Source organism: Synechocystis salina LEGE 00031, assembly GCF_015207985.1.
GTDB lineage: Bacteria > Cyanobacteriota > Cyanobacteriia > Cyanobacteriales > Microcystaceae > Synechocystis > Synechocystis salina.
The window spans coordinates 57,672-115,342 of the sequence record NZ_JADEVV010000003.1; the positions used below are offsets into that span (position 1 = coordinate 57,672).

At 49.2% G+C, this 57,671-nt stretch carries 50 protein-coding genes, 1 other RNA gene and 1 pseudogene (1 of these 52 only partly in view); 28 read left to right on the forward strand and 24 right to left on the reverse strand.

Features of this window, described 5'->3' with window-relative positions; all coding sequences use genetic code 11:
* Positions 1 to 68: 68 nt before the first annotated feature.
* Together IQ217_RS01660 and IQ217_RS18770 are read right to left on the reverse strand one after the other, a co-directional pair.
* Positions 69 to 803: an FkbM family methyltransferase gene (locus tag IQ217_RS01660; RefSeq protein WP_194018677.1), complete on the reverse strand. Its 735-nt coding sequence runs from the start codon at positions 801 to 803 to the stop codon at positions 69 to 71.
* A gap of 138 nt (positions 804 to 941) precedes the next feature.
* Positions 942 to 2,162 (reverse strand): hypothetical protein, encoded by a 1,221-nt coding sequence (locus IQ217_RS18770; RefSeq protein ID WP_228023931.1) that lies wholly within the window; start codon positions 2,160 to 2,162, stop codon positions 942 to 944.
* 346 nt (positions 2,163 to 2,508) lie between these two features.
* Between IQ217_RS18770 and IQ217_RS01670 the strand changes: the two genes are divergently transcribed.
* From IQ217_RS01670 to IQ217_RS01680, 3 genes are all read left to right on the forward strand, one after another.
* Positions 2,509 to 2,994 carry a globin family protein gene (locus tag IQ217_RS01670; RefSeq protein WP_190598395.1) on the forward strand — a complete coding sequence of 162 codons (486 nt, stop codon included), beginning with the start codon at positions 2,509 to 2,511 and terminating at the stop codon, positions 2,992 to 2,994.
* 95 nt (positions 2,995 to 3,089) lie between these two features.
* Positions 3,090 to 3,575, forward strand: a complete 486-nt coding sequence (gene apcB / locus IQ217_RS01675) for an allophycocyanin subunit beta (protein WP_010872504.1) — start codon at positions 3,090 to 3,092, stop codon at positions 3,573 to 3,575.
* A gap of 212 nt (positions 3,576 to 3,787) precedes the next feature.
* Positions 3,788 to 3,991, forward strand: coding sequence for a phycobilisome linker polypeptide (locus IQ217_RS01680; protein ID WP_010872505.1), 204 nt, complete (start codon positions 3,788 to 3,790; stop codon positions 3,989 to 3,991).
* Positions 3,992 to 4,110: 119 nt separating this feature from the next.
* Here IQ217_RS01680 and IQ217_RS01685 read toward each other — a convergent pair whose 3' ends face one another.
* From IQ217_RS01685 to serA, 4 genes are all read right to left on the reverse strand, one after another.
* Complete coding sequence (locus IQ217_RS01685; protein ID WP_190598396.1) at positions 4,111 to 4,329, reverse strand: type II toxin-antitoxin system HicB family antitoxin; 219 nt, start codon at positions 4,327 to 4,329, stop codon at positions 4,111 to 4,113.
* A 2-nt stretch (positions 4,330 to 4,331) separates the two neighbouring features.
* Complete coding sequence (locus tag IQ217_RS19445) at positions 4,332 to 4,583, reverse strand: type II toxin-antitoxin system HicA family toxin (RefSeq protein ID WP_194018678.1); 252 nt, start codon at positions 4,581 to 4,583, stop codon at positions 4,332 to 4,334.
* Positions 4,584 to 4,611: 28 nt separating this feature from the next.
* The gene (gene prmA, locus IQ217_RS01695) at positions 4,612 to 5,514 is read right to left on the reverse strand and encodes a 50S ribosomal protein L11 methyltransferase (protein WP_194018679.1); all 903 of its coding nucleotides are present in this window, start codon (positions 5,512 to 5,514) and stop codon (positions 4,612 to 4,614) included.
* 79 nt (positions 5,515 to 5,593) lie between these two features.
* Complete coding sequence (serA, locus tag IQ217_RS01700) at positions 5,594 to 7,258, reverse strand: phosphoglycerate dehydrogenase (RefSeq protein ID WP_190598398.1); 1,665 nt, start codon at positions 7,256 to 7,258, stop codon at positions 5,594 to 5,596.
* Positions 7,259 to 7,515: 257 nt separating this feature from the next.
* Between serA and IQ217_RS01705 the strand changes: the two genes are divergently transcribed.
* The 5 genes from IQ217_RS01705 (at position 7,516) to phaB (ending at position 11,962) form a co-directional block, all read left to right on the forward strand.
* Entirely contained in the window at positions 7,516 to 8,238 is a 723-nt protein-coding gene (locus tag IQ217_RS01705; protein WP_194018680.1) for a DUF3120 domain-containing protein, read from the forward strand.
* Between the two features lie 21 nt (positions 8,239 to 8,259).
* Positions 8,260 to 9,276 carry an FHA domain-containing protein gene (locus tag IQ217_RS19345; RefSeq protein WP_194018681.1) on the forward strand — a complete coding sequence of 339 codons (1,017 nt, stop codon included), beginning with the start codon at positions 8,260 to 8,262 and terminating at the stop codon, positions 9,274 to 9,276.
* Positions 9,277 to 9,316: 40 nt separating this feature from the next.
* Positions 9,317 to 9,781 (forward strand): glutathione peroxidase, encoded by a 465-nt coding sequence (locus IQ217_RS01715; protein WP_194018682.1) that lies wholly within the window; start codon positions 9,317 to 9,319, stop codon positions 9,779 to 9,781.
* 185 nt (positions 9,782 to 9,966) lie between these two features.
* Positions 9,967 to 11,157: an acetyl-CoA acetyltransferase PhaA gene (phaA, locus tag IQ217_RS01720; protein WP_190598402.1), complete on the forward strand. Its 1,191-nt coding sequence runs from the start codon at positions 9,967 to 9,969 to the stop codon at positions 11,155 to 11,157.
* An 82-nt stretch (positions 11,158 to 11,239) separates the two neighbouring features.
* The gene (gene phaB / locus IQ217_RS01725; protein ID WP_190598403.1) at positions 11,240 to 11,962 is read left to right on the forward strand and encodes an acetoacetyl-CoA reductase PhaB; all 723 of its coding nucleotides are present in this window, start codon (positions 11,240 to 11,242) and stop codon (positions 11,960 to 11,962) included.
* Between the two features lie 61 nt (positions 11,963 to 12,023).
* Here phaB and IQ217_RS01730 read toward each other — a convergent pair whose 3' ends face one another.
* Both IQ217_RS01730 and IQ217_RS01735 read right to left on the reverse strand, forming a co-directional pair.
* Complete coding sequence (locus IQ217_RS01730) at positions 12,024 to 13,478, reverse strand: PucC family protein (RefSeq protein ID WP_194018683.1); 1,455 nt, start codon at positions 13,476 to 13,478, stop codon at positions 12,024 to 12,026.
* Positions 13,479 to 13,539: 61 nt separating this feature from the next.
* On the reverse strand, positions 13,540 to 16,584 hold the full coding sequence (locus IQ217_RS01735) for a response regulator (protein ID WP_194018684.1): 3,045 nt from the start codon (positions 16,582 to 16,584) through the stop codon (positions 13,540 to 13,542).
* Between the two features lie 69 nt (positions 16,585 to 16,653).
* On the opposite strand from IQ217_RS01735, the gene IQ217_RS01740 reads away from it, so the two are divergent.
* The 5 genes from IQ217_RS01740 to IQ217_RS01760 all read left to right on the forward strand — a co-directional run bounded on the left by IQ217_RS01740 (position 16,654) and on the right by IQ217_RS01760 (position 23,326).
* Positions 16,654 to 17,928, forward strand: a complete 1,275-nt coding sequence (locus IQ217_RS01740) for an NAD(P)/FAD-dependent oxidoreductase (protein WP_194018685.1) — start codon at positions 16,654 to 16,656, stop codon at positions 17,926 to 17,928.
* The gene (locus IQ217_RS01745; RefSeq protein ID WP_194018686.1) at positions 17,892 to 18,839 is read left to right on the forward strand and encodes an S-layer homology domain-containing protein; all 948 of its coding nucleotides are present in this window, start codon (positions 17,892 to 17,894) and stop codon (positions 18,837 to 18,839) included. The genes IQ217_RS01740 and IQ217_RS01745 overlap by 37 nt, the downstream gene beginning before the upstream one ends.
* 245 nt (positions 18,840 to 19,084) lie before the next feature.
* The gene (locus IQ217_RS01750; protein ID WP_190598408.1) at positions 19,085 to 19,900 is read left to right on the forward strand and encodes a cyanophycinase; all 816 of its coding nucleotides are present in this window, start codon (positions 19,085 to 19,087) and stop codon (positions 19,898 to 19,900) included.
* A 147-nt stretch (positions 19,901 to 20,047) separates the two neighbouring features.
* The gene (gene cphA / locus IQ217_RS01755; protein WP_194018687.1) at positions 20,048 to 22,669 is read left to right on the forward strand and encodes a cyanophycin synthetase; all 2,622 of its coding nucleotides are present in this window, start codon (positions 20,048 to 20,050) and stop codon (positions 22,667 to 22,669) included.
* Between the two features lie 30 nt (positions 22,670 to 22,699).
* Positions 22,700 to 23,326, forward strand: coding sequence for a DUF4129 domain-containing protein (locus IQ217_RS01760; RefSeq protein ID WP_194018688.1), 627 nt, complete (start codon positions 22,700 to 22,702; stop codon positions 23,324 to 23,326).
* On the opposite strand, the gene IQ217_RS01765 is transcribed toward IQ217_RS01760, so the two are convergent.
* Complete coding sequence (locus tag IQ217_RS01765) at positions 23,302 to 24,501, reverse strand: glutathione S-transferase family protein (RefSeq protein ID WP_194018689.1); 1,200 nt, start codon at positions 24,499 to 24,501, stop codon at positions 23,302 to 23,304. The genes IQ217_RS01760 and IQ217_RS01765 overlap by 25 nt on opposite strands.
* 225 nt (positions 24,502 to 24,726) lie before the next feature.
* On the opposite strand from IQ217_RS01765, the gene IQ217_RS01770 reads away from it, so the two are divergent.
* The gene (locus tag IQ217_RS01770) at positions 24,727 to 25,038 is read left to right on the forward strand and encodes a ssr3402 family protein (RefSeq protein ID WP_194018690.1); all 312 of its coding nucleotides are present in this window, start codon (positions 24,727 to 24,729) and stop codon (positions 25,036 to 25,038) included.
* An 87-nt stretch (positions 25,039 to 25,125) separates the two neighbouring features.
* On the opposite strand, the gene IQ217_RS01775 is transcribed toward IQ217_RS01770, so the two are convergent.
* Positions 25,126 to 25,581, reverse strand: a complete 456-nt coding sequence (locus tag IQ217_RS01775; RefSeq protein WP_338116541.1) for a GFA family protein — start codon at positions 25,579 to 25,581, stop codon at positions 25,126 to 25,128.
* 182 nt (positions 25,582 to 25,763) lie between these two features.
* Positions 25,764 to 27,152, reverse strand: a complete 1,389-nt coding sequence (locus IQ217_RS01780; RefSeq protein ID WP_420826659.1) for a B12-binding domain-containing radical SAM protein — start codon at positions 27,150 to 27,152, stop codon at positions 25,764 to 25,766.
* A gap of 168 nt (positions 27,153 to 27,320) precedes the next feature.
* On the opposite strand from IQ217_RS01780, the pseudogene IQ217_RS01785 reads away from it, so the two are divergent.
* Positions 27,321 to 27,592 (forward strand): annotated as a pseudogene (locus IQ217_RS01785) (Rpn family recombination-promoting nuclease/putative transposase); the annotation flags it as partial.
* A gap of 43 nt (positions 27,593 to 27,635) precedes the next feature.
* Here IQ217_RS01785 and mnmE read toward each other — a convergent pair.
* From mnmE to ffh, 6 genes are all read right to left on the reverse strand, one after another.
* Positions 27,636 to 29,006: a tRNA uridine-5-carboxymethylaminomethyl(34) synthesis GTPase MnmE gene (gene mnmE / locus IQ217_RS01790; RefSeq protein ID WP_194018692.1), complete on the reverse strand. Its 1,371-nt coding sequence runs from the start codon at positions 29,004 to 29,006 to the stop codon at positions 27,636 to 27,638.
* An 83-nt stretch (positions 29,007 to 29,089) separates the two neighbouring features.
* Positions 29,090 to 31,807, reverse strand: coding sequence for a cation-transporting P-type ATPase (locus tag IQ217_RS01795; RefSeq protein ID WP_194018693.1), 2,718 nt, complete (start codon positions 31,805 to 31,807; stop codon positions 29,090 to 29,092).
* 404 nt (positions 31,808 to 32,211) lie between these two features.
* Positions 32,212 to 32,649, reverse strand: a complete 438-nt coding sequence (locus IQ217_RS01800) for a hypothetical protein (RefSeq protein WP_194018710.1) — start codon at positions 32,647 to 32,649, stop codon at positions 32,212 to 32,214.
* 582 nt (positions 32,650 to 33,231) lie between these two features.
* The gene (locus tag IQ217_RS01805) at positions 33,232 to 34,518 is read right to left on the reverse strand and encodes a bifunctional folylpolyglutamate synthase/dihydrofolate synthase (protein WP_194018694.1); all 1,287 of its coding nucleotides are present in this window, start codon (positions 34,516 to 34,518) and stop codon (positions 33,232 to 33,234) included.
* Between the two features lie 34 nt (positions 34,519 to 34,552).
* A complete protein-coding gene (locus tag IQ217_RS01810; RefSeq protein WP_194018695.1) occupies positions 34,553 to 35,662 on the reverse strand; it encodes a fatty acid desaturase in 1,110 nt (369 codons plus the stop codon).
* Between the two features lie 371 nt (positions 35,663 to 36,033).
* A complete protein-coding gene (gene ffh, locus IQ217_RS01815; RefSeq protein ID WP_194018696.1) occupies positions 36,034 to 37,482 on the reverse strand; it encodes a signal recognition particle protein in 1,449 nt (482 codons plus the stop codon).
* 180 nt (positions 37,483 to 37,662) lie between these two features.
* Here ffh and IQ217_RS01820 point away from each other — a divergent pair, with 180 nt between their 5' ends.
* Both IQ217_RS01820 and IQ217_RS01825 read left to right on the forward strand, forming a co-directional pair.
* The gene (locus tag IQ217_RS01820) at positions 37,663 to 38,007 is read left to right on the forward strand and encodes a DUF4258 domain-containing protein (protein WP_228024031.1); all 345 of its coding nucleotides are present in this window, start codon (positions 37,663 to 37,665) and stop codon (positions 38,005 to 38,007) included.
* Complete coding sequence (locus tag IQ217_RS01825) at positions 37,985 to 38,218, forward strand: YgiT-type zinc finger protein (RefSeq protein WP_194018697.1); 234 nt, start codon at positions 37,985 to 37,987, stop codon at positions 38,216 to 38,218. Before IQ217_RS01820 ends, IQ217_RS01825 begins: the two co-directional genes overlap by 23 nt.
* Before the next feature lie 109 nt (positions 38,219 to 38,327).
* Here IQ217_RS01825 and IQ217_RS01830 read toward each other — a convergent pair whose 3' ends face one another.
* The gene (locus IQ217_RS01830) at positions 38,328 to 39,152 is read right to left on the reverse strand and encodes a segregation/condensation protein A (RefSeq protein ID WP_194018698.1); all 825 of its coding nucleotides are present in this window, start codon (positions 39,150 to 39,152) and stop codon (positions 38,328 to 38,330) included.
* 56 nt (positions 39,153 to 39,208) lie between these two features.
* Between IQ217_RS01830 and pdxH the strand changes: the two genes are divergently transcribed.
* Entirely contained in the window at positions 39,209 to 39,853 is a 645-nt protein-coding gene (gene pdxH / locus IQ217_RS01835; RefSeq protein ID WP_194018712.1) for a pyridoxamine 5'-phosphate oxidase, read from the forward strand.
* Between the two features lie 280 nt (positions 39,854 to 40,133).
* Positions 40,134 to 41,213 carry a fatty acid desaturase gene (locus IQ217_RS01840; RefSeq protein WP_194018699.1) on the forward strand — a complete coding sequence of 360 codons (1,080 nt, stop codon included), beginning with the start codon at positions 40,134 to 40,136 and terminating at the stop codon, positions 41,211 to 41,213.
* 103 nt (positions 41,214 to 41,316) lie between these two features.
* Here IQ217_RS01840 and IQ217_RS01845 read toward each other — a convergent pair whose 3' ends face one another.
* Positions 41,317 to 43,824 (reverse strand): AAA-type ATPase lid domain-containing protein, encoded by a 2,508-nt coding sequence (locus IQ217_RS01845; protein ID WP_194018700.1) that lies wholly within the window; start codon positions 43,822 to 43,824, stop codon positions 41,317 to 41,319.
* A gap of 308 nt (positions 43,825 to 44,132) precedes the next feature.
* Between IQ217_RS01845 and IQ217_RS01850 the strand changes: the two genes are divergently transcribed.
* From IQ217_RS01850 to IQ217_RS01875, 6 genes are all read left to right on the forward strand, one after another.
* Positions 44,133 to 44,669, forward strand: coding sequence for a Uma2 family endonuclease (locus IQ217_RS01850; RefSeq protein WP_228016650.1), 537 nt, complete (start codon positions 44,133 to 44,135; stop codon positions 44,667 to 44,669).
* 118 nt (positions 44,670 to 44,787) lie between these two features.
* A complete protein-coding gene (gene pyrG / locus IQ217_RS01855; RefSeq protein ID WP_190598425.1) occupies positions 44,788 to 46,446 on the forward strand; it encodes a glutamine hydrolyzing CTP synthase in 1,659 nt (552 codons plus the stop codon).
* Positions 46,433 to 47,035 (forward strand): 3-isopropylmalate dehydratase small subunit, encoded by a 603-nt coding sequence (gene leuD / locus IQ217_RS01860; RefSeq protein WP_194018701.1) that lies wholly within the window; start codon positions 46,433 to 46,435, stop codon positions 47,033 to 47,035. The genes pyrG and leuD overlap by 14 nt, the downstream gene beginning before the upstream one ends.
* A gap of 247 nt (positions 47,036 to 47,282) precedes the next feature.
* Complete coding sequence (locus IQ217_RS01865; RefSeq protein ID WP_194018702.1) at positions 47,283 to 48,245, forward strand: pentapeptide repeat-containing protein; 963 nt, start codon at positions 47,283 to 47,285, stop codon at positions 48,243 to 48,245.
* Positions 48,245 to 48,625: a DUF4359 domain-containing protein gene (locus tag IQ217_RS01870; RefSeq protein WP_194018703.1), complete on the forward strand. Its 381-nt coding sequence runs from the start codon at positions 48,245 to 48,247 to the stop codon at positions 48,623 to 48,625. The genes IQ217_RS01865 and IQ217_RS01870 overlap by 1 nt, the downstream gene beginning before the upstream one ends.
* A gap of 145 nt (positions 48,626 to 48,770) precedes the next feature.
* Positions 48,771 to 49,874, forward strand: coding sequence for an AI-2E family transporter (locus tag IQ217_RS01875; RefSeq protein ID WP_194018704.1), 1,104 nt, complete (start codon positions 48,771 to 48,773; stop codon positions 49,872 to 49,874).
* A gap of 88 nt (positions 49,875 to 49,962) precedes the next feature.
* Here the strand turns inward: IQ217_RS01875 and ssrS are convergent.
* The 4 genes from ssrS to IQ217_RS01895 form a co-directional block, all read right to left on the reverse strand.
* Positions 49,963 to 50,148, reverse strand: a non-coding RNA gene (ssrS, locus tag IQ217_RS01880) — 6S RNA.
* A gap of 127 nt (positions 50,149 to 50,275) precedes the next feature.
* Positions 50,276 to 50,860, reverse strand: a complete 585-nt coding sequence (locus tag IQ217_RS01885) for a CPBP family glutamic-type intramembrane protease (protein ID WP_190598430.1) — start codon at positions 50,858 to 50,860, stop codon at positions 50,276 to 50,278.
* A gap of 6 nt (positions 50,861 to 50,866) precedes the next feature.
* On the reverse strand, positions 50,867 to 51,913 hold the full coding sequence (locus tag IQ217_RS01890) for a DUF3326 domain-containing protein (protein WP_190598431.1): 1,047 nt from the start codon (positions 51,911 to 51,913) through the stop codon (positions 50,867 to 50,869).
* A 39-nt stretch (positions 51,914 to 51,952) separates the two neighbouring features.
* On the reverse strand, positions 51,953 to 52,141 hold the full coding sequence (locus tag IQ217_RS01895; protein WP_194015796.1) for a hypothetical protein: 189 nt from the start codon (positions 52,139 to 52,141) through the stop codon (positions 51,953 to 51,955).
* A 123-nt stretch (positions 52,142 to 52,264) separates the two neighbouring features.
* Between IQ217_RS01895 and IQ217_RS01900 the strand changes: the two genes are divergently transcribed.
* A complete protein-coding gene (locus tag IQ217_RS01900) occupies positions 52,265 to 53,560 on the forward strand; it encodes a serine hydrolase domain-containing protein (RefSeq protein WP_228024030.1) in 1,296 nt (431 codons plus the stop codon).
* Between the two features lie 17 nt (positions 53,561 to 53,577).
* Here the strand turns inward: IQ217_RS01900 and hik34 are convergent, their stop codons facing one another.
* Entirely contained in the window at positions 53,578 to 54,978 is a 1,401-nt protein-coding gene (hik34, locus tag IQ217_RS01905; protein WP_194018705.1) for a two-component system sensor histidine kinase Hik34, read from the reverse strand.
* A gap of 1,217 nt (positions 54,979 to 56,195) precedes the next feature.
* Here hik34 and IQ217_RS01910 point away from each other — a divergent pair.
* Both IQ217_RS01910 and IQ217_RS01915 read left to right on the forward strand, forming a co-directional pair.
* Positions 56,196 to 56,912, forward strand: coding sequence for a Crp/Fnr family transcriptional regulator (locus IQ217_RS01910; protein WP_194018706.1), 717 nt, complete (start codon positions 56,196 to 56,198; stop codon positions 56,910 to 56,912).
* A 294-nt stretch (positions 56,913 to 57,206) separates the two neighbouring features.
* Positions 57,207 to 57,671 carry the 5' portion of a diguanylate cyclase domain-containing protein gene (locus IQ217_RS01915; RefSeq protein ID WP_194018707.1) on the forward strand. It continues 1,131 nt past the right edge of the window, so 465 of the gene's 1,596 nt are visible here — the first part of the coding sequence; its start codon is at positions 57,207 to 57,209; its stop codon lies beyond the right edge, outside the window.

Here is a 57,671-nt window from a genome sequence, read left to right on the forward strand (position 1 = left end):
ATTACAGTTCCCTTGGTGCGTAATTAACCCTCCCTGTCCTCCCCTTTTAGGGGCAAAAGGAAAGAAAGCTAATAGTACCAATCTGGGGTTAGGCCGGCTGCTGTGTTGATGAAAATACAATCCAAGGTAGTCAACTCTCCCTGGGGGCCACGGTAGGGCTCGGAAACATCCCAGAGGCGAAAATTGAGTGGCAGTAACCAATTGGCGATTTCCGTTAGGAGGGGAGTTCCAGGGCCATAACCCCGGTAGAGCCAGCACTCCAGAAATAAAACGTCAACTTTAGTTAATGTTTGGGGCGCTCCCCGGAGAATGGCCAACTCGTTGCCCTGGGTGTCGATTTTAATCACCTGGGGTTGGGGCAAATGAAGCTTGGCCAGGGCCGAATCCAAAGTGAGCAGGGGAACTTGGACGGCCTTGGTGGGGGGACTGCCCTGCGGCATGGCCAGGGTGGTGCTACTGGCGGGGTCATTGAAGACATTAACTGTTATGGTCCCGTCCCGATCGCCGAGGGCATATTTATATAGATGGAAAGAAGGATAAACCCGCAATGTTTCCGCCATCAGACCTTGATAATCCGGCACATGGTCCACCAAGGGCTCGAATAAATAGAAGTCAGCCTCCGTTGCCACCTGTTTCATATAGTAGGACCAGCCACTATTGGAAGCGCCCACATCGAAAATCACCTGGGGATGGTAGCCCAAGTTGGCCAGGCGGCGGAATACTTGACGGTCTAGCTGGAGCACCTGCCCATCCAGATCATCGAGCATTGTTTGGTATTGGGGAGAAAGGCTGGGGGAAGACATTACCTAACTGTAGGCCAAGGGAGCAAGCTGGCCCAGGGCCCCAGGGAAATCGGCCCTATCTGTCGACTATGGATAATCCCAAACGCTATAAAGCTATAAGGTCAGGCTAAATCCGGGGCTACCCAGAGTACCCAGAGATCAATTACTAGCGGTTTGGGTTTGTTGGGAACCCCAATCCACCAGCTTGACAATGACGTCCTGGGGGGAACGGCCCCGGAAGCGGGGAGCATTGCCATCAAATTCGAGTTTTTGCCCCTTTTGCAGGAGATAAGGACGAGCTAAACCAATCTGGATACTATCTAAAATAGTATTGTCGGTGGCGTCCTCCACTTGGAAGGTCAAACGGCGCACCTCAAGGGTTTCTTGGCCAGCATTACAGAGCACACCAACGGAATTGATCAAATCACCGCCCCTTTCATTAACTGCCAACTTGAGCACCGCTAGGTTACGGATTTCACCGTAGCCAATGCCATCTTCTTCAGGGCCCCTGAGGGGGACAGTGCGGGTGGTGTTGGTGTTCCGGGTGGTGGTGGTGGTAACAGTGCCGCCCATTTCCTGGGCCATTGCCCCTAAAATTTGGACGAATCCTTGGCCGAAAGCCTCCATGGCGGCTTCCGCATCCAATGAAGATCCTGCCGCAGTGGGAGAAGTGGGGGGAGTGAGGGGCGGTAAAGCGGGGGAACCCACATCCCTCGTGACAGAATCTCCGTACTGTTCTAGCACCACATTGGGCGGGGCTCCAAAGGGATTGATGGCTTTGACCCTAACCCGGCCACCGGAAAGGCGATCGCCGACGGTCACATTACGCGCGACGGGCTCCCCAGGGGCTTGGACAATGGCATAGGGACGACTACCGATCTCAATAACGCCGGAAACCACCACTGCCCTGGCATCGTTGGGGAACAGGGGCGGAGGAGCGGTTGGTGAGGGGGATAGATTAACAGTGCCCGGAGTGCTGGGAGTGGCAGAAGTAGCGGTGGTTGTAGTTGTGGTGACAGAGCCGCCGTTAGTTTTAGCCTGCTTTGCCCCATTGGCCTCCCCTGGCTTGGGCGGATCAAGTTGACAGACCGATTCCCGAATCTTCGCTTCCACAGGAATTAGCTCGAACGGATTTGCCCGGCCGGCGCGGATCTCCCTCAGCCGTTGATCCGGTAAGACGGGGGGAATTAACCCCAGGGCTGCCATATCTACCGGAGGCAGAGGCCGGACTGCGGCCAGAGGCACCCGCGGGGGAGGCATTTCTTGGGTATCTGAGGAAACATCAGTTTCACCATCACCACCGCCGGGGAGAAATCCACATCCGCCGCTGAAAATCAGCAGAGAGCCAGTTAAAAGGGAGAATAGGGGTCGCTTCTTCATTATTGGAATCGCTGCAACACAGCCGAAAATACGAAGGGAGGCGGAGGAGTGGAAGTCAAAATTCGGGAAAATTTGGATTTAACCATTACTTTCCCCTCTAATCTTACAGCCTCCCCCTAAAATGCCAAGGGATTAGGGCAAATTCAGGGGGCGATCGTCAAGAAATATTACAAACTGTTACGGGGACAGTGTAATCAGGAACGCAATGCCTGAGAATAGTTTGGGCAGGTTGCTCGCTGGAGTCCGCTGGTTAACGGCTTTGTCCAGTTCGTGACTATGTCTCGGTTGATAAAATCAGCTTAAAGCCTTTTTTTAACGTTTTAAATCTTTACGGAGGAATCCATCCATGAGTATCGTCACGAAATCAATCGTGAATGCTGATGCAGAAGCCCGCTACCTAAGCCCGGGTGAACTGGATCGTATTAAATCTTTCGTTACCGGCGGTGCCGCCCGTCTTCGCATTGCTGAAACCTTGACCGGTTCCCGCGAAACCATCGTTAAACAAGCTGGCGATCGCCTTTTCCAAAAACGTCCTGACATCGTTTCCCCCGGTGGCAATGCCTACGGTGAAGAAATGACCGCCACCTGCTTGCGCGACATGGACTACTACCTCCGCCTCGTCACCTACGGTGTGGTTTCCGGTGACGTTACCCCCATCGAAGAAATCGGTTTAGTGGGCGTAAGGGAAATGTATCGTTCCCTCGGCACCCCCATTGAAGCCGTTGCTCAAAGTGTCCGGGAAATGAAAGAAGTTGCTTCTGGTTTGATGTCCTCCGATGATGCCGCCGAAGCCTCTGCCTACTTTGATTTCGTTATCGGTGCCATGAGCTAGGTTGTTAAACCTGAGCTTATTGAAGTGTTGAGCCCTAATTATTCAACCCTTTTAGCAATTTTTCCCATTGAGTAAGATTTAAGGAAACCAAAACTATGCAAGACGCAATTACGGCTGTAATCAACTCTGCTGACGTTCAAGGTAAGTACCTCGACGGTGCTGCCATGGACAAACTGAAAAGCTACTTCGCCAGCGGTGAACTGCGGGTGCGGGCTGCCAGTGTAATCAGCGCCAACGCCGCCACCATCGTTAAAGAAGCTGTGGCCAAATCCCTGTTGTACTCCGATGTCACCCGTCCCGGTGGCAACATGTACACCACCCGTCGCTATGCGGCTTGTATCCGTGACTTGGACTACTACCTCCGCTATGCCACCTATGCCATGTTGGCCGGTGACGCTTCCATTCTCGATGAGCGTGTACTCAACGGTTTGAAAGAAACCTACAACTCCTTGGGTGTACCCATCTCTTCCACCGTGCAAGCTATCCAAGCCATCAAAGAAGTTACCGCTAGCTTGGTTGGTGCTGATGCTGGCAAAGAAATGGGCGTTTACCTCGACTACATCTGCTCTGGCTTGAGCTAGTCCTGGATTCCCGTGGGTGATTCTGCCTTGGTTGATTTACAACTTAGCCAGTAGCCCCTCTGTTGGAACGGGAAGTCTAAAGTGAGTGCTGGGGCCGTTAAAGCCACCACCGGGATAGCCGGGGTTTTAGCTGACCGGTATTGACTTCTGACTCCCGTTCTGTCGCATATGCCAACTTTTTAAGAGAAAACGTTTTAGGAGAGCCACACCCCATGCGGATGTTTAGAATTACGGCTTGTGTTCCTAGCCAAACCCGGATTCGGACACAACGGGAATTACAAAATACTTATTTTACGAAGTTGGTGCCCTACGACAATTGGTTTCGTGAGCAACAGCGCATCATGAAAATGGGCGGCAAAATTGTGAAAGTCGAATTAGCCACTGGCCGTCCCGGCACCAATGCGGGTCTGGCCTAGGCTCGAGACTAGTTGTTGCTAATTTAGCAATGTTGAATGGCAATTTTATGAATCAATTTCTTTGAGGTCAGCAATGGCCTCTTTTTTGTGATTTTTTGCATCTTCTGCCCTTAGGTTGTTCAGGAAGCCTGATAAATGGCGGGTCGATAGGTTGGCAGAGGAATGGATTTTCCCTCCGCTTTGGCACTTTCTAACCACAATTTTTTGGCAATTTCCAACTCCCGGAGAGCTTCAAATGGTGATTCACCAAAGGCGGAACAACAATTAAGATCGGGAATATCGGCAATATAACCTTCATCTTCTTCACTGTAAAAGATATTGATGTGATAGTCCTTCATAATTAATCCTCCAATCTGAGATTATATTTTTCAACTAAAGTTAAAAACTGTTTGATTTGGTAAGGTTTGGCCTGTCCTTTAACATTTTGAACGTTAACCAATTCTGTGACGTCGGAGTGGATAAAAATATGGTGACTCCCACTAATTCTGGAAAGATGAAAACCAAATGACTCTATCAGGCTTACAAAATCGTTAAAAGGTATATTCTTTGAGCAAGACAAAATTTGTTTTAAAAGTTTATGTTTCCTCCCCATATAATCTCAATTCTCCCCACTACTATTATCAATCACTCTCTTCTCTTCTAGCTTGAAAGCAACACCATTCCTGGCGCTTCCAAATGGCGACCACCGTCCAACCGTTTTGCTCCAGCGCATCGGCGATCGCCTGACTTTGTTCTACCATAATGCCACTGAGAATGGCCCAACCTTGGGGTTTGACCAGGGGGGTGAATTGGGGCAGTAAATCGACAATGACATCCGCCAAAATATTGCAAATAATGCCATCCACCGGCTCCGCAATTAACTGCTCCAACTCCGGCACACTGCCCTCATTAATGACCAAATTATCGGGGTGAATTTGATTCAGATGGCGATTATGGCGGGCCGAATCCACCGTTAGGGGGTCATTGTCCACCCCGTACACTTTGGCCGCCCCTAATAAAATTGCTCCAATGCCCAAAATACCGGAACCACAACCAAGATCCGCCAACACTTGATTTTTGTCTGGATCCACTCGCATTTCCAAGGACTCCAAACAAAGCTGGGTGGTGGCATGGGTGCCGGTGCCAAAGGCCACCCCGGGGTCGAGGCGCAGAATCAGGCGATCGCCAGGGTCTAGGGGATCAATCCAGGCTGGGTAGATAATAAACCGATCGCCAACAGGGGTGGGTTGCCAATGCTCCTTCCAACTAATGGACCAATCTTCTTCGTCAATCAATTGCCAATGGAAACGGGGCTTGGGCACCTGGAGTAATAGGGCGTCCTGCTCACACCAGAGGGCGAGGGCGGCGAGGTCAAGAATTTCTGCCTTTTCCTGGGGTAAATAACCACGGATGAGCAGGGAATGGGCCTTTTTTTCAGTGGAAGTGCCCACACAGCCAAACTTTTCCAGCCGCCAAAAAGCAGTTTCTTCCAGGGAAGGATGGCAAAGTATTCTAATTTCCCACCAACTATTAGCCACAGCCATTCATTCCTCCCTGATATGGGCCAACGGCAGGGGAGGGATTTAAACCTCCCGAAATTGACTTCAACCTTTGGCAAGCTGATTAGAGCTTAACGGTGTAGGCATCTCGAATACCAGCCACTTTGGTAATTTCTGATAGCAAACCATCGGGGAGGGGATCGTCCAAACTCAGGGCCATGACCGCATCCCCCCGGACAATTTTACGTCCCACTTGCATGCTGGCAATGTTGACGTTAAAGCTACCCAGCAGGGAACCAATTTTACCAATGATGCCCGGCATATCCCGGTGCAGGGTGAACAACATATAGTTGTTGGGGGGAACGTTGATGGGGAATTCGTCCACGTCGGTGATGCGGATTTCGCCGTTGCTCAACAGGGCCCCCGTGGCGGAGTGTTCCCCCATGGTGCCAGTGGCTTTGAGGTGCAAGGAGCCGGAATAGTCCCGCACTGAAGCATCTTTGGTTTCAATTACCCGGATGCCCCGTTCCTTAGCCTCGATCGCCGCATTGACATAGTTGACCCGTTCCCGGAGAGCTTGGGAGAGCAGACCTTTAATAGCCGCCACCACCAGGGGTTGACTATTGGTATATTCCGCCAAATCTCCTTGCAAGCACACCGTCAGGCGATCGATCCGGCCACCGGCCAACTGGCCCACTAGGGTGCCAAGGGTTTCCGCTAGCTTGAGGTAAGGACGTAACTTTTCCATCACATCGGGGGTTAAGCCAGGGATATTCACCGCTGAGCGGGCCGGTAAGCCCAATAACACATCCCGAATTTGTTCGGCCACATCCACCGCCACGTTCACCTGGGCTTCTTCGGTGGAGGCCCCCAAATGGGGGGTCAGAATTACGTTGCTAAATTCCCGTAGGCGGGATTCCCCTAGGGGTTCCTGGGCAAACACGTCCAGGGCGGCCCCACCAATCTCGGCCGTTTCAATGGCAGTGACCAAAGCCTCTTCGTCAATGATGCCCCCCCGGGAACAGTTGATAATGCGGGCACTGGGCTTCATTTTAGCCAGTGTTTCAGCATTGATCAGGTTGGCGGTTTCCGGCGTTTTGGGAATGTGTAGGGTAATGAAATCCGCTTCGCTGAATAGCAGATCCAGGTCCACCAACGTACAACCAATTTGGTCGGCCCGTTCCTGGGAAATAAACGGGTCGTAGGCCAGCAATTTCATGCCCATGGCCTTGGCCACCCCGGCCACGTGGGAACCAATTTTTCCTAGACCCACTACCCCTAGGGTTTTTTTGTAAACTTCGGTGCCGATGAATTGTTTCCGTTCCCACTTATTTTCCTTGACGGATTTGTTGGCATCGGGGATATGGCGGGCCAGGGCCATCATCATGGCCAAAGCGTGTTCCGCCGCCGCAATGGTATTACCTTCGGGGGAGTTAACCACCACAATGCCCTGGCGAGTGGCCGCAGGCACATCGATATTATCCACACCAACCCCAGCCCGGCCAATGATTTTTAACTGGCTACCCGCTTGGATAATTTTCTCCGTCACCTTAGTGGCAGAGCGCAACATGATGGCATCGTACTCGGGGATGATGTCTATAATTTCTGCTTCCGATAGCCCAGTCTTTACGTCAACTTGGGCAACTTGTTTGAGAATATCAATGCCGACTTGGTCAATGGAGTCAGAAACTAAAACTTTAGCCATGGTGAATGATCGAAAAATTAATAGCGCTGGGGCCGGCGGGGACGGAAGGGGTAGAAAAAATCCCTGGAGCCAGGCTAGATTCACTAGATGCAGTTGGTATCCTGGGCCGATCTCCGTAGCCCATTCTAGCGGCTTGGGGGATAACCGTTAGCAATATTTCTGATTCCCCGGGGCTGAGGTGGCCAAACCACAGGCAGTATTCCCTAGAAAGCCTAGAAGTTTTTGGATATAATAAGCAAGATTAATTTAAAGTAACAAAACTTAAAATTACCCCTGCCTCTGTTCCCCCAGAGGGAAGCTTTTTTAAAACCCCTTTTAGCCAACTTTATTCAACCCCTATAGTGATTCCCCTTTTAACCACCGCCTTAGCCCAGCCAGGGCTTAATTTTCTGCGCCGCTTCCACCGTTGGCGCTCCAGCCTTGCCATTGATGCCACCACCACCGGCATGCAACTGATGGCGGGCTTTCTGGTTTCTGTGCCGGTGTTTATCCAAGCGCCCCTGGTGCGGCAATTTCCCTGGCTTTCCCTGGCGTTGACTTTGCCCTGGGTGGCGATCGCCGTTTGGTTAATGAAACAACCTGATCAGGCCCTGTGGGGGGATTTACTGCTGGGCTTTAGCTGGAGTTGGTTGGCGGGGGCCATTTATTGGGGTTGGTTTCGTTGGGAACCCCTCTGGCATTTACCCATCGAGGCGATCGGTTTACCCTTTGCCCTCTGGGGACTGAAACGGGGCTGGGGCGTAATCGGCCATTTATTCTACCTAGGCTCCCTGACGGGAACGGCCGTCACCGATATTTACTTTTATCTCACCGGCTTGATGGATCATTGGCGTCAGGTGATGGTGGTGGACCCGGAATTCGCCCGGTTTGTTTTCCAGGCGGCCCTGGCTAAAATTCATACCCCCTGGGGGGCGGCCTGGGCTTGGCTATTGTTGGCCCTATTGCTGGGGCTGGGTGGTTGGGCGTTGCAACGGCGGTCCCCCGGCTGGCAGGCCTTTGCGGGAGCCGTGTTGAGTACTATTGTTGTAGATGCCCTTTTCTGGCTTGGGGCTATGATGGCCTAAGTCAACTTTTGCCATTACCCCGTGGATAAGCCTGCTCCATCCGTTCACCTAATAGTACATTTCTCCCATGGGGATGTGACTTTTCCTCTCCAGGGGCGGAACTATTGGACTGTGGGCCGGAGCCAGGAGAATGATTTGGTCATCCGGGACAGTTGCATTTCCCGCAACCATGCGATTTTGCAGGCGACGGAGGAAGATACTTTTTTGTTAATTGACCTAGGTAGCCGCAATGGCACCTTTGTCAATGGTCGGCGGGTGAGTATACCGATCGCCATTCAGGACAAGGACAAAATTACCTTTGGTAAAACGGAAGCAAAATTTTACTCTGACCAAAACGGTACGCCGTCGGGGCTGTTGCGGAATCCGGCGGAATGGGATACCCAGACCAATGTGCTCCATGAGCGGCGACTAATTACGGTGTTGGTGGCGGATATGCGCAACTTCACTGGCATGGCCCAGCAGGTGCAGGAGGAATTGCTATCCCTACTAATTGGCAATTGGTTCCGCCAGGCCGGACATATTTTGCGGGAAGCCGGTAGCTGGGTGGATAAGTACATCGGCGATGCGGTGATGGCGATCTGGTTCCACGGCTACAACGAAGCTACCCCGGCGGAAATTCTCCAAATTCTCCATGCTGTCAACCGCCTCCAGGCCATGACGGCTCGGTTAAATCAAAAATACGATCTGCCTTTCCCCCTCCGCATTGGCACAGGAATAAACACTGGCTACGCCATGGTGGGTAACACCGGTAGTGGGGACCATCCCGACTACACGGCGATCGGTGATACGGTCAACGCTGCTTTTCGGTTAGAATCTGCCACCAAGCAGGCCCATTTCGACTTGGCCATGAGCGAAAAAACCTTTAGCTATCTACAGGAATTACCCCAATGGGCCGCAACTATTCAGCAAGACACCATTGAGTTGAAGGGTTACACCAATCCGATCGCCATTTACGGCCTGCCCTTTGCCACCCTGGGATTGCTATTGGATAACACCACCCTGGAGGATAGTCCCCCTCCGGTACCGGAAGTACCTTAATCGTCCATAATGGAAACCGTCGTAATATTTCTTAACACCTATGTCTTTACCCAATTCCTTGACCACCCTAGATGGCACGCCCCTGGCTCCGGAGGTAATTGATAATAAAGTTGTCCTCTTTGTCAATGTTGCCAGTAAGTGTGGCTTAACTCCCCAGTACAGCGGCCTAGTGGCCTTGGATCAGGCCTATGGCGACCAAGGTTTGGTAATTATCGGTGTGCCCTGCAATCAGTTCGGTGCCCAGGAACCAGGCTCCCCAGAGGAGATTAAAGAATTCACCAAAACCAAGTACGACGTGGACTTTACCTTGCTAGAAAAGCAAGACGTCAATGGTCCCAACCGCAGCCCCCTCTACCAATTCCTCGTCGGCGATGGCGAAGACATTGGCTGGAATTTTGGCAAGTTTTTAATTGGTCGGGATGGGCAGGTGGTGGCCCGCTTTGACCCCCAAACTAAACCCGATGACTCTTCTTTAAAAGCTGCCATTGAAAATGCTTTGGGCTAAGTTTTTGAGCGCCAACACTGTCTGCCATTGAGCTTGTTGTAATTTTTACCCTGTGCTTCTGCACGGGGTATTTGTTGTCATAGCTTGAAATTTGGGGTGCACTGCTTTCGGAATTCACCTCCATAATTGAGCTGGAGGCGGAGTTAATGCCCGCCCATCCCAACCCATGGCATTGGAAAGCAATTATGCGTGATGTTTTTATTGTTGCTGCTAAACGAACTCCCCTGGGGCGTTTTGGTGGATCCCTGACCAATTTTTCGGCGGTGGACTTGGGGGCCCATGTGATGAAAAGCGTCCTAGCCCAGGCCGGCGTGGAGGGAAAGCACCTAGACCTATACATTATGGGCAACGTGTTGAGGGCTGGCCATGGGCAACTAATTCCCCGTCAAGCGGCCTTGAAGGCGGAGATCCCCGATACGGTGGACGGCTATGCGGTGGATATGGTCTGCTCTTCCGCCATGATGAGTGTGATTAATGCCGCTTTGACCATCCGGGCCGGTGAAGGGGATCTAATTTTGGCTGGCGGGACGGAATCCATGTCCCAAACCGGTTTTTACCTCTCCCACCGGGCCCGCTGGGGCTATAAGTTTCTCATGGGAGCACCGGAAAATTTAACTGATCTTCTTCTCCATGATGGTTTGACGGACAGCACCAATGGCGAGGGCATGGGGGACCAGACGGAAAAATTGGCCGCAGAGCATGGTTTCAGCCGGGCCGCATTGGACGAAGTGGCCTGTTTGTCGCAACAAAGGGCGGCCCAGGCCACGGAATCTGGTTATTTTGATGCAGAAATTGCCCCCATTGAAATCACCAGTCGCAAAGGGACCCAGGTGCTGAAGAGTGATGAAGGTATTCGCGCTGACACCACCGTGGAAAGTCTAGGCAAATTGCGGTCAGCCTTTGCCAAAGACGGTGTATTAACGGCGGGCAACTGTAGCCAGATTACCGATGGGGCGGCAGCTTTACTCCTAGCCAGTGCGGAAGCGGTGGAAAAATATCAACTCAAACCCCTGGCCAAAATTCTTGGGGGAAGTTGGGCCGCCGGCACCCCTAGCCGTTTTCCCGAGTTGCCCATCACCGCTAGCCAAAAACTGTTGGCCAAGCTAGATAAAACCCTTGCTGATTTTGACTTGTTTGAAAATAATGAGGCCTTCTCCGTCAGCAATCTTTTATTTGAGCAGCAATTGGGAGTGGACCGGGACAAGTTGAATGTTAACGGTGGGGCGATCGCCTTGGGACATCCCATTGGGGCATCGGGGGCCCGGATTATGGTTACTCTGCTCTACGCTCTGCAACAACGGGATAAAGCCATGGGTCTGGCGGCCCTTTGCCATGGTACCGGCGGCGGTACGGCCGTAGCCATTGAAAGGGTTTAAGGATTAGTGGCTGATCGAGTCGAATGTGGAGGCTTTGGCTGATCAAGTTGAATTTGTTTCTATTAACTTTTAAGGAGTCACCATGTTAAGTCTGGGTTTGGAAGATAAGGTAATTGTGGTCACCGGCGGCAATCGGGGCATCGGCGCGGCGATCGTCAAATTGCTCCAGGAAATGGGGGCTAAGGTGGCTTTCACTGATTTAGCTACGGATGGCGGTAATGCTGAGGCCCTGGGGGTGGTGGCCAACGTCACCGATTTAGAATCCATGACGGCGGCGGCGGCGGAAATCACCGATAAGCTGGGGCCCGTTTACGGCATAGTGGCCAATGCTGGCATTACCAAAGACAACTTTTTTCCCAAATTAACCCCCGCCGATTGGGATGCGGTGCTCAATGTCAACCTCAAGGGGGTGGCCTACAGCATCAAACCGTTCATTGAAGGTATGTACGAACGCAAAGCCGGTTCCATTGTCGCCATTAGTTCCATCTCCGGGGAGCGGGGCAACGTTGGCCAAACTAACTATTCCGCCACTAAGGCCGGGGTGATTGGCATGATGAAATCCCTAGCCCGGGAGGGAGCCCGTTACGGGGTGCGGGCCAATGCAGTAGCTCCTGGTTTCATTGACACGGAAATGACCTTAGCCATTCGAGAAGATATTCGGGAGAAAATTACTAAGGAAATCCCCTTCCGCCGTTTTGGTAAACCGGAGGAAATTGCCTGGGCGGTGGCCTTTTTGCTCTCTCCCGTGGCCAGTAGCTATGTCACCGGCGAAGTGTTACGGGTGAATGGGGCCCACCACACTTAATTTTTGCGGTATTGTGCAGACATCCTAATTTTCTCCTCCCTAAATATCTGGGGAGTTTTTTTTAGCTGTCCAAATCCCCCGCCATCACTGTGGCGATCGCCGTTTTGGCGTTGTCCTGAAATTCCCGCACGTTAACCTTGTTGAGCAGGAAAATGGAGAGAATTAAACCCAGGGCTTGGAGAGCAAATACCAAACCGTAGGCCAACACTGCATTCGCAAACAAAGCCTTGCCGATGTTCAAAATTGTGCCCCCGGCCACGGTGGCTAAACCCCTGGAAATGGATTGGGCTAAACCCCAGGCCCCGATGAAAGTGCCAGCGGTTTCCACTGCGGTGAGGTCCAACATCAAACTGGTGGCTCCGGCGGTGATCATGCCCGATGCTAAACCAAAGAAAAGTAGACCGGATTTTAACAGGGTCACATTTTGCTGAAATCCCGCCAGAATTAGCAAGGAAAAACAAAGGGCGGCCAGGGCACAGCCGAGGGAAGTGGTACGTTGCTTGCCCAAACGGGGTACGACAAAAAAGCCGGTGGAACCAATGCCCAACAGGGTACCCATGCCAAAAAAGGCGTTTAACTGGGTGGTTTCAGAAATGCAAAGGTTAAAGACTTCCCCGCCGTAGGGTTCTAGCACCGCATCCTGCATAAATAGGCTCAGGGTCAGCAGTAGTAAAAAACCGAAGAAGATGGCCGTTTGTCGGCTGGCGGTCAGAACCTTCACCGCTTGCCCCAGGGTGATTTCGTCCTCCCGGCCTTCGGAACGATCGCCAAAGCGAGAATATTTTTTTTCCACCCCCACCGTGGCCAGCCAGGCCAGGAAAACGACGATCCCCGGCATGATGATAAAGACGGGATTAATGCCCCGTTGTAGTTGGGCAATGTCAACGGTTTTTTTCACCAGCAGAGCATCGGCATCCAACAGGGCTCGGCCACAAATTTCCGGGGTATTTAGCAGGCGGGAGCTGACAATGGCCCCCAGTACAATGCCCACCATCAACATGGACCAGACAATACCCACTAGTTTGGAGCGATTGTCTTCGTCGGACACATCCACCAACAGGGCGGCAAAGGGAGTGGAGCTTAAACTCAGGGTTACTCCGTAGGCAGCGAAAACTGTGCTCAGCGCTATGCTCCAAAAAATTGTTAGGGCTCCCCAACCGTTATTTTGCAAACTGAGGCCCAATTGCCACACCACCTGGAGGGCGATAAAGGACAACACCGTAAAGCCCAGGGCTCCCAACCAAACATAACCAGTGCGATGGTAGCCCCACAGCCGCTGACTGTCGGATAGTTGCCCACACCACACTTTAAAAGGGCTGACAAACTGATACATGGCGATCGCCGTGGCGGCCACCCAGGGTAACACTGCCAACTCATCAATTAAAATGCGGTTGAGTACCCCCAGGGTTAACAGGGACATAATGCCCAGCCCCATCTGGAATAAGCCTAGGCGGAACATGGTCACCAAGGGCAATTTTGGCAACGGGGCCCCGGCCATCGATTCGCTAACGGTCATGAATACATTGCCAGAGAAAACACTCCGTATTCTAACCAACCACGGCCCGGCAAAACTTTTCCTAGAGGCGATCGAGCATGGTTTGCAGTTCCCCCTGTACCCTTGCATAGCTAGCCGTTAGGGCGGGGAAATGGCCTGGGTCCATGGCCAGGGAATCCCGTTGGCGGGCAAGATTTTCTAAGCTTTTAGCCTGTTGGGCCAAAAGCACCGCCCCCAAGTTAGCACTGCTAGAACCAAGCGTATGGGCGGCTAAACTCAAATCTACCCAATCTTGATTGGCGATCGCCAGTTTGATCCTTTGCAATAGTTCCGGCACCGTTTGACAATAGATATCGCTAATTTCCCTGAGAATTAAGTCACCATTTTCTTCATCCAATTCCCGCAGAGAATGGATAATGTCTTGGTCAATGGAGGGCAAGGCCATGCTGGCCAAGTCCTCTGGATCGGGGCTAGAAGGGGATGATTTTGACTCAAAAGCATTGGCGCTGGGAACGACGGTAACCGTATTTTGGCTAGTGGACTGGAGCGCTGTGGCAGCTACCTGTAAGGCCTGTTGCAGAGCTTCTAGGCGGATGGGTTTACTGACATAATCATTCATGCCGCTAGCCAAACACCGTTCCCGATCGCCTTCCATGGAATAGGCTGTCACTGCAATGATCCAAGGTCGTTGACTCCGGCCCCGGGACTGTCGGATCTGCTTCGTCGCCGTCAAGCCATCCATTTCCGGCATTTCCACATCCATCAACACCACATCGTAATCCCCCTTAGCCAAAGCCGTGAGGGCTTCTTGGCCGTTGTTGACCACCTCCACTGGGTAACCCAACTTTTTCAGTAAGAGCTTGGCCACCTGTTGGTTGATTAGGTTATCTTCCGCCAGCAAAATGGTTAAATTGGAAGGAGCATAGGGAAACAAAGGCCCGCTGATTGCCCCCGTAGACACTAGGGTGGGAGGCTCCGTTTGTCCCAACACCTGCACCAAGGTATTTTCCAGCTCGTCAGGATTGATTGGACTCCTAAGCCAAGTCTGTACCGGAGATTTATCCCCGCTGTAGCGCTCCCCAGGGGATAGGTAAATGTCCGTGGCCACCAGCACCGGAATGCCTTGGTCCGTGGGGGCCCACGTTGCAATTTCCGCCAAATCAAAATCGGCCAAATGCTCTCCCCTCCCGTCTGGATGGGGGCAATGGATGATTAGGGCGCTATAGGTTTTTTGCGCTAATTTTTCCCCTAGCTCCTCCCCCAGTTTTGCGGGAGAAGAAAAAGTAATTTGCTCCGCTTGGAGACGCCAACTGGCCAGAAGATTTTGCATTCTGGTGGCCCGGCTTTCGTCGTAATCCGCCACTAACACTGATCGCCCAAGGAACAGGGAGTGGCGCAAATTATGGGCAGAATAGGCACAACTGGGCACCACCGTTAAATTGACAGTGAAATAAAAAGTCGAACCCAGGGTTGTCGGTTGCCCGATCTGCCAAGGATCGGGGGGGTCTCCCACCACACAACCATTACTTTCTGCCCAGATGGTGCCCCCCATCAAAGCAGTTAAACGGACACAAATGGCCAAGCCCAACCCCGTGCCCCCAAAGCGCCGGGTAATGGAAGAATTGCCCTGGCTAAAGGCCTGAAACAAAGCTTGCTGTTGGTTGGGGGCGATGCCAATGCCCGTGTCCTGCACCGCAAAACAGAGTTGATATTCTCCCTTGGCCGCGTCATGGTCCACCACTTCCACCGTCACTTTAACCTGCCCTGCTTCGGTGAACTTGACCGCATTGCTGAGGAGATTAACCAAAATTTGCCTGAGGCGAGTCACGTCCCCCTGGAGGTTGGGGGGAATGGGGGTGAGAAAACGTCGGATCAGGGTGAGGGATTTTTCCCTGGCGCTGGGCACCACCACATCCAAGGCTTCCTCCAGGCATTGCCCCAAATCAAATGGGTACACTTCCAGGTCCAATTTGCCGGCTTCAATCTTGGAAAAATCCAAAATATCGTTAATTAGGGTGAGCAGGGTTTCCCCACTATTGCGGATGGTTTGGGTGAAATATTTTTGTTGGGTGGTTAATGCCGTATCTAGCAATAATCCAGTCATGCCGATGATGGCATTCATGGGGGTGCGAATTTCGTGGCTCATGGTGGCCAAAAATTCACTTTTGGAGCGGTTAGCTGCCTCCGCCGCACTGGTGGCTACCACCAATTCTTGATTTTGTTCGGCCAATTGTTGCCGCATGCGCCGTTCCATTTCCAGGGATTGCCCCTGAATCACTTCCACTTGTTTACGCTGGCTGATGTCCCTGTAAAGCCAAAAATGGCCCTGGGAGCTATCCCCCAACAAGATGGGCACATAATCTCGCTCAAAAAAACGTCCGTCCTGTAGGGACAGTTCCACTTTCAGTAATGGTTCCGGGTGCTCGATCGCCAAAAAGTCTTCGGTTATGCCCTGGCCCTGGGAAACAAGGCCATTAATGCGGGGGGCGATCGCCGTTAAATTTTTCCCCAGCAGGAGTTCGGCGGGAAAACCGAGGTTAAACAGTCGAGCAAATTCGGGATTGACCACCACAATATTGCCCAGGGCGTCGGTCATTAGCACCCCCGCTTGCATATTTTGCACCAGGGTACTGAGGCGGGTGGAGGTGCAAGCCAAGGCTTCAGCGGTTTTGGCCCGTTCTAGTAGGGTATGGCGCAGATTGTCCCTGGTTTGTTTTAGTTCCAGGTGGGTCTTCACCCGGGCCAACAGTTCCGGCGGGCTAAAGGGTTTGGTGACATAGTCCACTGCCCCCTTGGCAAAGGCTTGGAGCAGATGTTGTTTTTCGTTGCTGGCGGTAAGAAAAATTACCGGAATATCTCTGGCCTGGGGATCCTGTTTAAGGCGATCGCAAACTTCCAGCCCATCCATGCCGGGCATCATCAAATCCAACAGAATCAGGTCCGGTTGAGCCTGGGTGACCCGTTGCAGAGCTTCTGGCCCGGAGGTAACAAAGGTGGTGCTGTAACCTTCCCCTTCCAACAGCTCGGAAATGACATAGATATTATCTTTCACGTCATCTACCACCAGAATGAGAAAACTCTCTGGCTCAAAAGTGGCAATGGCTGAAGGGGGCTGGGATGGGGACATTACAAATTTGCCCGTTGATGTTTTGATTGTTGATGTTTCGATTATCTAGGGCAATAAGCCCACAGGCCGATGGAAGAGTTTGCAGTGGTGATAATTGGGGCAGGGCCCGCCGGGGGGCAATGTGCTCGACAGTTTGCCCGACAAGGTGTCCGAGTCCTGTTAGTGGAGCAACATTCAAATTTTAGCCAAAATAATTACTCTAGCGCCGCTAGTCCTTTGGAAACCATGGCATTGTTCGATCTGCCTCCAGGGGTAGTGGCCCGTTATTGGCACAATTTGGCGATCGCCGCCACCGAAAAAGAACAAGTCTGGTACAGCGATCAACCCCAGGGTGTGGTGTTCGATTTTGCGAAATTGCGACAATTTTTAGCGGATACGGTCACGGAGGGGGGGGGTCAGGTGTGGTTGGGGCACCGTTTTTTGAGTTACCAACCGGGGGCATCGGGGTTAGAGGTCACCCTATCTTACCGAGCTCCCCTAGATGCGGGATCCCTGGAAAAGGTCACTGTCAAAACCCAGGTGTTAATTGATGCCACCGGCTCAAAGCGGGCGGTGATTAATTATGGGCAACCCAAAGTCACGGATAATGGCCAATATTACCGAGGCATTGGTACAGAATATTTAATCACAGTGGATGAAGCTACCCATGAACGTTTTGCCGACACCTTAGTTTTCTTCCTTGGTTACCGTTGGAGTCCCCAGGGTTATTCCTGGATTTTTCCCATGGACAATCACCAGTTGAAAGTGGGAACAGCGATTTTTGCTGGTCAACACCGTTATTTAGGTAAGTTAAAGCCGATCCGTGCCTACACTGAAGCCATTATCCGGGACTATTTAAAACTGGAAAAATCCCAATACCATCTGGAGGAAATCCACGGCTCCGTGTTGGACTATGCCATTAACCAGGGAGATACCTACCATCAAGGCCCCGTGGTGGCGATCGGGGATGCGGTATCGACGGTAAATTTTTTGGGAGGAGAAGGCATCCGCCATGGTATGCAGGGAGCTAATATTGCCGTTCCCTTTGTGCGGGATTATCTCCGGGGGGATCCAAAGGCTTTCGGAAAGTATGAGCAGGCCATGAAAGCCCATTTTGCTGAACCCTGGCAACGGACAGAAAAATTAAGTCAACGGGTTTACCTAGAGTTTGGCGATCGCCAGATTGATTTGGGGGTGACGTACTTGAGCTATCTCCGCTATGAGGATGTGTTGGATCTTCTTTTCCATTACCGATTTGATAGGATCTATGGGGGCATCACTCCCCTTTTACTCAAAAAAGTTGCCCAATTCAGCCAGCAGTGCCGCCGATGGTTCAAAAATCTTCATCATTTTTTCCCCATTTAATTATTGGACTTTGCGCCCTGTTGGGGGCCTGCAGTGGCAACCAAGCGTTACAGGATCGTTTTGCTGCCAATCCTTCCCTGGGCAGTTCTCCCAATACCACTACCCCGGTTTCCCCTACTCCAACTCCCCAACCCACAGAGCCAGATTCCACCACCACACCCACTCCAACCCCCACTGCCACCTTTTCCACGGGCACTTTTAGCGATCTAGAAAAAGTAGGCGATCGCCAAAGGGCAGAAATTGAAGACCTGAGTCAACTAGGCATTGTCCAAGCTAAAACGGGGCAGGAATTTGCGCCCCAAAGTAACATCAGTCGGGGAGAATTCGCCCGCTGGTTATTTCAAGCCAATAACGTCTTTTTTGCCAACCAACCCAGTAAACAAATTAGACCCGCTTCCAGTAACACCACCCCTCTTTTCACCGACGTTCCCCCCAGCCACCCCGACTTTGCCCAAATTCAGGGTTTAGCTGATGCCGGTTTAATTCCCTCTAGCCTCACCAACGACCCCAGTGCCACCCAGTTTCGCCCCGGTGCTCCCCTAACTAGGGAAGATGTAGTCCGTTGGAAAGTGCCCCTAGACTATCGCCGGGCCCTGCCCAATGCCAGCTTGGAAAATATCAAAGAAACCTGGGGTTTTCAGGACGCCGCCAAAATTAGCCCCAACATTTGGCCCGCCCTGGCCGCCGACTTCCAAAACGGCGATCAATCCAACCTCAAAAGAATGTTTGGTTACATCACCATCTTTCAACCCCAGCGCCCCGTCACCAGGGAAGAAGCAGCCTCTGCCCTCTGGTTTTTAGGAGCCCAGGCCGATGGCCTAAGCGCCAAAGATGTCATTAATGCTCCCGCAGCCCCATCCCCCGCAGTTGAGCCTGAGCCCACCGTTACTCCGGAGAATTCCCCCAATTAATTAATGACTAAAATCGCTTACAGTGGCTAATTAAACTTAAATTTGACTGAATTTAACTAGCTTTGACCATAGGCTGGCCCTGTCTGAGTAGTAATAATAATTTGCTCGAGGGATTTAAAGCTGATCAAGGTGCCCCAATGGTTGTCAAGGTGCCCGCAAAAACTCTTGGCATGGACTTTTTTTCTTCGTCCGGTCAAGATAATATTAGTCTGCTAATCAGAGAACTGAACCCCTAAGAGTTGACAATGCCCCTATCCTCCCAACCGGCCATCTTAATTATTGGTGGTGCAGAAGATAAAGTTCACGGCCGTGAAATTTTACAAACATTTTGGTCGCGTTCCGGTGGCACCGACGCCATTATTGGCATCATTCCCTCTGCATCTCGGGAGCCTTTACTAATTGGGGAGAGATATCAAACTATCTTTGGCGACATGGGGGTCAAAGAGTTAAAGGTATTGGATATCCGGGACCGCTCCCAGGGGGACGACAGTGGTTACCGGGAATTTGTCGAACAGTGTACAGGCATTTTTATGACCGGGGGAGATCAACTGCGCCTTTGTGGGCTGTTGGCGGATACCCCCTTGATGGACCGCATTCGTCAACGGGTGCATAACGGGGAAATTAGTTTAGCGGGCACCAGTGCGGGGGCAGCGGTGATGGGGCATCACATGATTGCCGGGGGCAGTAGCGGCGAATGGCCCAATCGAGCTTTGGTGGATATGGCAGTGGGGCTGGGCATTGTGCCGGAAATTGTGGTGGATCAGCATTTCCACAATCGTAACCGCATGGCCCGGCTGTTGAGTGCCATTTCTACCCATCCTGAGTTGCTTGGTTTAGGCATTGATGAAGATACCTGCGCCATGTTCGAGCGGGACGGCTCCGTTAAAGTTATTGGCCAGGGTACGGTGTCCTTTGTGGATGCTAGGGACATGAGCTACACCAATGCCGCTATGGTGGTGGCCAATGCCCCGTTGAGCCTCCATAATCTCCGCCTCAACATCCTTGTCCATGGGGAAGTTTATCATCAAGTAAAACAGCGGGCTTTTCCTCGGGTAATCTAGGGGTGACCCAAGGCAGGTAAGGTTCCCTGACCCCAGGGACTGACTCGGATCAATTGTTCACAGCGAACAGTTTCAGTCAGAGGCCTAGCTTGAGAATGATAGTCGGCGTGTTGTGCTTCTTGCATTGGTTCTTGACTGACACAGATCATGAAAATTCTTAAAACCCTTACTCTCCGCGGCCCTAACTATTGGAGCATTCGACGCAAGAAGTTAATTGTAATGCGCCTAGATTTGGAGGATTTGGCGGAGCGACCCTCCAGTAGTATTCCCGGTTTTTATGAAGGGTTAATCAGGGTGTTGCCCTCCCTCATAGAACACTTTTGCTCCCCAGGCCACCGGGGCGGCTTTTTGGAAAGGGTGCAGGAAGGAACCTATATGGGTCATATCGTTGAGCATGTGGCCCTGGAACTCCAGGAATTGGTCGGTATGACAGCGGGATTTGGCCGCACCAGGGAAACTTCGACCCCGGGCATTTATAACGTTGTCTATGAATATGTGGATGAACAGGCGGGACGTTACGCCGGCAGGGCGGCGGTGCGTTTATGTCGTGCCTTGGTGGATACGGGGGATTATCCCCAGGCAGAATTGGAGAAGGATTTAGAAGATTTACGGGATTTGGGGGCTAACTCTGCCCTGGGCCCCAGCACCGAAACCATCGTTACTGAAGCTGATGCCCGTAAAATTCCCTGGATGCTCCTCAGTGCCCGGGCCATGGTGCAGTTGGGGTATGGCATACATCAGCAGAGAATTCAGGCGACCCTTAGTTCCCAATCTGGCATTCTGGGGGTGGAACTGGCCTGTGATAAGGAAGGTACCAAAACCATTCTCCAAGATGCGGGCATTCCGGTGCCCAGGGGCACCACCATCCAATATTTTGATGATTTGGAGGAAGCCATCAACGATGTGGGGGGCTATCCGATAGTAATTAAACCCCTAGACGGTAACCATGGTCGGGGCATCACCATTAATGTGCGCCATTGGCAGGAGGCGATCGCCGCCTATGATTTAGCAGTGGAAGAATCGAAGAGTCGTTCCATTATTGTGGAGCGCTATTACGAAGGCAGTGACCATCGGGTGCTGGTGGTAAATGGCAAACTGGTGGCGGTGGCGGAGAGAATTCCGGCCCATGTGACCGGGGACGGCAACTCCACCATTAGCGAGTTAATTGATAAAACCAACCAAGACCCCAATCGCGGTGATGGGCACGATAATATTCTCACCAAAATTGTTGTTAATAAAACGGCGATCGATGTAATGGAACGCCAGGGCCATAACCTGGACAGCATTTTACCCAAGGATGAAGTGGTTTATCTGCGGGCCACGGCCAACCTCAGCACTGGCGGCATTGCCATTGACCGCACCGACGATATTCACCTGGAAAATATCTGGTTAATGGAACGGGTAGCCAAAGTGATTGGCCTCGACATTGCCGGCATCGACGTGGTGACCTCCGATATTAGTAAGCCCCTGCGGGAAACCAACGGGGTAATTGTGGAAGTGAACGCAGCCCCGGGTTTTCGTATGCATGTGGCCCCCAGCCAGGGCCTGCCCCGTAACGTAGCGGCGCCGGTATTGGATATGCTCTTTCCCCCCGGTACCCCTAGCCGCATTCCCATTTTGGCAGTGACGGGCACCAACGGTAAAACCACCACGACCCGCCTTTTGGCCCATATTTATCGACAGACGGGCAAAACGGTGGGCTACACCAGCACCGATGCCATCTATATCAACGAATACTGTGTGGAAAAAGGGGACAATACGGGACCCCAGAGTGCCGGAGTAATTCTACGGGATCCCACGGTGGAAGTGGCGGTGTTGGAAACGGCCCGGGGCGGAATTTTGCGGGCAGGACTAGCCTTTGATACCTGTGACGTGGGGGTAGTGCTCAACGTGGCGGCGGACCACCTCGGTTTGGGAGATATTGACACCATTGAACAAATGGCCAAAGTTAAGTCTGTCATTGCGGAAGTGGTGGATCCCAGTGGTTATGCGGTGCTCAATGCCGACGATCCTTTGGTGGCGGCCATGGCGGATAAGGTGAAAGCCAAGGTGGCCTATTTCTCCATGAATCCCGATAACCCCATTATCCAAACCCACATACGGCGCAATGGCATTGCGGCAGTCTATGAATCTGGTTATTTGTCCATTTTGGAAGGTTCCTGGACTCTGCGGGTGGAGCAGGCCACATTGATTCCCATGACCATGGGGGGGATGGCACCGTTTATGATTGCCAATGCCCTGGCCGCCTGTCTGGCCGCCTTTGTTAATGGCTTAGATGTGGAAATAATTCGTCAGGGGGTACGCACCTTCACCACCTCGGCGGAACAGACCCCCGGCAGGATGAATTTATTTAATCTGGGTCGTTACCATGCGTTGGTGGACTATGCCCACAATCCGGCCGGCTATCGGGCCGTAGGAGATTTTGTCAAAAACTGGCGGGGTCAACGTTTTGGGGTGGTGGGGGGCCCTGGCGATCGCCGGGATAGTGATTTGATTGAGTTGGGACAAATTGCCGCCCAGGTATTTGACCGTATCATTGTCAAAGAAGATGACGATAAGCGGGGCAGGTCAGAGGGAGAAGCGGCCGATTTAATCATTAAGGGCATTTTGCAAGAAAATCCTGGCGCCGACTATGAGTTAATTTTGGATGAAACCACCGCCCTCAACCAGGCTCTAGACAACGTTGAAACCGATGGCTTGGTGGTGATGTTCCCCGAAAGTGTCACCAGGGCCATCGACATGATCAAAGACCGCAATCCCATCGGCTAAAGGCTTTGTCTCTTTTTTCTCACCAATACCATGGCCACCTATCAAAAAAGCAACCTTGCCTGGGAATTGCAACAGTTAACGCAGAATGGGCGGGAATGGGTGGCCTGGCAGACTGATCGCCTCTGGCAGGGGGTGCCTCCCATACCGGGGTTAGATATTCCCCATTGGGAACGGTGGGAAGAATTAATTTTCCACAGCTTACTCTGGTTAATTATTGCAGTGGCGATCGCCGCCATTTGGTTGAACCGCCGCACTTGGCAGAGGTATTGGCATAATTTAACCGCAGTGGATTTGCGCCCTAATTTTGCAACTCCTCCCCCCGGAGCTAGCTATTGGATGAGAACGGCCCACCAGGCGGCCCGCCAGGGAGATTATTACCAAGCTTGCCGTCATTTATATTTGGCCATGTTGCAAATGTTGCAGGAGAAAAGAGGTTTAGAGCCAGCACCAGGGAGAACTGACCGGGAATATCAACGGCTAACGGCGCAATTTCCCCAGGCCAGCGCCTACAATACCCTTTTCACTATCCATCAGGAACTCTGTTTTGGCCAGCAACAGGCTTCCCTGGAGTTATTTGAAGATTGCCAAGGGGCGATCGCCCAATTGGAACATAGCCCTAGGGCAACAACGGATCAGCGAAAATTGGCTGGGTCCTGATCCCGGCGGTGACGCACTGGAATTGGTTCTCCCTCCTGATCTCCCACTAAACTGGCGGTGGTTTCCAACGCTTGGCGGAGATGTTTAGCCGCATAAATGGACATATCCCGGGGCACGTTAATACGATCCCGCAGATAACGCAAAGCTTGGTCTGTACCCTGGGGTGGTGTACATTCTTCCCCCGTCGCCAGTAGGGTTAACGCACAGCGTAGAGCTTGCTCAAAACTCTCCCCCCGGTCATGGCCGTTGATCTCAATAATATTGCGGTGATGTTTCACCACCCTGGCGATCGCCTCTTGCTTAACGTTTTCCGGTTCCGGGTAGGTGGCATCGGGTAAACCAAACCAAGGGCCATGGTCTACCCGCGCTTGGTTCTGCTGGGCCTGGGCGCTGCCGTTGGAGTAACAACCACCCATTTGGGGAGGCAAATCGTGGGCATGGGTGTGGAAATCACTCTGGGTACCCCGGTAGGTATCCCTAGTTTCCAATGCCCCAAACCAGTCGTTGAGCCGGGGATTATTTTCCCGCAGAGAATAACCTTTGTAATAAAACAGGCTGGCATTCATGCGCTCCAGATAGGGAATAAAAACGATGTCAGCAGTGCTAAATTCCGGCAAAAAATAGGGACCAGGCAATTTTTCTAAGGCTTTTTCCACTTGATCAACTACCTGTTGGAACTGTTGTTGATTCCGTTGATCGGCACCGGGAAACATGGCTGGGTAACAGAGCCAATTACACCAAGCTCGAAACAATAGTCTTTCCAGTTTTCTCAGGGGTAAAACCAATGGATCTTCCATGCCCCAAAGCAATGGCCCAAAAGCATTTTCTAAAGCCATTAAAATATCGTCGCTTTCGGTGTAGAATCTGCCATCTAACTCCAAAGCCGGTAACATTCCCGATGGCACCAATTTTTTATACCAAGCTTCCTTTTCTCCGTAGCAAAACATGGTCACTTTTTTAATTTGGTAGGGAATTTGCTTTTCTTCTAACCATAACCAAACTTTTTGACAATAGGGACACCAGGCATGATTATCCCGATAGAGGGTGACTCGCACTGCCTCCTCCGGTTGTCCAAACAATCTTAAGGTTGCCTGGGCAGTGGTGGCACCATTAACTGTATCCACTTGGTAGTTAGATAATTCCGCTAGAGCCGGCCAGGAAAGGGGAGTAACCATAAAATTTTATCGGTTTAATAGTAGTTAAATAAGATAATAAAATCGGGAGAAATATCTATTAATTCAACTAGAATGATTGGGGAAATTTTAGGGCAGCATCTATATCTTTAATTCTAACCATTAGTATCATTCAAGCAATTAAACTGCGTCCTTCGTAGAATTGTATCATTTTTGAGGCTGACAGGTTTTGATGTAAGGTGAAGCGGAACCATCAGCCGCCATAATATGAAGCAAATTATTCCCGCACTGATCACTTTTTCTTTTTTTTCAGTGGCGATCGCCGAGCGCGCTCCTAGCATTGCCGCTTTGCCTCCCCAGTACCAAAACATCAAGGATCTGGAGGTAATGGTCAATTACGTTAAAGAAAATCCTGACGTGGCGGCAACGTTGAAATCCATAGATTTAGCAAATCAGACCATTAACTATGGTCAAGATTGCCAGATCAGGTTTGAAAGAAAACCTTCTAATAACCCCCCCGGCTGGGTTGGCCCTGCGGAACCACTCCAATTCAAAGCAGTTAACTGTTTAGAGGAATGATTAACGCAGAATAGCAATCATTACCAAATCAGAATTTTCAGTCAAAAAATTCCAAACTAATACAATTAAATCCATCAAATGCTGTATTTATTCCTCATTATCCGCAAATGCTTGAATCAGCGCTCGATAATCCTCCTGTGCAGGAAATTTGCTAAAACTGTACTTTGCACTAGTGGTAGCCCAGGCTAGCTTTTCATCTGTGTAGCACTCAATGAATGGCCTATAGTTTTGAGTGTCTTCTAACATGGTGGAGCGTACGTTGACAAAATCATCCATCCCTTCAGGGCGTGTAAATAGCCAGCTCATACAATGGCCACAGAAATAGTGACGTGTACCCCCATGTAAACCACCAATAACAGGTGAACCTAATGTGATAAAAAATGCAGAACTGGGAAACAGTGAACTCAGACTAAATGCGCTTGATGTCATTTTCTGACACCCTGTACAATGACAAGCCATAGTAATCAATGGTTTTGAAGACACCTCAAATTGAATCTTGCCGCAACGGCAACTTCCTTTAGTCTTGTGAGGTACATAGTTCACAGCAATTGATCTCCAAATCTTCTATGGATAATTTATCGCAATTATCTCAATCAGCAAAACAGGAATATAGCTTGATGCATCTTTTGGCGATCGCCGTTAAATCCATCGCTTATTTTTCAACAAACATCCAGACAAACAAAACGAGGATATATCGGCAAATTTCCGCTATTTAGCTTCTTCAACTACATTGACTCAACCTTTTGGGGACTGTGCGGAATCAAATCCGTGGTTTCGCGAATCGATTTATATTTATCCGTTCCCTCAAAACTAATCGGTTCATTATTTGTGAGAGCTTTCAGTCCGTAAAACAAATTCATGATGCCACACATCATCATTGCCCCCCCGCGCAAAGTAAATAAAGATTTACTAATTCGACGAAAAATTGCTGACAAGCTGAAGGCCGATCTCCACAAATCTCGGTGCGCCTTTAAAAGCTCTGCAGGGGTCATTTTACTGGGCATGAATGTCACATTATAGCCATTGTAAAACTCCCACCCTAAATCAGAACGCAACCGATCCGCATCCATCATCTTTGAATATGAACGTGTGCCTTTGAAGGGGGTAAGAATGCTCAAAAATGGCACATCTACACCAATTTCCTCCAATTGGTTGGCCATGTCTCGGATGCTCTCTGGGGTATCTCCATCCAAACCGGAAATAAAACCAGCCATTACACCAATTCCGCGGTCGTGCAGTTTTTTGATTTTACTTTGATACTCTGCGACTTTGTTTTGGCGTTTTCCTGCATCTTCCAAAGATTCCTGGCCAAATGATTCAATACCGAAAAAAATTCCGATGCAACCAGAGTCGCGCATCAAATCTAACAGCTCGTCATCCTTAGTGATGTCCATACTCGCTTGGGTCAACCACCACTTTCGCAGGGGGATCATCTGGCGCAGAAGTTCCTTGATATAAGGTCTATTTGCCGTCAAATTATCATCCCAGAACCAGACGGTCTTTCGTTGCCACCACCATTTGAATTTGTTGTATCGGACGTCGTTTAGCACTGCCTCGACAGGGCGAGTACGGAAACCGGGATTGAGAACGGGTACAGTGCAGAATGAGCAGGTAAATGGACACCCTCTAGTGGCTTGGACGACCCGTCGAATGAAGTATTGCGGAGGTAGGAGATCATACCGAGGAGTGGGGACATTGGTGAGAGGAATAGCTTCGCCAACATACCTTTGCTGAAGCCTATTTTGCTCGATATCTTGGAAAATCTGCTCCCAGACGGACTCTCCTTCACCAATGACAATACTATCCACAAATCCTAGAGCTTCCTCTGGTGCGAAGGTGACATGAGGACCGCCTGCGATTGTTATCTTGCCCCGTTTTCGATACTCCCCTGCCAAACGATATGCTTCCGGTGCAAAGCCACTGAAGAAGGAGAGAACGATCACGTCCGCTTCGCTATCTAGGTTTACGGTCTCAACCTGCTGGTGAATGACTCGAACAGTATGTTTTGCTGGGGTCAGAGCAGCCAGATGAATACCAGTCAGCGGTGGGACAAAATGAACCTCATGTCCCTTGCGGTATCGCTGAATGTAGACAATGATGATGTCGATTTTCATGGCTCGTTTCCCAAACTCCTTTGGCTTGTGCTCCATGGTAGATGGTATTTCAAGGTTTGCAGCCTACCCCTGTTCAGTGACCACAATATGAAGCCAGTTATTCTCACATTAATTATTTTGTTTTTTGCCCAACTGGCGATCGCCGGTAAAATTTGAGTATGTTTGCCAATCTCCCCTGAGCTTATCAAGACAATTTCAAGAAGTGGAATTATGAAGGAATTTGTTGCCTATCAAGAAATTTTACAAGAGGGGGAAAAGATAGGTTTAGCTAAGGAAAAAATGGAGGACGAGCTAGAGGATCGTTTTGAAGAAAAACTGGAAACTATACCCCTACCAAAAAAAATCAGGTCTGGCGATCGCCGAAATTGTCAAAAAATTTCAAAGAATTAGATGTTGATGTGGAATTGGTTAATCAGTTTGTGGCCAATCAAAACAATTAAGGATTTGAGTAACCATCCGTTGGCAGACAGCTTGCTATATCCATTACTTGCCAATGCAAAAACGGCTGAAAATACGGTCTAACACCGACTCCGTTACCGTTTCCCCTGTCACTCTTCCAAGGGCATTGATGGCCAAACGCAGGTCAATGGTCCAAAAATCTAGGGGTAACTGTTCCGTTAGGGTTTGTCGTAATTGCTTAAGAGCTAGTTGAGCTTCCGTTAAAACAGCCGCTTGTCTTTGGTTGATGGCAAAATCCAAATTTTGGGGTGATAAATTATTTTGATTAACTTGCTCAACAATGGCGGTTTCTAGAGCGTCGATACCTAAATTAACGGCGGCGGCGGTTAAAACTATGTTAGTAATTCCTGGTGGATAGTTGACTAAATCGGCCCGGGCTAAATCAATTTTGTTAATTACTAAAATTAAAGGGCGGTCTTTGACTTGGTCGTAAATCAACTGGTCTGCCTCGGTCCAACCCTGGTGGGCATCCACCGTCAATAAAACTAAATCCGCCTGTTGAGCAGCTTTGCGGGAGCGCTCTACTCCCATCTGCTCCACTTGGTCCGCCGTTTCCCGAATGCCTGCAGTGTCTAACACCTGGATGGGAATGCCTTCCACTACGAGGTGGGATTCCACCACGTCCCTGGTGGTGCCTGGTAGATCAGTGACGATCGCCCGGTCTGTACGGCTCCAAGCATTGAGTAAGCTGGATTTCCCCACATTGGGTTGCCCCACGATGGCCACTTTTAAGCCGGTGCGGAGCAGTTCCCCTCGCTGGGCAGTGTCTAAAATTGCTTCTAATTGTTGGTACAAATCCTGTAGTTGTTGACGAATTAAATTTTCATCCAGTGGGGGTAAGTCGTCTTCAAAATCAATGCGGGCTTCCACTTCCGCCAAGATGTCTAGGCAAGTGTTCCGTAGATCCCGAATCGGTTGGGCTAACTTACCCTGTAAACCCGCTAAGGCGATCGCCGCGGCCTGGGGAGATTGGGCTCCCACCAGTTCACTGATACTTTCTGCTTGGGTTAAATCCAGCCGGCCATTGAGAAAGGCCCGCAGGCTAAATTCCCCCGGGTGGGCCAGCCTGGCCCCCTGTTGCAAACACAATTGTAAAACCTGTTGCACTGGCATGATTCCCCCGTGGCACTGGAATTCCACCACATCTTCTTTGGTGTAGGAACGGGGCGCTAGCATCAATAAGAGCAATGCTTCATCGATCGCCACTTGGGTATCGGGATGACGCACATGGCCGTACAAAATACGATGACTTTCCCAGGTTTGGCTCCCCGGTGCTTCAAAAAGGGTTTTGGCAATGGTGAGGGATTGTGGTCCCGACAGTCGCACCACACCGATACTGCCCTGTTGGGGCACAATGGCGGTGGCGATCGCCGCAATAGTATCTTCTAGGTGCATTGGGTGGGATGAAAGGGGATTTGAGAAGTTATTTAGGTGAATTTTAAGGTTTCTGTCACCCCTGGGGCAGGCTAAACCAGCGATTAAGGATCAAGACGATTGGCCAAGATCGCAACGGGCACCATGGGAATCATCGGCAGTAAACAGATTGCCCATTGTTGCCAGTCCATGGGAGCAGTTTTGAACAATACATTCATAAACGGCAGTTGACTGAAACCAATTTGCAGGGCGATCGCCACCGCAATGCCCACTAACAGTATGGGGGCTTTGGTAATGGTTTGACGTTTACCCATCACATAGCCGAGAAAACTACGACCTAATTGGCTAATGCTGAGCAGGTAAATTACCCTAGCGGACACAAGGGCTTGGATGGCCATGGTTCTGGCCAAATCGACGTCGCCAGTGGTGCGCTTGACCCATTCAAACATGCCAAAAATCAGAATCCAGTTAAACAGGGACACCAATAAAATACGGTGCAGTAACTTCCTGGTAATGAGGGGTTCATTGGGGTTGCGGGGGGGCTTTTGCATAATGCCCGGTGACTTGGCCTCAAAGGCTAGGGGCACCGTCATGGTGATGGAGTTGATCATGTTTAACCACAGCACCTGTAGGGAAAGAATGGGTAACGCCCGAGCCAGCAACACGCTGATCAAAATGGTCATGGACTCCCCGCCGTTGACCGGTAATAAAAAGGCGATCGCCTTGCGGAGATTTTGGTAAACAGTGCGTCCTTCTTCCACCGCTGCTTCAATGGAGGCAAAATTGTCGTCAGTGAGCAACATATCGGAGGACTCCCGAGCCACTTCCGTTCCCCCTTTACCCATGGCAATGCCAATGTCAGCCCGCTTTAAAGCCGGCGCATCGTTCACCCCATCCCCCGTCATCGCGACAATGTGACCTTTTTCCTGTAAAGCTTCCACCAGTTGCAATTTCTGAGCCGGGGCTACCCTAGCAAATACACAACTTTCTGTGGCCGCCTGGGCCAATTCCTCCGGACCCATGGTTGTCAACTGTCGTCCTTCAAAAGCAAGCCCATCCCCATCAGCGGCAATGCCCATCCGTTTGGCGATCGCCTGGGCAGTACTAATATGATCACCAGTGATCATTTTCACTTCGATGCCAGCACTGTGACAGGCATGGACTGCGGCAATGGCCTCCGGTCGCGGCGGGTCGATCATGCCCTGTAAACCTAAAAAGATTAGCCCTGTTTCAATATCCCCGTGGTCAATGGCGTGATGATGGGGCTCCACCGTTTTTTTAGCGAAGGCCAACACCCGCAGGCCTTGTTTAGCCATATCTTCAACATTCTTTTCCACCTCCGACAGATTAACCGGCACCGTCTGCCCATCATCCAACAGCAGGGAATTACATCTTTGTAGCAGGGATTCCACCGAACCCTTGACGTAAATTGTCCGCCCTTCTCCATCATGGAGCGTGGCCATATATTGATAATCCGATTCAAAGGGAATGGAATCTAAACGAGGTTTTTGACTGGCTAAACCAGCTTGACTAAATCCAGCCTTGGCCGCCGAAGCTAACAATGCTCCCTCCGTGGGATCCCCCACCACCACCCAATCTTCCCCTCGATGTTCCAGTTGGGAATCGTTACAAAGAATACCGCTGAGCAAACATTCTTCCAGCACTGGGGGTAAACCATCCAACAAAACATTGTCCACTTCCCCTCCCATTACCTGCCAAAATTCCCCCTTGGGACTGTAACCACCGCCGCTGACTTCGTAGTGTTTTCCCCCTGCATACACGGCCTGCACAGTCATTTGATTTTCCGTCAGGGTGCCGGTTTTGTCAGAACACACCACCGTGGCACTGCCCAGGGCCTCCACAGCGGGAAGTTTACGGATAATGGCATTGCGCTTGGCCATGCGATTCACCCCGATCGCCAGGGTAACGGTAACCACAGCGGGCAGACCTTCGGGAATGGCACTGACGGCCAAAGCCACTGCAGCTTCAAACATGTCGAGGGGAGTGCCTCCCCGCCCCCAACCCACCACGAAGGTAAACGCCGCCAAAGTGACAATGACATAGAGCAATGTGTGACTAAATTTGGCAAACTTACGGGTCAAAGGGGTCATGAGGCTGACCTGCTTTTCCATGGACTGGGAAATTTGTCCCATTTCCGTGGCATTAGCTGTGGCCACCACCACCCCGGTGCCTTGGCCAAAGGTGACGAAACTGCCTGCATAGGCCATATTTAATCTTTCGGCGAGGGGCGTTTCCTCCGGTAACACTTGCACAGCTTTTTCCACGGGCACCGCTTCCCCGGTCAGAGCCGATTCATCCACTTGAAGATTACGCACTTTTAACAATCTCAGATCCGCTGGCACCTTATCCCCTGAAGCCAGGGAAACAATGTCACCAATGACTAATTCCTGGGAGGGAATACGGAGGGTTTGTCCTTCCCTCAACACGGTGGCTTCCGTGGTCACGGCCTTGGCCAAAGAGGCGATCGCTCCTTCTGCTTTAGCTTCTTGGATGTAACCAATAATGGCGTTGACTAAGGTGACCCCCCAGATAACCCAAGCATTAGTCCAGGAACCGAGAAAAGCTTTAACTGTACCGGCAATGAGCAGAATGTAGAGCAGAGGTTGGTGAAATTGCAGTAGAAAACGTAACCAAGCCGGTTTACCCGGTTTAAATTTCAGTTCGTTGCGGCCATATTGTTCGTAACGCTGGGCCACGGCCTCCGCTGTTAGTCCTAAACCTTGATCTGTCTGCAGTTCTGCCAGAATATCTTCCTCTGGTCGATGGTGATGCAGGTAAGAATTTAGAGTGGGGAGATCCATACTCATTGGCGGTAGAGTGAAACGCCCCTATGGTATCAACTGGACCGAAAAGAACCAAAATTACTCTACGGAAAATCCCCCACTAGGTAGAGATGACCTGAAAACACCGTCATAGTGTGGGCACCGTCACTAACAGCAGGCGATCGCATCCAAATCAATGCCGACAAATTTAAGGTTCGCCATAGTTATTTGTCAATGCAATCCCTCTGCAAAAATCAAGGGTTCTCAACTAATCTCAAAAGAAAAAATTGACGATTTTTTACTTGTCTAGCACCGCAACTAGAGCGTTTTTTCAAAATAAATAAATGTCAAGCTCACACCAGCGCCATAAAAAATGGACTAGACGCATCTCTTGAATCAGTTTCTGTATCTTGCTTGAGAAATTTATTTGATTAAAACTTTTATCAATCTTCCCCTACCTCTTCTCCAATGCAGGTTCCACTACCAAACAGTAAATATCGATGAATTGATTCGGAAGCAAGTCCACTGCCACTGGCTTTGGCCAAAAATGTTCTGCCTTCAACGTACTCATCAATGGTTGTTTCTTCTCCATAAACATCAAAAGTGACTACTTTTTTTGCCCCTGAATAACAACTTAAGTTATCTGTTAATTCTAGCTGTCTTCTGTTGAAAGATTCCCCTTGATCAATCAGACACATGCCTCCACCAAAATTAACCCAGTGTTCTCCTTCGCTGTCGGCAACTTTGATTTCATGGGCGAATTTATACTCATCAGCAAAGGGGCCATCCACCACATTTTTACGAAAAATCTCTTGCCCCCCCGAAAAACAAACTAAAATCGCAGGGTTCTGCTCCTGGGGGTTAGCATTTGACGCTGCCATGGTGGGTTGATTGCCCAGGAGGAAAATAATGATGGGAAGAATAACAAAATAAATAAGTAGCTTAATCAATTTATTTATCCTACAAATTAATGAAAGCTTGGGTAAAATCAGTTCTTCTGTGTTGTCCCTGACACTAGCGAGCTAGATGGTTTGGTGGAATAGCTATGGTAGGTAAACTAGGAGGAAGAATCCGATCATAGCAATCATAGCAATCAAAATTAAGTCCAAACAGAATTGCTAGAATTGACATCCTCCCCTGACTTTAGTCAGAGGATTCCTGCTTCATCGGGTTTGTCTAGCTTGAAAACGTCTCTGTTCACAAGCCCCGTCCAGATTCCCCTCCACAGGCATCTGTTTTAACGTCCACGATGTGCCCCACCGCAGACCGAACAAATATTTAATGTAGTTTTCCCATTCCTAGACTATGACGCCCCTGTGCCCAGGTATTTCCTTTTGGTCGTGCATTCTAGATGGCGGGAACCACCAACCTTGCCTCTCGTGGCACACTCGGGTGCATGGGCACATACAGCCTAACACAAAGCCGTCCTAAAGGATGGGGTTTTAAACCCATTTTTTTGATAATTACTGAGAAGATTGCAATTTTTTTAAGAAATAGCCTACTAAATAAAGGGAGCCGCAGAGAACAGTCAATTTTTTAGAATGTTCTTCCGTTTTTTCTAGATTTTCCAGGGCTGTAAAACAATCATCAAACACTTTAACCTTGCTTAATTCCGGCATGGTCTGCCATGCTAACCGCTCCAACCCTGGCAAATCCCCACTGTCATGGTCGGGCACCGGCACTAACAAGAGGCGATCGCCGGGACGGAGCAGATGGCGGAAAATTTGGTCATGTTCTTTGGTGCTGAGCATGCCCATTACCCAGGTGATAGTCGGTAAATAGTGGTCTGAATGATCAACTAAGTGGTGGGTGTAATTTGCCAGAGCCTTCGCCGCCGCTGGATTATGGGCTCCATCTAAAAGGATTTTTTGCCCGTTGTAGTCCACCCATTGCAATCGACCAGGCCAAGTTGCTTTGGCCATGCCCCGTTGGATAATCTCCGGAGTTAATTTGTCCCAACCCTGTTGCTGTAATTCCTGTAAAGCGGCGATCGCCAGGGCCGAATTTTGAAGTTGAAAATTCCCCAATAGGGCCAGGGGATACTCAAAACCTTGCCAATTAGCCCAGAGTTGACCATTTTTTTCCGTGGCCACGGCGGGGTCAATCCAATAGTCGGGGCAATGTAATTCGGCAATGCGTTCCCGAAAAACTGGCTGTGCCTCTGCGGGGATGTGGCCCAAAAATACCGGCCTTGCCGCTTTGAGAATGCCCACTTTTTCCCGTGCAATATGTACTACGGTGGGCCCCAACACCTGCCAATGTTCTCGACTGAGGGAAGTGATAATGCTGAGCAAACAAGGTTCTGGGACGTTGGTGGCATCCAATCTTCCCCCCAAACCCACTTCCATCACCGCAATGTCCACCTCTGCCTGGGCAAAATAGAGCCAGACTGCCGCTGTAAACACCTCAAACAAAGTGGGGCGGTCAGCACTATCAGCTTTGGCGATCGCCGTCACCTGTTGCAACACCGCCATCAAGTCATGGTTATCGATGAAATGGTTATTAAGCCAAACCCTTTCCTGCCAATCAATTAAATGGGGAGAAGTGTAGCGGCCTACTTTGTAGCCTGCCTCCGCCAACACGCTGGACAGATAGGCACACACCGACCCCTTGCCATTGGTCCCGCCCACATGGATATAGGGTACTTTTGCTTGGGGATTGCCCAACTTGGCCAGCAGGCCATGGATGCGCTCCAGCCCTAGATTAACGCCGGCCGTTTTATAGGGTTCCAGTAGGGTGTTGATGTCCATGGTAATTACTGTTCAGGAAATTCCACTAATGTACTTAAACTAATGTGGTTACCTTTGCTTTCGTTAAATCGGAGGTATTTTTCGGCAACGGACAGGCGATCGCCCTAGTGCCGTCGTAGCTCACCAAGGTTGTTTCTCCTTGGTAATGGCGGGGAGTTTCCAGCAACATTTGCCAGGCTTCCTTTGCCGTTAATAAATTCATTTGGCCAGGGTAGTGGGCTTGTAATAAATCCTGCACCAAAGGATAATAATCCGAATTTAGATCGGGAAATAGATGGTGTTCTGTATGGTAAGAAAAATTAAAATGCAAGCAATCAAATAGCTTGGGCATCCGCAAAGAAACACTATTAACCAACGGATCATTAACTTCTGTCATTGGACAGGCCAAATGGTTAGTGTAAATATAAAACATTCCCATGGCATGGCCGAGGAAAATTGGCAAAAAATAGCCTAAAATAACCGGAATTAATTGAAATTGTAAGTAAAACAAAATGCTCAAATGCACTGCTACGATAGCGAACAATTCCAACAAAATTTTTTGACGATCCTGTGGTTTAACAGTAAAAGCGGCGGGGACAAAATCAGCGCTTCCCCCAGTGAAGAAAAGCACGGAAATTAAATTACGAAAATTATGTACTCCCCAGGCAGTACCCATGCCAAAAATTAGCCACAGAAGATTAACTTCTCCCGAAGGCGCAAATAGGTGATGAATCCATTTCCCCCAGGTTTTGGGCTGTTCATGTAAATAGTTTCGATCCGGATCTCGCACGCTATTCGTATTGTTATGGTGGACTTGGTTATGGAGCGATCGCCATTGACTAGGGGGCATCCACCAAAGGGCAAGGCCAAGGAAACTAGTCAGGTAGGAAATTTGGGAACGTTTTTTCAGCACACTGCCATGCATCAAATCGTGACTACCAAATAAAAACACAGTGACGCTATTCCCCATCAAGACCGCCATGGGCAAAAATAACCACAGCCATTGCACAGGCCAATGATTGAGATTACGAGCAATGGTTAATCCAGCAACATAAATACCCAAATTTAACCCTAAAACAATTAATTTATGGGGATCGGCTTGGAAGGCTTCCGGTGGCAAGAGAGGACGGAGTTTTTTAACGTATTCAGATTGAGCAGTGAGCACCAGGAATAATCCCTAAAAAATTAAATAAAACAATTTCAGTGTAAATGATTTTACTTGTTTTGGGAAAACTTCCAGACAATGCCCGCCGTTGAAGAGGCTTTAATTTCTTTTTTTATAGGGTAAAGTAATCCAAATCTAAATGAGATTGAGCTCAAAATGATTGCAATTAATGATTTTTATCAATGTCTTGACTAAGGGATTGAAACAATAGAAAGCACTTGCAAAAAAGTATTTGCAGATAAACTCGGAGAAATAAAATTTAAAACCACTCTTGATTTGGAGGCCAAGGCAAGCCAAAACCGCCCCATATTACCTAGTCAAAGATTAATTTAAGGAACAGCAGAGGAATTGACTAATTGACTGATGAAGCGTTAAAGCTGACCAAAACCTTTTTTCTTCTTTTTCTTTTTAACTTTGCCGCCTTTACCCTTGTAGCCCCGGAAACCAGGGCCCGGCTGACCGCCCAACATACCTCCGCCCATCCCTGGCATTGCTCCCATTCCCGGCATCCCTCCAGGCATTCCCCCCATGCCCATTTGTTGCATCATGGTCCGCATTTTGGTGAAATTGGTGATTAATTTAGACACATCAGTTTCACTATGGCCCGATCCTTGGGCAATGCGACGACGGCGACCGGGGGATTTGGCTAGTAGATCGGGATTTTTTCTTTCCTCCGTGGTCATGGAACTAATCATGGCTTCGGTGCGCTTGAGTTCTTTTTCGCCTTTTTCAATGTCGCCACTGCTGAGTTTGTTCATGCCAGGAATCATTTTCAGCAGGCCCCCAAGGGAGCCCATATTCTTCATAAAGCGCATTTGCTTAATGAAGTCGTCAAAGTCGAAGGTGGCTTCCAGAATCTTGTTCTGGAGCTTTTCCACGTCCCCCACATCGATCGCCTCTTGGGCTTTTTCCACCAGGGTGAGCACGTCCCCCATATTTAAAATACGGCTGGCTAGGCGATCGGGATAGAAGGGTTGCAGAGCTTCCACCTTTTCCCCCACCCCAACAAACTTGATCGGCTGACCAGAAATTTGCCGCACCGATAGGGCCGCACCGCCCCTGGTATCCCCATCCAGTTTGGTGAGAATTGCTCCAGTAATGCCAATTTGTTCGTGGAAAGTGTGGGTTAGGTTCGCCGCTTCCTGCCCCGTCATGGCATCCACCACCAGCAGGGTATCGTCGGGGTTCACAACCTGTTTAATCTGGGCTAATTCCGCCATCATTTGAGGATCGATCTGCAGACGACCGGCGGTATCGATCAGAACCGTATCTACCCCCAACTCCTTCGCTTTTTCCACCCCTTGGCGGGCAATTTCCACCGGGTTGGCATCACTACCTAGGTCGAACACGGGCACGTCAATTTGTTGCCCCAGGGTTTTGAGTTGATCAATGGCAGCGGGGCGATAAACGTCTGTAGCCACCATTAGGGCACTGCGGTTTTCTTTGCGGAGATAGAGGGCTAATTTTGCTGTGGCGGTGGTTTTCCCGGTCCCCTGCAATCCAGCCATGAGGATAACGGTGGGAGCCTGATCGGCCTGGGCAAGGGGCACGTTGCTTTCCCCCATCAGATTTACCAATTCGTCGTAAACGATTTTGATAAACTGTTGCCCTGGGTTAACGCCGGTGATTACGTCCGCCCCAAGGGCCTTCTGCTCCACGTCTTTGATGAAGCCCCTGACCACCTGGAGATTCACGTCCGCTGCCAATAGGGCCCTTCTGACTTCCTGGAGCGCCTCTTTAATATTGCTCTCACTAATTTTGTCCTGGCCCCGGAGTTTCTTCCAGGCATCTTCAAGGCGATCGGCTAAGGCATCAAACATAGACTTTTAACAGCGGGACGGAACTTTTACGATTTGCAACCAATTCAACTGTAGCAAAGGGTTGCCCTGGAAAGAAAATTTGATGGGTCCTGTCCCTAGCCATAAGCAGATTTCGGCATCCCCTCTCCAAAGGCGATCGCCGTGTAATTTTGTTTAGATACTCACCTAAGTGATTTAGTAATGGCAGCGCTGATTACAGAGATACGTCGAAAATTTGCTCAAGATGAATTTGAATTTTCTAAACATGCCGTCGATCAGTCCATTCTACGGCGTATCCAAGTTCAAGAAATTCGTATGGCCATTGCCAATGGTCAAATTATTGAGGATTATCCGTATGATAAATATGGGCCTAGTTGCTTGATTTTAGGTTTTACAGCATTGCAACGTCCAATCCACGTACAGTGCAGTTATCCGAATCGTCCTCTTGTTAAAATTATTACTGTTTACGAACCCAATTTCCAAAGATGGAATCATCAATTCACTCGAAGGAGAGAAACCAATAATGGAGAACGAAACTCTGGTTGAAAAAAGGGTAACTTACACCCTTAGTTTAAATGATCAGTTAATTCTTGTTAAAAACGTCCCAGCACGGGTTAATGAAGAAACTGGAGAGCAGTTTTTTTCGCCAGCAACAGTAGAGTGTTTACAACAGACTGTTCTACACAATCAAGAACCGGATCATTTTATTCAGATTCCGGTTTATAGTTATTCAGAAAATTTAAACAATGTAGCCTGATTTCAGCAGATTTTTTTGGGTCATCGATCATGAATTCAGTCTAGGTTAAAATCAATAAAATGCTTGATCTTGTCAGGTTTTTTTTGGCATAATCATAGATTAATATTCATCAAAGTATTTCAAGTTGTTCGTTACTTTTTTCCAATTCAGAATCATCAATGATTTGAACTTGTAAATCTTGGTAAAACTCTTCCTGAGCCAGAGATACTTTCGACTGAGAACTTAGTAGTAATAAAGCCCAAAATACGCCAACTTTATCTTTTTTGTCTGGCAACTTATCTGGATCTAGATGATGATGCCAACAACGGAGTAATGTGTCTAAATCTACCCAGGAACGATGGGGTAAATCGGGCAAAATTTCCGGCAGACGGGTTTGCAAAAACTGTTCCAATTGACTAGCCAATTCAGTTAGATTTTCCTGGTGGGCTAATTCGGTAATGATTTGCAGAGCTTCCCGCCGGGATTGGGGTCGGGCTCGTTTGACTCGTTTTGGTTTTTGTTCACTTTTTTCGATCTCGACGGCGATCGCCTCAATTTGATCAATTAATTCCGCTAAAGTAACCCGACGACGTTGCAGGGGGGGGACAGCCGTGCGCCGACGCAAACGATTTTCTATGTCCCTTGGCAAGCGGGCTATTTGCTCCTCGCTCCATTCTTCTAGATCTGCTTCGGGTATAACTTCCTCCGGTTCCTGCTCCAAACTATGGAGGCTGTCGGCCTTGTAGCGCACCAACATGGAAGCCCAGAGAAAAGCTTGGCCAGAACGGGGCAAATTTTGCTGTTGAAAACTTAGGTCGAGGCTGTTGAGAATGCCTAGATCCTGCAAAAAACGATCAATCACGTCGATCACCGACACGTCCCAGGGGTTAATTTCCCCTTGGTGGGCCATTTCGATCAGGGTATCAATGGCATGGCTAGCCGCAGATGGTGTCATAATTCCCTATGTTAACTGCCCGCTGTGGGGATCACCAGTTGGAGGACGCAGGCATTATGGATGGGGTTTCCCTTGCGAATTTGCGCTTGAACTATACCCAGGGAGGTTTAACGGAGGCAGAGGTGGCAGACCATCCCTTTGCCCAATTCCATACCTGGCTTCAACAGGCGATCGCCGCTGAGTTGCCAGAACCCAATGCTATGACCCTGAGTACCCTTTCCCCGGAAGGCCATCCGGTAGGACGTATGGTGTTGCTCAAGGGCTTGGATGAGCGGGGCTTCGTTTTTTACACTAACTATCAGAGTGCGAAGGGGCAACAATTAACAGCCCATCCCTGGGCCGGATTAGTATTTTGGTGGGCGGCCCTGGAGAGACAGGTGCGGGTGGATGGCCGGGTGGAAAAAATTGATCCAGCAGAATCCGATGCCTATTTTGATTCCCGACCTCGTGCTTCCCAATTGGGCGCCTGGGCTTCTCCTCAAAGTCAAATTGTCGGCGATCGCCAGGTTTTGGAAGACGATTTAGCCCGTTGGGAAAAGCATTATGCTGGCCAATCTATCCCCCGACCACCGCATTGGGGAGGATTTCGAGTCATTCCCCATCGCATCGAATTTTGGCAAGGTCGTCCTAGTCGTCTCCATGACCGCTTGCAATTTAATTTAGTTGATGGCCAATGGCAAAAAGAGAGATTAGCGCCGTAGAAGTTAGGCATGCTCCCATGCCACTGCTGACTTAAAACTTCGACACTGTGGTTAATAACAATTATCGAGCTCATGTATTTGTGTAAATTTAGATGCTTTAACCTCCTTATCCCTACACAAATTTGAATCGGATGTTTTCCTTGCATTGCCTTCTGTGGTGGTCAAGATTGACCTCGCCCCTAAATCTGCGTCTCTAGTGGGGATCAATTTTTTAACATTTTTTAACATTTAGGCTAGAATCATAGGATTGTTTTGCCATCACGGCCCTTAAGATAAATACGTGCGTCTAGAAATTACCTCGCCTCAAACAAAACTTCCTTTCCTCAAAACTGAAGAATTACCCTTCACCCTCCAAGAGCTCAGAAGCGCCATCCCAGCGGATTGTTTCGAGCCATCGGTGGTCCGCTCCCTGGGCTACTTTTTTTTGGATGTTGGTTTAATTGCCGGATTTTATGCCCTAGCGGCCTATCTTGATTCCTGGTTCTTCTATCCCATTTTTTGGCTGATCCAGGGGACCCTTTTCTGGTCCCTGTTTGTGGTGGGTCATGATTGTGGCCATGGTTCCTTCTCTAAATCAAAAACACTGAACAATTGGATTGGCCACCTCAGCCACACGCCAATTTTGGTTCCCTACCACGGCTGGCGCATTAGTCACCGCACTCACCATGCCAACACGGGCAATATCGACACCGACGAAAGTTGGTATCCAGTGTCGGAGCAAAAATATAACCAAATGGCCTGGTATGAAAAGCTGTTACGTTTTTATTTGCCCCTGATTGCCTACCCCATCTATCTATTTCGGCGATCGCCAGATCGGGAAGGCTCCCATTTCATGCCCAACAGTCCCCTATTTCGTCCCGGAGAAAAATGGGCTGTTCTCACCAGTAGTCTTTTGCTCGCAACTTTTGTCGGCTTCCTCGGCTTTTTAAGCTTCCAATTTGGTTGGCTATTTTTGCTGAAATTTTATGTTGCCCCCTACATCGTATTTGTGGTGTGGCTGGATCTGGTCACATTTTTGCATCACACCGAAGACGATATCCCCTGGTATCGCGGTGATGATTGGTATTTTCTCAAAGGTGCCCTCTCCACCATTGACCGGGACTACGGTTTCATTAATGCCATTCACCATGACATCGGCACCCACGTTGCCCACCATATTTTCTTGAATATGCCCCACTACAAACTACGTCGAGCGACTGAAGCCATCAAGCCCATTTTAGGGGAGTATTATCGCTATTCCAATGAGCCAATCTGGAAAGCTTTTTTTAAATCCTATTGGGCGTGCCATTTTATACCGGACCAAGGTTCAGGGGTATATTACCAATCGCCATCGAATGGAGGATATCAAAAAAAATCCTAATTGAATAAAACTGACATCGGCAGGGAAAGCAATATCAGATGGTATTATTTCCCCCGATCGCCCCATTAACGATGCGGATCAAGTTCAAAAATTTTTAAACTATTCAAACAATAACAGTCCAAAAGATCAGCATTAAACCGACAACGGTGCCGTGGTGGGGGAGAAGGTTAAAAAAGGATTGTTTACTCAATTGTTGACTGAGAAAAATTGACCAAAGCACCCCCGCTAAAAGAAGCAGACCTTGCAAAAAGGCGATCGCCGCCGGATCCGCTACTAACATCGGTAAATCAAAGGGCAAAGACCAGTGGAACGTTTTTGGTACTAGGGTCAACACCTGCCCTGCTTCCCCCAAGCCCAGGTTGAGATAATGGGCCAAGTTGGCCGCTAAAGTGAGGGGCAATAAACCGTAGGCCAAGTTAATAAAAGGAATTTTTTGCCCAACTTTAGGAGTGGGAATCAAAAAGTAAGCTATCAGTGGCAGTAAAGCTGGTAAAAATAGCAAGCCGAGGGAGAGCAAACCATGGTTAATGAATGTACCCGCTGGTGGCAAATGCCATACTTCGATAAATTCCGGTAATCTCCTCAGTAAAACGCTATTAAGAAGTAATAACAATAATGCAACTTCGTAGGAGCGCACAGTATGGGTCGTAACAATGGCGATCGCCGGGGGACGTAAATTAAATTCCACTGAACGATGGGGACAGGCTTTTAAGCAAGTCATACATAGTACACAATCCCGATTATCCGTTAGTTGGGCCGGGTGGGTGCCCAAGGGACAGCCTTCAGTAGCTTGCCCTTCTCCTTTGGCAGGGCCTCCTTTGTAGCATTGGTAGGTAGTACATTCCGCCGAACAAGTTCCCTGTTGGGCCCGCAATTCCGTAATAGCTAATTTGGCAAACATGCCGTTCATGCCGCCAATGGGACAGAGGTAACGACACCAAAATCTTTGCTCAAAAATCACGGAGCAAACCATGGCCCCTCCCGTAATTAAAAGCAATAACCAAGCAGAAAGGTAAGCAGTATTTTCCAAATCCCAAAGTTCTTCCCAGAGTAAAATTAGGGCAAAAAGGGCAAAAAGAAACCAACCACCCCAATTTTCCGCCGCCTGTCTTGGCCATTTTTTTAGTTTTCTAGGCCAGAGCCACAGGGATAGTTTTTGGGTAATTTCTCCATAAATCATAAAGGGACAAACAGCACACCAAAGCCTACCGACAAAGAGAAATCCCAATAACACCAGAGGCCACCACCAAGCCCAAAATAAATTCAAAGCAAAATTTTGATCCCTCGTTTGCGGCCCTAGAAATAAAATGGCAACAATAAGGGGAAAAGCAAAGACGGTAAATCCATAATTAAGGCGATCGGGCCACCAAGCACTACGTAAAAATTGTCTAAACTTAGGGTAACGATTGAGTAAATTAAGGCGAAATAATTGTTTCTTACTTTGGGAGGGCCAAATAATTTCCTCGGTAATTACTTTTTCCCCTTGTAACTGGGTCACCGCCCGCTCCACCAGATTATTTAATTCCCGAACATTATTAGGAAAATCGTAGGCTTGCAAGCGGCGCAGGGCCTCCGGTGCTAAGGTGGGAACTTCGATGCCTTTGGAGCGACAAATTATACTTAGATAATAGTCAACATAATCTTCAATATCTGCTTTTCTCACCCGTAAAGGGGGGATTTTAATGGTGTTGGCAAAGAGGGGCGTAAGCTTAGGGATGATGTTTTCAGCAATGGCTATTACCTTGGCTTGACTATGGCGAAAAGTGGGTTCTGCTTCCCCTACGGTGACCACAGGTTGGTAAATACCTTCACAAATTAAATTGGCGATCGCCGGTAAAAGTTGGGGGTGCAATTCCTGGATATTGTTCAACAGCAAGGTGCCCTGACCCAAGGCTTCTAAAATTCCAGATTTACCCTGATTAGTGCCAAAAAGCTCTTGGCCACTGGCGGATAGCAAAGCACAGTTGACTTTCACCATGGCTGACCTTTGGGCTTGGGCTGAGCCAAAATGAATGAGGGCGGCGGTGTTATCCTTTTCCAGCCCCGGCTCCCCGAATAGCAACACTGGCTTTTGATCTGTTGATACCGTTTTAATTTGCTCCCGGAGCTTTTGGGCGTAGCGACTTTTGCCCATAATGGCCCGCTTAGCGGCGGGGACGAGGTAGGGGCGCAAAATCTTCTGTTTTTCCTGCTCAAAGAATAATTGGGCATTCAGTTCCCTGAGTTCTTGCACTAACTGCTGGGAAAACGCCTGGGTTATCTGGGGATAATCCTGGAGCAATTGCCGCATTTTTTGCCCCGGTAAATACCATAATTGACAGTCAGTAAGGGCAACTAAATCCTGTTCTAGGGGAGTATCAATCATGAATGCCTCTAGATTAATGATTGCCCCCGGTAATAGACAAAATTTTCTGGCACTGGACTCCAACTGTCCTTGGCCAAGAATGTACAAGTCCGTTCCCTTATCCCTATCCTTCGGTAGACTTTCCCCTTTAGCTAAGGAAAATTCAATTAATTGGCTGGCGATCGCCTCCAGAATCTCCGGGGCAAGCTGGCCTAATTCCGTCCGCTGTCGGAGCCAGGAAAGCAAAAGGGAAAGGCGATCGGTCATGACAAAACCTCTAAAACTAGGCCATTCTGACAAAATTGGACTTGCTTGAGTGATAAATGTTAATGTTTGAAAATCTGACTATCAAAGACAAAAAATAATGATATTGCCCTTGAGTTAAGTCAATAGTCAACTTAGATTAGCGCAAGATTGAAATTTTAGTCAATTAGCTCTAACTTTGTTTCAATTTATTACATTTAATTATTTTTTCATTTGATTTATTGTGTTTCCGGCGGATGTAAGCCATGACAAGGTTGCTTGTGCAAATAAGTTCTGAACCCTTAACAATTGATTTTCCATCAATCGTATCGATGACAGAGCAACAATTTTATGAATTTTGTTTAGCAAACCGCGGTCTGCGCATCGAACGTACTGCCAAGGGAGAAGTAATTATTATGCCCCCCGCCTTCTCGGATACAGGCAATCGGAATTTTAACCTTGCCGCCCAACTCTGGAAATGGATCGAACAAGATGGAACAGGGCTTGGTTTTGATTCTAGTTCAGGTTTTACTTTGCCTAATGGTGCGATCCGTTCCCCTGATGTGGCCTGGATTAAACTGACAAAATGGAATCAATTGACCAACAAACAAAAGGCTTCTTTTGCTCCCATTTGTCCAGATTTTGTCGTCGAGTTACGCTCATCAAGTGACACCCTATCCAGCCTGCAGAAGAAAATGGATGAGTATATTGCTAATGGAACTAGATTAGCTTGGTTAATTGATCGTCAAAATCATCAAGTCCATGTTTATCGTCCCCATCAAGACCCGGAAATTTTAGACAATCCACTAACTGTAAGTGCTGAGCCAGAACTAGTTGGCTTTGAGTTAACTATGGCAAAAATTTGGTGAATGGCGCTCAAACAGTAATCGGAGTCATGGGCATTCCCCACCGCTTTCTTGGATCCCCAGGCTAACATCTCCGGTAGAATGGGCGGGGATTTAAGCGCAATTTGAGGAAGTTTGGCCAATGTCGAAGTTTGTTTTTGTGACTGGAGGGGTGGTATCCAGCATTGGTAAAGGCATTGTGGCCGCTAGTCTAGGACGGTTACTGAAATCCCGCCATTATTCCGTTTCCATCCTCAAGCTCGACCCCTACATCAACGTGGACCCCGGCACCATGAGTCCCTTTCAACATGGGGAGGTCTTTGTCACCGAAGATGGGGCAGAAACGGATTTAGACCTGGGACATTACGAGCGCTTTACCGATACTTCCATGTCTCGCCTCAATAGTGTTACCACCGGTTCCATTTACCAGGCGGTGATTAATAAGGAACGACGGGGAGCCTACATGGGGGGCACGGTGCAGGTTATTCCCCACATCACCAACGAAATTAAAGAAAGAATTCTCCGGGTAGCCCAAAATACCAATCCCGATGTGGTGATCACAGAAATTGGGGGCACCGTGGGGGACATTGAATCCCTCCCCTTTTTGGAAGCGATCCGTCAGTTCCGCAAGGAGGTGGGTCGTCATAACGTTATTTACATGCACGTTACGCTCATTCCCTGGATTCCCGCCGCCAAGGAAATGAAAACCAAGCCCACCCAACACTCGGTTAAGGAGTTGCGTTCCATCGGTATTCAGCCGGATGTTTTGGTTTGTCGTTGCGATCGCCCTTTACATCCGGGCATGAAGGAAAAGTTATCGGAATTCTGTGACGTACCGGTGGAATCGGTGATTACTTGCCAGGATGCCAGCAGTATCTATGAGGTACCGTTAATCCTGGAAAAAGAAGGATTAGCCCACCAGGCCCTAGAGTTGCTCAGAATGGAAAATCGATCGCCCGATCTGTCCCAATGGCAATCCCTGGTGGAAAAAATGCAGTCTCCCCACCATGAAATTACTGTGGCGTTGGTGGGTAAATATGTTCAACTCAGCGATGCCTATCTATCTGTGGTGGAAGCCCTGGGCCATGCGGCGATCGCCAGTGACAGCAAACTTAACCTGCGTTGGGTCAGTGCGGAAGAAATTGAAGCCCAGGGAGCAGCCACTTTCCTGAAAGAAGTTGACGGAGTATTGGTGCCCGGCGGTTTTGGCATTCGGGGCGTGGACGGCAAAGTTCAGGCGATCGAGTATGCCCGGGAAAATCAACTGCCCTTTTTGGGGCTTTGTTTGGGTATGCAGTGCTCTGTCATCGAATGGGCTAGGAACGTAGCCAAATTGCCGGAGGCCAACAGTGCCGAATTTGAAACGGAAACCCCCAATCCGGTCATTAACCTCTTGCCTGAACAACAGGACGTGGTGGACCTGGGGGGAACCATGCGTTTGGGTCTCTACCCCTGTCGCATTGCCCCAGACACCCTCGCTTTTTCCCTCTACCAGAAGGAAGTAGTCTACGAACGCCACCGCCACCGTTATGAATTTAATAACTCATACCGCAACCAATTCACCGATACTGGCTTTGTCGTCAGTGGCACCTCCCCCGACGGCCGCCTAGTGGAAATCATTGAATATCCCCACCATCCCTTTTTCATTGCCTGTCAATTTCATCCCGAATTTCATTCCCGTCCCAACCAAGCCCATCCCCTCTTTGGCGGCTTCATCAACGCCATCTTAAAACATCGCAATGCCCCTGCTAAGATAGCGATTAACTGCCACACCGTTACCGAAGACCATGAGCCAAGTTAAAGAAATCCAGGGTAAGGCCCTGCCCCTAGTGGGGGACGACATCGACACCGACCGCATCATTCCTGCCCGCTTTTTGCGGTGCGTCACCTTTGACGGACTGGGGGAACATGTCTTTGCTGACGATCGCCAACAACAGGGGGGAAATCATCCCTTTGACCTACCGCAATACCAACAGGCAACTATTTTGGTGGTCAACCGTAACTTCGGCTGTGGCTCTAGTCGGGAGCACGCCCCCCAAGCCATTATCAAATGGGGCATCAAAGCCATCATCGGGGAAAGTTTTGCCGAAATCTTTTTAGGAAATTGTTTGGCCAATGGGGTGCCCTGTGTCACCGCCTCCCATCAACAGGTTACTGATTTACAGCAAGCCATCACAGCGGCTCCTAATTTGCCAGTGAGTTTAGATTTAACCACCGCTTCCGTGACCTACGGCAAGCAAAATTTTGCCATTGTGCTTTCCGACGGAGCCCAGCAAATGCTGCTGGATGGCCAATGGGACACCTGTGGGCAACTGGTGCAAAACCGCAATCAAATTGTCGCCACGGCCCAAAAACTCCCCTATCTGCACTGGACCGCCGGTGCCGCTTAGAACGGGTTAAAAACTCCCCCTAGCCAAACCATTGGCCGGTAAAAAAGTAAAAGAATCCGGAGGACTATCGGTAATTTGCTGACCGCCCTTGGGGGGCAAAATACAATGTTGCCACCTCCCCCTCCGGGAGCCATTACTTTTCCGCTATGGGCATCAGTAGGTTAACTTTTTTGGGCACTATGTCGATAGGGCTGGTTTATGCCTAGCCGCAGTTTTGCTTTCCACTCCCACCACACGTCAGGAAACAATGGAAACCGAGCAACTTCTTTGGCAATATGGTCAAGGCACCAGGGACTTTAGTTGCATTACCCTACACCACGCCGACCTAATCCAGTCCGATTTACCCGATATCATCCTCAATCGGGCCCTGCTGGAGTATGGCAATTTCAGTGGCAGTAACTTTTCCCGAGCCCAACTGCGCCGCACTGACCTCAGCCATGCCCGCCTGATGGGGGTGAGGTTCTGTCGAGCAGACTTAACTGGCATAGATTTGAGCCACTCAGACCTAACTTGGGTGGACTTCACCGACTGCAACCTCAGGGGAGCCAATTTAGCCTATGCCAAACTCAAACAAGCTAAACTGATTCGCACTAATCTGGAGGGGGCTAACCTAGTGGAAACTAATTTCCAGGGGGCGGTCCTTGAGGGGGTGAACTTTGCCAGGGCGGATTTGAGTGGGGCGGATCTTAGCCGTATCGATTTAGCTCAGGCAAATTTTAGCCGGGCTGATCTAGACGGAGGAGACTTTCGCAAAGCCAACTTCGACCACGCCAGCTTCTATAAGGCGGATCTAAGTCAGTCACAATTGCGTCACGGTAAAGTGGAGGAAGCTTTTTTACAGAGAGCCGACCTTAGTCAAGCTAACTTGAAGGGAGCAAATTTGGCGAGGGCATTGATGAAGGAAGTTAACCTCAGTTTGATTAACCTATCGGAAATCAGTCTCAAAGCTAACCTGGCCGGTAATCAGATTAACTTTGCGGGGTGTGCTCTGCGGAGCGCTGTTTTTCAGGGGACTAATTTCCAAAATGCTAATTTTGACTATGCTTCCCTGCGCAAGACTCTATTAGCGGGGGCAATACTGCGGGGAGCCAATCTAGTCGATGCCTGTTTGCAGGGGGCCGATTTGCGTAATGTCAGTTTTCAAAATAGTCACATCAGCAGTATAAACTTAGCGAAAACAATTATGCCGGATGGGAGCGTGCATCCCTAATGAAAGTGTTTTCGGTTTTTGTGGTAGTCGGGGGGATGATGGTATTAGCTGGTGGAGCCCTGATGGCGATCGGCAATCCTGGTAAGCCGGACTATGAAGACTATGCCGTAGAGACCCTCAGCACCTATCTGAAAACCGAGATTTGTCCTAAAGCACCGGCGGATTTCGGCGGCTTCGTGCAGAGTTATTGCAAAACCTTGGTGGATGCGGGGCAACCGCAAATTAAGCAAGTCATCGCCCAAACCACTAATCAGCAAAACTTTTTGTTGTTTAGCATTTATGAAACCACCCTAGCTCTGCCGGATCCTTTCCCTACCTACGAGTTTCAAACCATTGGGGTAATGAAACAGTTTTATACCTACCAAGCCATGGAAATGTAAACAGGTGACCGATGGATGGCGCCAAAAGAGAGCCTAGGCGGAACAGCATTGTTAACCAGGTAGTTAAGTTTGATTAATTAATTTTGTCCGACTATTGCCGTTGTGTAATTGTTATTTTAATCTTTCCCTTTGTTGGTTGTTGATAATGACAGAGTTAATTAAATCTCTACCAAGTTGGCTCAAGATTACGCTCGTTTTCCCCATCCTCTTTTTGAATGGGGTTTTGTTAACTCTGATCATTGATCGTTTCCGTGACCTCTTTGACTACATCATTATTGCGACCTTAGTAACTTTCTTGCTCAAGTTAACCATTGGTTTTTTAGTTAGCAAGGGTATTGGTAAACGGTTGGCAATTTTTGCGGTCATTACCATCAGTTTTGCACTGATCGCCCTGGGGGGAATTACGATAATCCCTTTAATGGCCAGTCAATTGAGTAATCTTTCCCAGGATATTCCCCATTGGCTCAGTGCCAGTAAAGACCATTTAGATAATTTGCGCAACTCTACTTTCGCCCTAACCCTCGATGGCATGGGGATCAATATTGATGACCTATTGCAAAAGACCTACATTGCCTTGAGTAAAGAATTGGACCGCATTGGGCAAATTAGTCTGAAAGTATTGACCGAAACCATTGGGGGCGTGGTGGATACTCTAGTGATCTTGGTGTTAACTATTTTTTTATTAGTGGGGGGGGATGGTTTTTGGCAAGGAATTCTGAGTTGGTTACCCTCTCCCTGGGAGAAAAAAATTCCCCAATATGCCAGTGAAATTTTCCGGGATTATTTTATTAGTCGTTTAATTCTGGCGTCGGGGTCTAGCCTAGCTCGCTTGGTGGTTTTTGCCGCTTTAGGCATTCCCTACAGTATTCTTTTCGCCTTTAGTTTGGGTTTGGCCAGTTTGATTCCCTTTGCTGGGGCGGTGGTAACCTTTATTGGCACTGTGGTTTTAGTTTTAAATGGTTGGGTAGTGGCAGTGAAATTTTTCGTCAGTGCCATTGTTATTGATCAAATCACCGACAACGGTGTGGCACCCAAATTAATGGGGGATAAAATTGGCTTAAATCCGGTCTGGATCTTGATTTCAATCTTTGTCGGGGCAGAAATAGCCGGTTTGCTGGGGGTACTGCTGGCAGTCCCGATCGCCAGTGTGATCAAGAAAGTGGTTGATGATGTGCGGGCTGGAAAAACTGATCTCAGTGAACCTGAGCCCCAGGATCCGCCGGAGATACTGCCGGAATCCCTTGCTTAGGGTGGGAACGTATGTGGGATGACAAAAAAATTAAGACAATCTAGCTCAAACCAGATGTAAGAGCAAGCAAAAACCTGAAAAGCTGAGAAGAAGCACCACCACGCCGTTTTACCTCAGTTTATGACCTGGTGTAACCAGGGGGGAGTCATCAATTCCCGTTTTCGTTTCCGGGTACGAGCCCGGTCTACTGCCACGCAGAATGCACAGAGACACCCTTATTTTTCAAGCATAGATCAAAAAACGTTGTTGGCAGTCACCAACGCGGTAGTTACTTCCCTGCCATTATAACCCGATCCTTTGGCGATCGGGCAATGGGACTAGACTCCCAACCGGGACGTTAATTGGGCTAGCAGTCCCGTTGGGTAAGGCACTAAGCGGAATCAACCTGGGCCGTATTCAGATTATCCTTGGCGATGGTTGAATTTCCAGAGGGCACTGGAAACCCAGTTGGTGAGAATGTGGGCCACAATGGGCACCAGTAAATTACCGCTGGCGATCGCCCCGTAGCCCAGCACCAAACCCACCACTGTCGCCCAAACCACATAGGGCCACTGCTCAGCACTGCTCAGGTGCAGTACGCCAAAAACTAAACTGGAAACCACCACGGCCAACCCCCCAGCCCCCAGGGCCGATAACATCACTCCCCGAAATAGTAATTCTTCACTGAGGCCGGGCAACAGTCCCAACCAGAGTAGGTCAGCCCACACCAAGGGTTTAATGACAAAGGCGAGATAGACATCGGCACTGGCTCGATAGGCAGGCCAAAGTCGGTAAATTAATCCACTGGCCAGGATAATGGCCACCGCTAAACCTACTCCTATTAAGGCATCCGGAGCATTTAAACTTATCCTTAACAGGGTTACATCCCCCCACCATTGCCAAAGCTTAGCAATGATCAGCAGTAACACCGCTGTGAATCCCATCACCCCCAAAATTTGGGTACGGTTCAGGGGTTCCATTTCGGAAGGACTATTAGATGGAGACACAGATACTCAGGGTAGGCGGTGAAGAAGGGGAAAATCCGGTTGGAAACAATCAAGGTTAATGCCTGCACGGTCTGCACACAGCACACCGATCGCCTCTAAATAAGAGTTTACCCTAACCACAGAAATGCCTAGGTCTTCGGCATAGACTTCTAGTTGGGTGGAGTTATTTTCCACCGCAATGATGCGGGTAGAAGTTTGGCTAAAACTCATCAGGGCCGAACCACCGCAGGCACTGGCGGGCACAACCACCGCATTCACGTCCCGACTCCAGAGGGTTTGGCCATCGGTGCCGGGAAATCTCTGGTAGTGGGGAGCCCGACTCAGCCCCATCAACACACAGGGTAAAAAGGTGTAGCCCAATTCCTCTGCCGCCGACCGGGGAGAAATCTCTGGATCCAGGGGTAGGGGACTCAACGCTGGAGCATGGGCACAGGGCACCTGAAACTGCCGCACCACCAAATGGGAAATGACTGCTTCGGCCCCCGCCAAGGGATCCACTCCCCGGCCATGGCGATAATCAGCTAGCACTTGACTGCCCACGTCGTCGGGAAAGCGAGCAATAACGGCGATCGCCTGGGCCTTGGTCTGGGTCAATAACTTATCCGCCGCCCGCAATAAGCTTTCTGGATTGGCAATGGTCCCCCAACTCGTCCCCGAGGCCGATAGTCGCAACTCTACCCCCAGGGGTTCATCCGTAACAACATAATCCGTCAGAGTTAAACCGAGGGTGGCCCTGGCTCCGTCCGCCACCTGCAAATGTCGCCAGCGCAAATCTTCCTCAATGCCCTGGTCCAAAATCAGCCCAATGGCATTTTGATGCCCTGGTGCGAGACCCCAATCCCCCTGGGCAAAGCGGTCTAGGGCATAACCTTCCACATAAAGAGCATTAGGTATGGGGTAATAAAGTTGAGCCCCGTTCAATACATTGGGATGGGTAATTAGGCGATCACACACTAGAGCCATGGCCCTGGCGATCGGCAAAGCATCCCCAGCGTAACCACCAATGGCCGCCCCCACCCCAGTGGGAATGATTAAAGTGACGTTATAACTCAAAGTAACCGTAAAAGACTGGAACTGGTGAAATTTAAACTTCTAGACTTCCTGCACCGCTGTTACTGTGACCACCGCCTCCACCTGGGCTTTTTGTTGCTCTTTGTCCACCGCTGTCACCGCCCACCGCAGGGGATCACCCCGTTTGGCCAACTCCGCTTCAATTTCCCGTTGCAGTTCTAGGGGATTTTCCTGGAGGTCAATTTCCGCAGTGATGAAATGAGTAGTCATGGTTGATTGGGCTGATGTATGGGACTAGGCAAAGGGAAACCTGATTGGATCTTAGCAAAACCCCAGGAATTTCTCGCTATAATTCCAAATTGACCACAAAGCTAACTTGGGCAAAACAAAAGCTTGAAAAAGGTTGTAGTTGGCATTACCTCCCTTCTAATCTGGAGTTTATTAGTGGGGACAGTGTTATGGGGAGAAAGTATTTGGTTTTCCCATCCTCCCCTGACTCCTGGCGATCGAGCTTCCCTTAACCAATATTTGGCCGATCGCCTTAACCAAGGGGAGGGTAAGGAATTAGGCAGTGCTGCCCTAGCCCTGATCCAGAATAGAAAAGTAGAGACCGTACATACGGTGGGTGTGGAGAATGTTGATTCCCGTTCCCCCATTAAACCCGAAAATACCCTCTACCAAATGGCTTCCGTAAGTAAACTGGTCACCGCCTGGGGGGTAATGAAATTGGTGGAAATAGGACAGATTAATTTGGACGACCCAGTGTTGCCCTACCTTCAGCGTTGGCAGTTTCCCGCTGATAGCCCTTACCGAGCAGAGGTAACCATTGCCCAACTGTTGAGCCATACCGGTGGACAGAACGATCATTTTGGCTATGGGGGATTTTTGCCGGGGCAACCATTGCAAACCCTGGAACAGTCCTTGACCCTAACAAACGATGTGGCCTTTGGGGAACCAAGGGGAGTGGAAGCCGTTTATCCACCAGGAAAAGAGTTTAGCTATTCCGGTGGCGGTTATACCGTTCTGCAATTATTGGTGGAAGAGGTAACGGGAAAGTCCTTTGCTGAATTTATGCAGACACAAGTCCTTAACCCGTTGGGTATGACCGGGGCCAATTTTGATTGGCAAACCATTGTTACCCAGGGCCAGGCGGACGATTTAGCCACTAGTTTTACTGAAGATTTACAACCCAGTCCTCCCCGCCATTTCACTGCTACGGGGGCGGCTTCTCTTTATGCCAGTTTGGCTGACATGGTTAAATTTGCCCAAGCCCATCTGCAAGGGAATCCTGTCCTAAGCACCGAGACTCTCAACGCCATGGCGGAACCACAGCCAGGCACCAAGGGAACTTGGGGTTTGGGCATGATGCTATACCAAACCACGGACAATGGGGGCCATGTTGTGGGCCATGACGGGGGGAATGTACCTGCCCTGAACCACACTTTGCGGGTTAATCCAGCAACGGGTAATGGCATTGTGCTGCTGCTATCGGGGAACCGTAACCTAGCTAGTGACCTGGGGGATGATTGGGTTTATTGGGAAACAGGTAAGTTAACGACGGCGGCCAGGCAACGATTTTGGCAGTCTCGGCTCATACCCGGTTTAGTGGCCATCGGGGCTGGGGCGATCGCCATTAGCCTTTGGATTTTTATACTCCCGGGGTTACGCCGACGATTTTCAGGTCATTAAAACTCTGGGTTTAGAACTCAGACTACGGTGAATGCCTTACCATAGTTGGCTATGGGCACAGTCCTCTGCTCACATTTGAGGTAAATGGTCAGCACCTCCTCCGATGGCGATCGCCGCCGCACGATCAACTTACCCCCCAGTAGTTGAAAAAGGTTTTTGGTCACGTCCCAATTTAAACTCAGGCAACCTGTTTCCGGCTGGAACATGAGCAATTCCCCTAGGGCCTTGACGGGATTGGCTTGGTGCACCGACTGGGTATGGAACTGCACCTTTAATTGGTCCCCGGCGGTGGTGATTTTTAAATGAATTTCTCCGCCTCCGTTGAAATTCCGCACAAATTTTTCAATCATGCCCCCCAACACCTGGTCCAACAAACTGGGGTTACTCCACACCTGGGGCAAGGAATGGGGAATTTGGGCTTGTAAATTAACGTTGTAGCGTTGGGCCTGTTTTTGCCAGCGGGGAATCCCGGCTTGAAACACTGCTTCTAGGGACGTGACTGTCAGGGGCACCACCAATTCTGGCAGGGGCGTTGACTCCAATTCCGTGGCTCGGAAAATCAGATCCATGCGGCTGATTTGATCACTACACTCCCGGTCAATGGATTCAATCCGTTTGAGCACTTCTGGGGAAAGATCTTTACGACGCAACAACAACTTGGTCAGGGTGCGAATACTAGTTAGGGGAGTGCGCACCTCATGGGTTAAAGCTTGGAGCAGTTCCACGTCTGGGGATGGTTCCGCCGCTTCCTGTTCCTGCAGTGGGGAAAGATTATGGAGATTGGGCTGATAGTCCAGCATTAACTGCCCGAAGTAAGTCACCAAACGGAAATCGGGCTGGGGAAAATTAAAGGCCGCTATGGCTTTTTGTAAGAGGGGCAGGTCAGAGCCTAGTCCGTACTTGAGACGAGTCTGGAGACTAAACCAAGCTTGTTGCAAAATCTCCGGGTCAAAACTCCAGTAAAACTGGGCTAAACCCTGCTCATTCTTACCCAACAGCAATAACAAACCAAATTGGGGGGTCATCAGCCAGCAAAATTGTTCTTCCGCCAAGGGATCCTGGGGAAACAGGGGAATTTCCCGCATGGGAGGGGTTGGACTCCATTCAGATTCCTCACCAACTAAACAGGGCCAAGGGGAAAACTCCTCCCAGGAAGTGGCAATGCCTTGGTAAAAATTTCGCACCAGCACCGCATCTTTGAGCACCGGAGCGGGGCCAGCCAAACAAATTCCCGGTAATTCCCCCCCTACATTGACATTGGGTAAAGTCTGCCTTAAAAATGGCTCCAAAGCGGCGATCGCCCCAAACCATTGTTGCTGGGCTTTGGGATGGGCCCACTGGGGAGCCCGCCCCCGGTCATATCCTCCCCAACCGGAAGACACAAACAAATCACTCAACTTTAGGCAAACTTCATTCACGGGAACCAGATTTTTAGGTAGGGAAAATCAACAACGGTAATAGCGGGCGATGGAGATCTGAAAGGGGCAAGGAGATAGCAAACTTTTTGCCACTGCAATTTAACAGACTCAGCAGTGTTGGTGTGGCCTCTCCCCCTGATGGTAAGCCGATTTTCCTTTCCCCCTTAGGCGTAAAACCGAACAAGATCCGACGGATGGACGCAAAAGCGCGAAGAAGTGATGACAAATTTGCACCGCTATCCATCCTGACCAGGGGAAAACTCCATTAATTCTCCGATCATTTTTGTAATGCGTTAACACTATGATCATTGGCAGAGATACGATCAGATAGAAATTATGAATTTATGCGGTTTTAAAATCTAATTACCTAATTAAGGTTTTGCATTGGTAGCATCAACCACTCGGACCAATTGTCTTCCTACGGTGAGCATATCCAGCGGAAGAACTTCGTCACCCCGTTATTTTTAAGTAACCGATCTCCACTCTAGTCCCCTACGAAAAACATCGTAATTCCCTCGTTGATGCCAAAACTGGCCACAGCTTTATCGCTTTTGAGGAAGAGACTAGTGAGAGTTAATGAAAATATTTTAATGCCAATATTTTTTAACTAACAATTTATGTTGTCCATTGTTGGAAAATTGCTGACTATTCCATCCTTGGCGATCGCCCCCCACAGTGGAACCGGACACAACACAGACAGAAAAAACGCTAATAAATTCAGTATTTATCACTGTAGAATTTTGTTTTATATCAAGTCGAATAAAGATACTTAGTTACCGAAAAAATAAAATCGGCACAAGCTATCAAGTTTTGGCGATCGCCATAATCGTAGCTGTAGACAATTAATTATTTTCAATAAATCGGATTAAAGAATTTATGAATTACAGAGTAAAAAGGTTGAAATCGAGACTAAATTACCTTGATATTGACTATGACTGGAAAATTTTCTATTAATAAATTCCCCTAAAGTCCTGTTTCGTACAGATAAGAATGTAGTTCTGAAGATAAGCTTTTGGTTTGGGCCTGCCCGGCGTCCCGTTTGCGCGCAATCCTTACTCTATAAAGAGATCAGCTTATCGTGCAGAGTAAATTTTCCCAAGCTTTGGGAGACAAGGAGCCATAAGCATTTTAATTCAAATGAATCTAAGAGGTTTTGGCATACAACCTTTATGATTGTTAGTGAATTGAGATGCCATTTTTAATTAATTGCATTGCCAATGACCAATAACCCCCCCATAAAATTAAATCAGTTATTAGGACTCCTCCCCGTCGAAGCTTATAAACGTTTAACTCCCCATCTCAAAAAAGTTGTTTACAAGACCGGCACAGTACTATACGAGCCCAATGAGGTGATGGAATTTGCCTATTTTCCCAATACAGCCATGATTTCCGTTGTTTCAATTATGGAGGATGGCTCCACCACAGAAATTGGTTTAATTGGCAATGAAGGAATGGTGGGATTGCCTATTATTCTAGGGGGAAAACAGACCACAAGTCAGGTCATCGTCCAGGTGCCAGGGGAAGCGTGGAAACTAAGTGCCCATATACTGTTGCAGGAGTTTGAGCAGTCTCCCCAACTGCAAAGAATTTTTTTGCTCTATACCCAAGCGAGACTTACCCAGATTTCCCAGAGTGCCGCCTGCAATCGTCAACATAAAATTGAAGAACGTCTGGCCCGCTGGTTAATGTCCGTCCATGACTGTGTTCAAGTGGACGAAATCCCCCTCACTCAAGAATTTGTCGCCAATATGCTCGGAGTTAGGCGATCGGGGGTAACCATTGCAGCGAACTCTCTGCAACAGTCCGGCATGATTGCTTATCGTCGGGGAAGAATAACTTTGTTAGACTACGATGCCCTTAAAAAAACTAGCTGTGAATGCTACCAATTAGTACAAGATGAATATATTCGTTTACTTGGTTTTCGTCGGGGTTAAGCTAAGGATAAGAGCATGATCGTACAGACAAAAAGCAATATTTTTACTAGGTTGGGTGTGGGGAATAATGAGTAAAAAAGCAAAGGTTCTTTAGAGATAGACACACCATTACCGGGTGAGGAATTCTGGATTAAGTCCGGATAAAATATTTTCAAAAACTGTCTAGAAACTTTGCGGCGACGGCAAGCCTTAAAGCTTCTTGGAGCATCAGACCCAGTCATAACGTTGGCTTTTTTAGAGTTTCCCGCCATTCGGTCGTACAACTATTGCCAGTTTAATAATTGGTGTGATGCAATGTCCTCCTATCTTGTAAACGAAACTCTGGCGGTGGTGGAACAAGAAATTGATCAGTTTTTGATAGACTTTCCCCGTGACCACCCCTATGTCATGGCCCTATCGTTGCCCTCTTTTCGTCAACAACTCAAAGCCAAGATTTTGAGCACAATTCCTAATCGCCATAAAGTTAGAACAGACGAAGATTTAGAATTTACCTCTGTCCATGACTATACCGGCGTAATTGAAGAAAGATTGGTCATTGAGGAAAGAATTCTTCGGACAATGCCAGACATGATTGATGATTTTAGATATCGTGTTCGTCAAGAAGATTCAGGGGAAATTATCGACCAAGATACCCAAACAAATTCACATTATCTGAATACGAATTGGTGGGTGAGGGTACACACAATTATTCCCTGTGTAACCTATTACTTTGGTCCTTTCACCGATCAAAAAGAAGCTAGCACGGCTTATCCTGGTTAT

Bases quoted from the DNA above. Each gene is read 5' to 3' on its own strand.
- IQ217_RS01660 (WP_194018677.1), bottom strand. From the start codon at position 803: ATGTCTTCCCCCAGCCTTTCTCCCCAATACCAAACAATGCTCGATGAT.
- IQ217_RS18770 (WP_228023931.1), bottom strand. From the start codon at position 2,162: ATGAAGAAGCGACCCCTATTCTCCCTTTTAACTGGCTCTCTGCTGATT.
- IQ217_RS01670 (WP_190598395.1), top strand. From the start codon at position 2,509: ATGAGTATCGTCACGAAATCAATCGTGAATGCTGATGCAGAAGCCCGC.
- apcB (WP_010872504.1), top strand. From the start codon at position 3,090: ATGCAAGACGCAATTACGGCTGTAATCAACTCTGCTGACGTTCAAGGT.
- IQ217_RS01680 (WP_010872505.1), top strand. From the start codon at position 3,788: ATGCGGATGTTTAGAATTACGGCTTGTGTTCCTAGCCAAACCCGGATT.
- IQ217_RS01685 (WP_190598396.1), bottom strand. From the start codon at position 4,329: ATGAAGGACTATCACATCAATATCTTTTACAGTGAAGAAGATGAAGGT.
- IQ217_RS19445 (WP_194018678.1), bottom strand. From the start codon at position 4,583: ATGGGGAGGAAACATAAACTTTTAAAACAAATTTTGTCTTGCTCAAAG.
- prmA (WP_194018679.1), bottom strand. From the start codon at position 5,514: ATGGCTGTGGCTAATAGTTGGTGGGAAATTAGAATACTTTGCCATCCT.
- IQ217_RS01715 (WP_194018682.1), top strand. From the start codon at position 9,317: ATGTCTTTACCCAATTCCTTGACCACCCTAGATGGCACGCCCCTGGCT.
- phaA (WP_190598402.1), top strand. From the start codon at position 9,967: ATGCGTGATGTTTTTATTGTTGCTGCTAAACGAACTCCCCTGGGGCGT.
- phaB (WP_190598403.1), top strand. From the start codon at position 11,240: ATGTTAAGTCTGGGTTTGGAAGATAAGGTAATTGTGGTCACCGGCGGC.
- IQ217_RS01730 (WP_194018683.1), bottom strand. From the start codon at position 13,478: ATGACCGTTAGCGAATCGATGGCCGGGGCCCCGTTGCCAAAATTGCCC.
- IQ217_RS01735 (WP_194018684.1), bottom strand. From the start codon at position 16,584: ATGTCCCCATCCCAGCCCCCTTCAGCCATTGCCACTTTTGAGCCAGAG.
- IQ217_RS01740 (WP_194018685.1), top strand. From the start codon at position 16,654: ATGGAAGAGTTTGCAGTGGTGATAATTGGGGCAGGGCCCGCCGGGGGG.
- IQ217_RS01745 (WP_194018686.1), top strand. From the start codon at position 17,892: ATGGTTCAAAAATCTTCATCATTTTTTCCCCATTTAATTATTGGACTT.
- IQ217_RS01750 (WP_190598408.1), top strand. From the start codon at position 19,085: ATGCCCCTATCCTCCCAACCGGCCATCTTAATTATTGGTGGTGCAGAA.
- cphA (WP_194018687.1), top strand. From the start codon at position 20,048: ATGAAAATTCTTAAAACCCTTACTCTCCGCGGCCCTAACTATTGGAGC.
- IQ217_RS01760 (WP_194018688.1), top strand. From the start codon at position 22,700: ATGGCCACCTATCAAAAAAGCAACCTTGCCTGGGAATTGCAACAGTTA.
- IQ217_RS01765 (WP_194018689.1), bottom strand. From the start codon at position 24,501: ATGGTTACTCCCCTTTCCTGGCCGGCTCTAGCGGAATTATCTAACTAC.
- IQ217_RS01770 (WP_194018690.1), top strand. From the start codon at position 24,727: ATGAAGCAAATTATTCCCGCACTGATCACTTTTTCTTTTTTTTCAGTG.
- IQ217_RS01780 (WP_420826659.1), bottom strand. From the start codon at position 27,152: ATGAAAATCGACATCATCATTGTCTACATTCAGCGATACCGCAAGGGA.
- mnmE (WP_194018692.1), bottom strand. From the start codon at position 29,006: ATGCACCTAGAAGATACTATTGCGGCGATCGCCACCGCCATTGTGCCC.
- IQ217_RS01795 (WP_194018693.1), bottom strand. From the start codon at position 31,807: ATGGATCTCCCCACTCTAAATTCTTACCTGCATCACCATCGACCAGAG.
- IQ217_RS01800 (WP_194018710.1), bottom strand. From the start codon at position 32,649: ATGGCAGCGTCAAATGCTAACCCCCAGGAGCAGAACCCTGCGATTTTA.
- IQ217_RS01805 (WP_194018694.1), bottom strand. From the start codon at position 34,518: ATGGACATCAACACCCTACTGGAACCCTATAAAACGGCCGGCGTTAAT.
- ffh (WP_194018696.1), bottom strand. From the start codon at position 37,482: ATGTTTGATGCCTTAGCCGATCGCCTTGAAGATGCCTGGAAGAAACTC.
- IQ217_RS01820 (WP_228024031.1), top strand. From the start codon at position 37,663: ATGGCAGCGCTGATTACAGAGATACGTCGAAAATTTGCTCAAGATGAA.
- IQ217_RS01825 (WP_194018697.1), top strand. From the start codon at position 37,985: ATGGAGAACGAAACTCTGGTTGAAAAAAGGGTAACTTACACCCTTAGT.
- IQ217_RS01830 (WP_194018698.1), bottom strand. From the start codon at position 39,152: ATGACACCATCTGCGGCTAGCCATGCCATTGATACCCTGATCGAAATG.
- pdxH (WP_194018712.1), top strand. From the start codon at position 39,209: ATGGATGGGGTTTCCCTTGCGAATTTGCGCTTGAACTATACCCAGGGA.
- IQ217_RS01845 (WP_194018700.1), bottom strand. From the start codon at position 43,824: ATGACCGATCGCCTTTCCCTTTTGCTTTCCTGGCTCCGACAGCGGACG.
- IQ217_RS01850 (WP_228016650.1), top strand. From the start codon at position 44,133: ATGACAGAGCAACAATTTTATGAATTTTGTTTAGCAAACCGCGGTCTG.
- pyrG (WP_190598425.1), top strand. From the start codon at position 44,788: ATGTCGAAGTTTGTTTTTGTGACTGGAGGGGTGGTATCCAGCATTGGT.
- leuD (WP_194018701.1), top strand. From the start codon at position 46,433: ATGAGCCAAGTTAAAGAAATCCAGGGTAAGGCCCTGCCCCTAGTGGGG.
- IQ217_RS01865 (WP_194018702.1), top strand. From the start codon at position 47,283: ATGGAAACCGAGCAACTTCTTTGGCAATATGGTCAAGGCACCAGGGAC.
- IQ217_RS01870 (WP_194018703.1), top strand. From the start codon at position 48,245: ATGAAAGTGTTTTCGGTTTTTGTGGTAGTCGGGGGGATGATGGTATTA.
- IQ217_RS01875 (WP_194018704.1), top strand. From the start codon at position 48,771: ATGACAGAGTTAATTAAATCTCTACCAAGTTGGCTCAAGATTACGCTC.
- IQ217_RS01895 (WP_194015796.1), bottom strand. From the start codon at position 52,141: ATGACTACTCATTTCATCACTGCGGAAATTGACCTCCAGGAAAATCCC.
- IQ217_RS01910 (WP_194018706.1), top strand. From the start codon at position 56,196: ATGACCAATAACCCCCCCATAAAATTAAATCAGTTATTAGGACTCCTC.